62 protein-coding genes and 1 tRNA gene (2 of these 63 only partly in view) are annotated in these 56,533 nt (G+C 60.4%); 62 read left to right on the top strand and 1 reads right to left on the bottom strand.

Going from position 1 to position 56,533, the window contains the following annotated elements; genetic code table 11:
• The 44 genes from F560_RS0109445 to F560_RS0109215 form a co-directional block, all read left to right on the top strand.
• Window positions 1–174, top strand: the 3' portion of a protein-coding gene (locus F560_RS0109445) for a 2Fe-2S iron-sulfur cluster-binding protein (protein ID WP_019005487.1). 120 nt of this gene lie to the left of the window's left edge; the window shows 174 of its 294 coding nt (coding positions 121–294); the start codon falls outside the window, past its left edge; its stop codon occupies window positions 172–174.
• A gap of 22 nt (window positions 175–196) precedes the next feature.
• On the top strand, window positions 197–814 hold the full coding sequence (locus F560_RS22925; protein WP_156828941.1) for a nucleotidyltransferase family protein: 618 nt from the start codon (window positions 197–199) through the stop codon (window positions 812–814).
• The gene (locus tag F560_RS0109435) at window positions 792–1,151 is read left to right on the top strand and encodes a 2Fe-2S iron-sulfur cluster-binding protein (RefSeq protein WP_019005485.1); all 360 of its coding nucleotides are present in this window, start codon (window positions 792–794) and stop codon (window positions 1,149–1,151) included. Before F560_RS22925 ends, F560_RS0109435 begins: the two co-directional genes overlap by 23 nt.
• Window positions 1,152–1,167: 16 nt before the next feature.
• Window positions 1,168–1,923 (top strand): hypothetical protein, encoded by a 756-nt coding sequence (locus F560_RS0109430; protein ID WP_019005484.1) that lies wholly within the window; start codon window positions 1,168–1,170, stop codon window positions 1,921–1,923.
• Between the two features lie 316 nt (window positions 1,924–2,239).
• Window positions 2,240–3,718: a stage IV sporulation protein A gene (gene spoIVA, locus F560_RS0109420; protein WP_019005482.1), complete on the top strand. Its 1,479-nt coding sequence runs from the start codon at window positions 2,240–2,242 to the stop codon at window positions 3,716–3,718.
• Window positions 3,719–4,387: 669 nt separating this feature from the next.
• Window positions 4,388–5,533, top strand: a complete 1,146-nt coding sequence (locus F560_RS0109415) for a sugar ABC transporter substrate-binding protein (RefSeq protein ID WP_019005481.1) — start codon at window positions 4,388–4,390, stop codon at window positions 5,531–5,533.
• An 88-nt stretch (window positions 5,534–5,621) separates the two neighbouring features.
• The gene (locus tag F560_RS0109410) at window positions 5,622–7,130 is read left to right on the top strand and encodes a sugar ABC transporter ATP-binding protein (RefSeq protein WP_026298193.1); all 1,509 of its coding nucleotides are present in this window, start codon (window positions 5,622–5,624) and stop codon (window positions 7,128–7,130) included.
• Window positions 7,131–7,132: 2 nt separating this feature from the next.
• Window positions 7,133–8,119 (top strand): ABC transporter permease, encoded by a 987-nt coding sequence (locus F560_RS0109405; protein WP_019005479.1) that lies wholly within the window; start codon window positions 7,133–7,135, stop codon window positions 8,117–8,119.
• Window positions 8,120–8,242: 123 nt separating this feature from the next.
• The gene (locus F560_RS0109400; RefSeq protein WP_019005478.1) at window positions 8,243–8,515 is read left to right on the top strand and encodes an HU family DNA-binding protein; all 273 of its coding nucleotides are present in this window, start codon (window positions 8,243–8,245) and stop codon (window positions 8,513–8,515) included.
• 81 nt (window positions 8,516–8,596) lie between these two features.
• Window positions 8,597–8,673: transfer RNA gene (locus F560_RS0109395), tRNA-Pro, on the top strand.
• A 126-nt stretch (window positions 8,674–8,799) separates the two neighbouring features.
• Window positions 8,800–9,027, top strand: a complete 228-nt coding sequence (gene mtrB, locus F560_RS0109390) for a trp RNA-binding attenuation protein MtrB (protein WP_019005477.1) — start codon at window positions 8,800–8,802, stop codon at window positions 9,025–9,027.
• Between the two features lie 174 nt (window positions 9,028–9,201).
• Entirely contained in the window at window positions 9,202–9,744 is a 543-nt protein-coding gene (locus tag F560_RS24580; RefSeq protein ID WP_019005476.1) for a hypothetical protein, read from the top strand.
• A 97-nt stretch (window positions 9,745–9,841) separates the two neighbouring features.
• On the top strand, window positions 9,842–10,720 hold the full coding sequence (locus F560_RS0109380) for a heptaprenyl diphosphate synthase component 1 (RefSeq protein WP_026298192.1): 879 nt from the start codon (window positions 9,842–9,844) through the stop codon (window positions 10,718–10,720).
• Between the two features lie 8 nt (window positions 10,721–10,728).
• The gene (locus F560_RS0109375; RefSeq protein ID WP_033395970.1) at window positions 10,729–11,448 is read left to right on the top strand and encodes a demethylmenaquinone methyltransferase; all 720 of its coding nucleotides are present in this window, start codon (window positions 10,729–10,731) and stop codon (window positions 11,446–11,448) included.
• The gene (locus tag F560_RS0109370; RefSeq protein ID WP_019005473.1) at window positions 11,445–12,320 is read left to right on the top strand and encodes a UbiA-like polyprenyltransferase; all 876 of its coding nucleotides are present in this window, start codon (window positions 11,445–11,447) and stop codon (window positions 12,318–12,320) included. The genes F560_RS0109375 and F560_RS0109370 overlap by 4 nt, the downstream gene beginning before the upstream one ends.
• Window positions 12,314–12,946, top strand: coding sequence for a UbiX family flavin prenyltransferase (locus tag F560_RS0109365; RefSeq protein ID WP_019005472.1), 633 nt, complete (start codon window positions 12,314–12,316; stop codon window positions 12,944–12,946). The genes F560_RS0109370 and F560_RS0109365 overlap by 7 nt, the downstream gene beginning before the upstream one ends.
• Window positions 12,939–13,790, top strand: coding sequence for a menaquinone biosynthesis protein (locus F560_RS0109360; RefSeq protein ID WP_019005471.1), 852 nt, complete (start codon window positions 12,939–12,941; stop codon window positions 13,788–13,790). The genes F560_RS0109365 and F560_RS0109360 overlap by 8 nt, the downstream gene beginning before the upstream one ends.
• Before the next feature lie 30 nt (window positions 13,791–13,820).
• Window positions 13,821–14,795: a polyprenyl synthetase family protein gene (locus tag F560_RS0109355; RefSeq protein ID WP_019005470.1), complete on the top strand. Its 975-nt coding sequence runs from the start codon at window positions 13,821–13,823 to the stop codon at window positions 14,793–14,795.
• 45 nt (window positions 14,796–14,840) lie between these two features.
• Window positions 14,841–15,284, top strand: coding sequence for a nucleoside-diphosphate kinase (gene ndk, locus F560_RS0109350; RefSeq protein ID WP_019005469.1), 444 nt, complete (start codon window positions 14,841–14,843; stop codon window positions 15,282–15,284).
• Between the two features lie 30 nt (window positions 15,285–15,314).
• Window positions 15,315–16,139, top strand: a complete 825-nt coding sequence (locus tag F560_RS0109345) for a CheR family methyltransferase (RefSeq protein ID WP_019005468.1) — start codon at window positions 15,315–15,317, stop codon at window positions 16,137–16,139.
• 52 nt (window positions 16,140–16,191) lie between these two features.
• Window positions 16,192–16,353, top strand: coding sequence for a hypothetical protein (locus F560_RS25920; protein ID WP_019005467.1), 162 nt, complete (start codon window positions 16,192–16,194; stop codon window positions 16,351–16,353).
• Window positions 16,354–16,553: 200 nt separating this feature from the next.
• Complete coding sequence (aroC, locus tag F560_RS0109335; protein WP_019005466.1) at window positions 16,554–17,723, top strand: chorismate synthase; 1,170 nt, start codon at window positions 16,554–16,556, stop codon at window positions 17,721–17,723.
• A complete protein-coding gene (gene aroB, locus F560_RS0109330; protein WP_019005465.1) occupies window positions 17,723–18,847 on the top strand; it encodes a 3-dehydroquinate synthase in 1,125 nt (374 codons plus the stop codon). The genes aroC and aroB overlap by 1 nt, the downstream gene beginning before the upstream one ends.
• Window positions 18,844–19,218 carry a chorismate mutase gene (gene aroH, locus F560_RS0109325; RefSeq protein WP_019005464.1) on the top strand — a complete coding sequence of 125 codons (375 nt, stop codon included), beginning with the start codon at window positions 18,844–18,846 and terminating at the stop codon, window positions 19,216–19,218. The genes aroB and aroH overlap by 4 nt, the downstream gene beginning before the upstream one ends.
• Before the next feature lie 399 nt (window positions 19,219–19,617).
• Window positions 19,618–21,186 (top strand): anthranilate synthase component I, encoded by a 1,569-nt coding sequence (gene trpE, locus F560_RS0109315; RefSeq protein WP_019005462.1) that lies wholly within the window; start codon window positions 19,618–19,620, stop codon window positions 21,184–21,186.
• Window positions 21,187–21,205: 19 nt separating this feature from the next.
• Window positions 21,206–22,258, top strand: coding sequence for an anthranilate phosphoribosyltransferase (gene trpD / locus F560_RS0109310; RefSeq protein WP_019005461.1), 1,053 nt, complete (start codon window positions 21,206–21,208; stop codon window positions 22,256–22,258).
• On the top strand, window positions 22,248–23,060 hold the full coding sequence (trpC, locus tag F560_RS0109305) for an indole-3-glycerol phosphate synthase TrpC (protein ID WP_019005460.1): 813 nt from the start codon (window positions 22,248–22,250) through the stop codon (window positions 23,058–23,060). Before trpD ends, trpC begins: the two co-directional genes overlap by 11 nt.
• A complete protein-coding gene (locus tag F560_RS0109300) occupies window positions 23,057–23,785 on the top strand; it encodes a phosphoribosylanthranilate isomerase (protein WP_019005459.1) in 729 nt (242 codons plus the stop codon). The genes trpC and F560_RS0109300 overlap by 4 nt, the downstream gene beginning before the upstream one ends.
• Window positions 23,782–24,984 (top strand): tryptophan synthase subunit beta, encoded by a 1,203-nt coding sequence (gene trpB, locus F560_RS0109295; RefSeq protein WP_033395955.1) that lies wholly within the window; start codon window positions 23,782–23,784, stop codon window positions 24,982–24,984. Before F560_RS0109300 ends, trpB begins: the two co-directional genes overlap by 4 nt.
• Entirely contained in the window at window positions 24,981–25,814 is an 834-nt protein-coding gene (gene trpA / locus F560_RS0109290; RefSeq protein ID WP_019005457.1) for a tryptophan synthase subunit alpha, read from the top strand. The genes trpB and trpA overlap by 4 nt, the downstream gene beginning before the upstream one ends.
• Before the next feature lie 361 nt (window positions 25,815–26,175).
• Entirely contained in the window at window positions 26,176–27,273 is a 1,098-nt protein-coding gene (gene hisC, locus F560_RS0109285; protein ID WP_019005456.1) for a histidinol-phosphate transaminase, read from the top strand.
• Between the two features lie 3 nt (window positions 27,274–27,276).
• Window positions 27,277–28,428 carry a prephenate dehydrogenase gene (locus tag F560_RS0109280; RefSeq protein ID WP_019005455.1) on the top strand — a complete coding sequence of 384 codons (1,152 nt, stop codon included), beginning with the start codon at window positions 27,277–27,279 and terminating at the stop codon, window positions 28,426–28,428.
• 536 nt (window positions 28,429–28,964) lie between these two features.
• Window positions 28,965–29,561, top strand: a complete 597-nt coding sequence (locus F560_RS0109270; protein WP_019005453.1) for an RNA polymerase sigma factor — start codon at window positions 28,965–28,967, stop codon at window positions 29,559–29,561.
• Complete coding sequence (locus tag F560_RS24575) at window positions 29,558–30,172, top strand: anti-sigma factor (RefSeq protein WP_019005452.1); 615 nt, start codon at window positions 29,558–29,560, stop codon at window positions 30,170–30,172. The genes F560_RS0109270 and F560_RS24575 overlap by 4 nt, the downstream gene beginning before the upstream one ends.
• Window positions 30,169–30,768 (top strand): histidine phosphatase family protein, encoded by a 600-nt coding sequence (locus F560_RS0109260; protein ID WP_019005451.1) that lies wholly within the window; start codon window positions 30,169–30,171, stop codon window positions 30,766–30,768. Before F560_RS24575 ends, F560_RS0109260 begins: the two co-directional genes overlap by 4 nt.
• A 108-nt stretch (window positions 30,769–30,876) precedes the next feature.
• Window positions 30,877–32,121 (top strand): hypothetical protein, encoded by a 1,245-nt coding sequence (locus F560_RS22910; RefSeq protein WP_156828940.1) that lies wholly within the window; start codon window positions 30,877–30,879, stop codon window positions 32,119–32,121.
• Between the two features lie 163 nt (window positions 32,122–32,284).
• Window positions 32,285–32,464, top strand: coding sequence for an IDEAL domain-containing protein (locus tag F560_RS0109250; protein ID WP_019005449.1), 180 nt, complete (start codon window positions 32,285–32,287; stop codon window positions 32,462–32,464).
• 205 nt (window positions 32,465–32,669) lie between these two features.
• The gene (locus F560_RS0109245; RefSeq protein WP_019005448.1) at window positions 32,670–33,632 is read left to right on the top strand and encodes an alpha/beta fold hydrolase; all 963 of its coding nucleotides are present in this window, start codon (window positions 32,670–32,672) and stop codon (window positions 33,630–33,632) included.
• Between the two features lie 22 nt (window positions 33,633–33,654).
• A complete protein-coding gene (locus tag F560_RS0109240) occupies window positions 33,655–34,077 on the top strand; it encodes a DUF2487 family protein (protein WP_019005447.1) in 423 nt (140 codons plus the stop codon).
• 217 nt (window positions 34,078–34,294) lie between these two features.
• On the top strand, window positions 34,295–34,828 hold the full coding sequence (locus F560_RS0109235) for a Rieske (2Fe-2S) protein (RefSeq protein ID WP_019005446.1): 534 nt from the start codon (window positions 34,295–34,297) through the stop codon (window positions 34,826–34,828).
• Window positions 34,829–34,847: 19 nt separating this feature from the next.
• Entirely contained in the window at window positions 34,848–35,519 is a 672-nt protein-coding gene (gene qcrB, locus F560_RS0109230; RefSeq protein ID WP_019005445.1) for a menaquinol-cytochrome c reductase cytochrome b subunit, read from the top strand.
• Between the two features lie 22 nt (window positions 35,520–35,541).
• Entirely contained in the window at window positions 35,542–36,429 is an 888-nt protein-coding gene (locus F560_RS0109225; RefSeq protein WP_019005444.1) for a menaquinol-cytochrome c reductase cytochrome b/c subunit, read from the top strand.
• A 62-nt stretch (window positions 36,430–36,491) separates the two neighbouring features.
• The gene (locus F560_RS0109220; protein ID WP_019005443.1) at window positions 36,492–37,163 is read left to right on the top strand and encodes a DUF1405 domain-containing protein; all 672 of its coding nucleotides are present in this window, start codon (window positions 36,492–36,494) and stop codon (window positions 37,161–37,163) included.
• Window positions 37,164–37,207: 44 nt separating this feature from the next.
• Complete coding sequence (locus F560_RS0109215; protein ID WP_019005442.1) at window positions 37,208–38,212, top strand: sporulation protein YpjB; 1,005 nt, start codon at window positions 37,208–37,210, stop codon at window positions 38,210–38,212.
• Here the strand turns inward: F560_RS0109215 and F560_RS0109210 are convergent.
• Complete coding sequence (locus F560_RS0109210; RefSeq protein WP_019005441.1) at window positions 38,154–39,035, bottom strand: YitT family protein; 882 nt, start codon at window positions 39,033–39,035, stop codon at window positions 38,154–38,156. The two genes, F560_RS0109215 and F560_RS0109210, sit on opposite strands and share 59 nt — an antisense overlap.
• 157 nt (window positions 39,036–39,192) lie before the next feature.
• On the opposite strand from F560_RS0109210, the gene F560_RS0109205 reads away from it, so the two are divergent.
• The 18 genes from F560_RS0109205 to F560_RS0109115 all read left to right on the top strand — a co-directional run.
• Complete coding sequence (locus tag F560_RS0109205) at window positions 39,193–39,561, top strand: nucleotide pyrophosphohydrolase (RefSeq protein WP_019005440.1); 369 nt, start codon at window positions 39,193–39,195, stop codon at window positions 39,559–39,561.
• Between the two features lie 90 nt (window positions 39,562–39,651).
• Window positions 39,652–40,458: a 4-hydroxy-tetrahydrodipicolinate reductase gene (gene dapB / locus F560_RS0109200; protein ID WP_019005439.1), complete on the top strand. Its 807-nt coding sequence runs from the start codon at window positions 39,652–39,654 to the stop codon at window positions 40,456–40,458.
• A gap of 30 nt (window positions 40,459–40,488) precedes the next feature.
• Window positions 40,489–40,911 carry a methylglyoxal synthase gene (gene mgsA, locus F560_RS0109195; RefSeq protein WP_019005438.1) on the top strand — a complete coding sequence of 141 codons (423 nt, stop codon included), beginning with the start codon at window positions 40,489–40,491 and terminating at the stop codon, window positions 40,909–40,911.
• Window positions 40,908–41,621 (top strand): bacillithiol biosynthesis deacetylase BshB1, encoded by a 714-nt coding sequence (gene bshB1 / locus F560_RS0109190; protein WP_019005437.1) that lies wholly within the window; start codon window positions 40,908–40,910, stop codon window positions 41,619–41,621. The genes mgsA and bshB1 overlap by 4 nt, the downstream gene beginning before the upstream one ends.
• 72 nt (window positions 41,622–41,693) lie before the next feature.
• Entirely contained in the window at window positions 41,694–42,851 is a 1,158-nt protein-coding gene (bshA, locus tag F560_RS0109185; RefSeq protein WP_019005436.1) for an N-acetyl-alpha-D-glucosaminyl L-malate synthase BshA, read from the top strand.
• Between the two features lie 23 nt (window positions 42,852–42,874).
• Window positions 42,875–44,155 carry a CCA tRNA nucleotidyltransferase gene (locus F560_RS22905; RefSeq protein WP_019005435.1) on the top strand — a complete coding sequence of 427 codons (1,281 nt, stop codon included), beginning with the start codon at window positions 42,875–42,877 and terminating at the stop codon, window positions 44,153–44,155.
• A complete protein-coding gene (locus tag F560_RS0109175) occupies window positions 44,152–45,138 on the top strand; it encodes a biotin--[acetyl-CoA-carboxylase] ligase (RefSeq protein WP_051088312.1) in 987 nt (328 codons plus the stop codon). Before F560_RS22905 ends, F560_RS0109175 begins: the two co-directional genes overlap by 4 nt.
• A gap of 360 nt (window positions 45,139–45,498) precedes the next feature.
• Window positions 45,499–46,362 carry a 3-methyl-2-oxobutanoate hydroxymethyltransferase gene (gene panB, locus F560_RS0109165; RefSeq protein WP_019005432.1) on the top strand — a complete coding sequence of 288 codons (864 nt, stop codon included), beginning with the start codon at window positions 45,499–45,501 and terminating at the stop codon, window positions 46,360–46,362.
• Complete coding sequence (gene panC / locus F560_RS0109160) at window positions 46,359–47,246, top strand: pantoate--beta-alanine ligase (protein ID WP_019005431.1); 888 nt, start codon at window positions 46,359–46,361, stop codon at window positions 47,244–47,246. Before panB ends, panC begins: the two co-directional genes overlap by 4 nt.
• Before the next feature lie 18 nt (window positions 47,247–47,264).
• Window positions 47,265–47,648, top strand: a complete 384-nt coding sequence (gene panD, locus F560_RS0109155; protein WP_019005430.1) for an aspartate 1-decarboxylase — start codon at window positions 47,265–47,267, stop codon at window positions 47,646–47,648.
• A gap of 69 nt (window positions 47,649–47,717) precedes the next feature.
• Window positions 47,718–48,347 (top strand): hypothetical protein, encoded by a 630-nt coding sequence (locus F560_RS0109150; RefSeq protein WP_019005429.1) that lies wholly within the window; start codon window positions 47,718–47,720, stop codon window positions 48,345–48,347.
• Window positions 48,348–48,427: 80 nt separating this feature from the next.
• The gene (dinG, locus tag F560_RS0109145; protein WP_019005428.1) at window positions 48,428–51,301 is read left to right on the top strand and encodes an ATP-dependent DNA helicase DinG; all 2,874 of its coding nucleotides are present in this window, start codon (window positions 48,428–48,430) and stop codon (window positions 51,299–51,301) included.
• Between the two features lie 32 nt (window positions 51,302–51,333).
• Window positions 51,334–51,972 (top strand): redox-sensing transcriptional repressor Rex, encoded by a 639-nt coding sequence (locus tag F560_RS0109140; protein ID WP_019005427.1) that lies wholly within the window; start codon window positions 51,334–51,336, stop codon window positions 51,970–51,972.
• Window positions 51,973–51,992: 20 nt separating this feature from the next.
• On the top strand, window positions 51,993–53,297 hold the full coding sequence (locus F560_RS0109135) for an amidohydrolase (protein WP_019005426.1): 1,305 nt from the start codon (window positions 51,993–51,995) through the stop codon (window positions 53,295–53,297).
• Window positions 53,294–53,830, top strand: coding sequence for a cell wall elongation regulator TseB-like domain-containing protein (locus F560_RS24570; protein ID WP_019005425.1), 537 nt, complete (start codon window positions 53,294–53,296; stop codon window positions 53,828–53,830). Before F560_RS0109135 ends, F560_RS24570 begins: the two co-directional genes overlap by 4 nt.
• A gap of 271 nt (window positions 53,831–54,101) precedes the next feature.
• Window positions 54,102–54,635: a hypothetical protein gene (locus tag F560_RS0109125; RefSeq protein ID WP_019005424.1), complete on the top strand. Its 534-nt coding sequence runs from the start codon at window positions 54,102–54,104 to the stop codon at window positions 54,633–54,635.
• Window positions 54,628–56,133: an AAA family ATPase gene (locus F560_RS0109120; protein ID WP_019005423.1), complete on the top strand. Its 1,506-nt coding sequence runs from the start codon at window positions 54,628–54,630 to the stop codon at window positions 56,131–56,133. Before F560_RS0109125 ends, F560_RS0109120 begins: the two co-directional genes overlap by 8 nt.
• A 165-nt stretch (window positions 56,134–56,298) precedes the next feature.
• On the top strand, window positions 56,299–56,533 hold the 5' end (the start) of the coding sequence (locus F560_RS0109115; RefSeq protein WP_019005422.1) for an RNA polymerase sigma factor. The gene runs 332 nt beyond the window's last position; the window shows 235 of its 567 coding nt (coding positions 1–235); it begins with the start codon at window positions 56,299–56,301; its stop codon lies beyond the right edge, outside the window.

Genomic DNA, 56,533 nt, shown 5'->3' with positions numbered 1-56,533 from the left:
TGCGCGCGCTGCCGCTGTCTGGTCAAAGAGGGCAGAGAGCTGCTGAATGAAGCGACGGACGCGGAATGGGACCGCTTGGGGCCGGAGGAGCTGGATGAGGGCTACCGTCTCGGCTGCCAGGCCGTAATCGTGAAGCCGGGCACGATCACGGCGGTGAACCGGACTTATTTTTGATGCGAGGAAAGAAGGGATTGCCGTGCTGCCACCCAATCTTGAAAGAGCCGTCCGGCGATTGGCCGAACTGACAAGAGGCTGCGGCGTCCGGTGGACGATCGGCGGCAGCGCGGCGCTGGCCATCCGGGGGGCGAAGCTCGATCGGCCGCCAAGGGACGTGGACATTTACGCCGACGGCCAGGACATCCCCGTGCTGCACGAAAGGCTGCGGTCCGCGGCGCTGGACCGTCCGACGGAAGACCGGACGGATCGGTACCGCTCTATTCTGTCCCATTACGATTTGATGGGAACGACGGTCGAACTGGTGGGCGCGTTCCGCGTCGGCTGCAGAAATTCGGTGTATATCACGGAAGTTGCGGCGATTTTGTTTCCGATGAGCGAGCGGGTGCGCTTTGGCGACGACGAGCTGTTTCTCGTCCCGCTTGCCCACGAGCTGCTGTTCAATTTGCTCCGGGAACGCTACGACCGGGTGGAGACGGTCGCCCGGCTGATGAGGGCGAATCCCGAGGCGCATGCGCCGGGGCTCAGGCGGCTGCTGGAACGCAACCGCCTGGCGCCGAATATCGCGGAAGAGGCGCTGCGCCTGGCCGGAGTGGACGAGAGGGGAGCGTACGCCGATGGGCGGTCCCCCGTCCGTTAAAGTCGTGTTTTTGCCCGGCGGTCGGACGGCGGTTGTCCGTCCGGGCACGACGCTGCTGGATGCGGCGCGCCGGGCGAAGGCGCCGGTTCGCACGCGCTGCGGCGGCGTGGCCGGATGCCTGATGTGCAAGGTGGCCGTCGACGAGGCCTTCCGGGACCGCTTGAGCGAGCCGTCGGACGCCGAGCTTCGCAAGCTGGGGCCGCTGCTGCAGCAGGGCATGCGCCTTGCTTGCCAGGCGAAGGTCTGTCGCGATGCGGTCGTGCAGGTGCCGGAAGATCCGCTGAAGGCGGCCGTGCGCAAAAAGCTTGCCGAACAGGCGGAGGAAGATTTGTGGTGAACGTAGGAGGAAAGCGATGAAGGTTGCGTTTCGGGCTCGTTTACGCGGCATGCTGCGCGCGGCGTCGTGCGGCATGCTGGCGGTGTCTCTTCTGGCCGTTGCCGGGTGTCTGTACCCGGACGATCAAACGCCGGGCAGCGGCGCGTCGGCGCGCGAAGCGGTGCTGACCGTGCAGGACGCCGTGGACCGCTATCAGGAGGCGACCGGCCTGCTGCCGATCATGAACGCCGACCGTTCGGTGCCCCTGTACGAGAAGTTCAAAGTCGATTTGGGGAAATTGAAGCGAATGGGCTTTTTGTCAACCATTCCTTCGGCCGCATTCGAGAGCGGGGGAAAGGATCAGTTTCTGATCATCGACGAAGAGACCGATCCCAAGGTCAAGCTGCTCGATCTGGTCGTTTACCAAAGCGTAGCGTCCGTGCAGAAAAAAGTGAACGACTATATGGACAAGCGCGGCGGGCAGGCTCCTGCAGGCGAAGAAGTCTATCCCGGCTTTTATGCGCTGGATTTCGGCAAGCTCGGAACCGAAGAGCCTGACGTTCGCAGCATGTTTTCCGGGCAAAGCCTGACGTTCCTCGTGGATGGCGGGGGAACCGTTTATCTCGACTACGGCGTCGACATCGCGACCGCGATCCGCAAGTCGGGAGCCGTTCCCGACGGCAAACAGGATCTCCGCCGCCTGCTCGTCGACGCCTCCTACTACGTTCCGGTCAAATCCCCCGTGTACAACTGGGTGAACGGGGCGCCGCAAGCGGTGCCCGAGCGGAAATAACAAGACAGCTTCATACGGCCGGCATCGCCGTTCTCCGGATTTCCGGAGGACGGTTTTTCTTTTTCCCGCCGCCGTCTTGCGGCTTTGCGCCCGATTCCGCAATTGCCGAACCGAAGACATAGTCGGATTTTTCCATACATACAATCAAGGGGAGAGCGGAACGATCCGGAAGTTTGCGTTTCGCACGAATTTTTTTCGGGATCGTCATAAAGAAGAATTTCCCACATACAATGTTACCAGTCCAAGTTCGTGTACGAGTTCCGTCGCGCTGACGGATTCACGCAGGCTTCGCGATTAAGCAGGGGAGGGAATCGAAGTGGAAAAAGTGGACATTTTCAAAGATATCGCCGAACGCACGGGCGGAGATATCTACCTCGGGGTCGTCGGCGCCGTCCGGACAGGCAAATCGACCTTTATCAAGCGTTTTGTGGAAACCGTTGTGCTGCCCAACATCACGCATGAAGCGGATCGCGTGCGCGCCATCGACGAGCTTCCGCAAAGCGCGGCGGGACGCACGATTATGACGACGGAACCGAAATTTGTCCCGAACAACGCCGTGCAGATCAAGGTGGCGGAAGGTCTGGAAGTCAACGTCAGGCTGGTGGACTGCGTCGGCTATACGGTGGAAGGGGCCAAAGGCTTCGAGGACGAAAACGGACCGCGCATGATTACGACGCCCTGGTTCGAGGAAGCGATTCCGTTTCAGGAAGCGGCGGAAATCGGAACGCGCAAGGTGATTCAGGAACACTCCACGCTGGGCGTCGTCGTGACGACCGACGGCACGATCTCGGAGATTCCCCGCAGCGCCTACATCGAGGCGGAAGAGCGGGTCGTGCAGGAGCTGAAGGAGGTCGGCAAGCCGTTCGTGCTTGTCGTCAACTCCACGCGTCCGCGCAGCGAAGAAGTGCAGGCGTTGCGCAGCGAGCTGGCTGCGAAATACGACATTCCGGTTCTTGCGCTGAGCGCCGCCACGATGGGGGAAGACGAAGTGATGGGCGTGCTGCGGGAAGTGCTGTACGAGTTCCCGGTGCACGAAGTGAACGTCAACCTCCCGAGCTGGGTCATGGTGCTGAACGAGAAGCATTGGCTTCGTTCGAGCTATGAAAATTCCGTCCGCGAGACGGTGAAGGATATCCGGCGTCTTAGAGACGTAGACCGCGTCGTGTCGCAGTTCATGGAATACGATTTTATCGGCCGGGCGGGCCTCAGCGGCATCAACATGGGCCAGGGCGTTGCGGAAATCGATCTGTTTGCGCCCGACGAGCTGTACGATAAAATTTTGCAGGAGGTCGTCGGCGTCGAGATTCGCGGCAAAGACCATCTGCTGCAGCTCATGATGAGCTTTGCGCACGCGAAGCGCGAATACGACCGGTACGCGGAAGCGCTGGAGATGGTGAAGACGACCGGCTACGGCATCGCCGCCCCGTCGCTTGCCGAGATGACCCTCGACGAGCCGGAGCTGATCCGGCAAGGTTCCCGCTTCGGCGTCAGACTGAAAGCGACGGCGCCGTCCATTCACATGATCCGCGTCGACGTCGAATCGGAGTTCGCCCCGATCATCGGCACCGAGAAGCAAAGCGAGGAACTGGTCCGCTATCTGATCCAAGACTTCGAGAAAGACCCGATCAAAATTTGGGAATCGGATATGTTCGGCCGTTCGCTTCATTCGATCGTGCGCGAAGGCATTCAAGGCAAAATCGCCATGATGCCGGACAACGCCCGCTACAAGCTGCAAGAGACGCTGGGCCGGATCATCAACGAAGGCTCGGGCGGTCTGATCGCCATCATCCTGTAAGCCGAATCCCGACAGGGGCTGTCCCATAAGTAGTTAAAACTACTGTGGGGCGGCTCTTTTTGTTTAGGCCATCGTGTGGGAAGGGGAGCCGATTCCGCTTATGGCTTGTCTGTCGCGCGTTCCGTTTTCGTTCGCTTTTACCTCTCGGCTTCATTCAACTCTCGAAGCAGTTGGCGAATTGGATTGGCCACCTCCAGCTTACCTCCCCTTTTTCGATAAGAAGCTGATTTTTCATGCACTCCGAGAAGCCAGCTCCTCCGTCATTTGACTTCGGGGCAGATTCGGGCGCTCGCCCGGCCGGTCGAACGAGCCGGATGACCGATTCAATTGCCGTTATCGCAATTGAATCGGGGGTGTACGCGAAAAACGGGCTGTGCAGTTGCGGTTATGGCAACTGCAGTTCCGCCCGGCCGGCCGGACGGGGGCGCGTGCAAAAACAGTTCGCCTTTTGCACGACCTTTTGCGCGGTTTTGCTTGGACGAGACGGGCGCGATTATCCGCGAATTCGACAAAGGTATTGTAAAATAGACAAAAATCTCATAAAATCAGATTTTGTTGAGTTCTTTTTTTGGCGCCATTTCTTAAAAAACCGATTGACATAGTAGGAAATAGGGGCTATATTAGCATTGCAATTATGAGATACAAGTTTAAGGGGAGGCACTACAATCTATGAAACATTCGGCACGTTATAGCGTCTGGGCTGCGCTCGCGCTGGCGATCGTTCTGGCGCTTACCGCCTGCGGCAGCAAGAACGGAAACACGAACGCCGGCTCGAGCCCGTCGGCGTCCGCTTCGGCGTCGGCATCCGCTTCGCCCGCCGCATCCGGTTCCGAAGCCCCCGCCGATATCGAAGCGCTGAAAGGGAAGAAAATCGCCCTTGTCATGCAATTCATGCAAGGGACCTTTTCCGCCCAATACGTCGACGGAGTGAAAAAACAAGTCGCCAAGTACGGCGGCGAATTGAAAGTCTTCAACGCGAACGGCGACCTGAACGTGATGGCGGCCAATCTGGACAACGCCGTCAACCAGAAGTTCGACGGCATCCTGATCGACCACGGCAACGCGGAAGCGTTGACCGCCGGCGTCCAGAAAGCCGTGAACGCGGGCATTCCGGTTGTCGAGTTTGACGCGGGCCTTTCGATCGAAGGCGTGACCAGCGTGGCGCAGAACGACCAGCTTCTCGCCCAGAAGACGCTTGAACAGCTTGCCAAGGATGCGGGAGACAAGGGCAACATCGTCAAAATCTGGGTGGCCGGCTTCGCTCCGATGGAGCGCCGCCAGCAAGCGTATGATGCGTTTTTGAAAAGCCATCCGGACATCAAGGAAGTTGCGGCGTTCGGCCAATTCGACAACGCGCAGCTGAACGCGCAAACCCAGATGGAAGCCGTGCTCAGGCAGTATCCGGAGAAAGGCAGCATTACCGCGGTATGGGCGGCCTGGGACGAATTCGCCAAAGGCGCCGCAACCGCGCTGAAGCAGGCGGGCCGCACCGAAATCAAACTGTACGGCATCGACCTCACGGACGAAGACCTTGCCATGATCCAGGATCAAGACGGCGCATGGGTCGGCAGCGCAGCGGTTGACCCGAGCTCCATCGGCGTCGTGCAAGTGCGCTATCTGTATCAGAAGCTGCACGGCGACAAGACCGACGCGCGTGTCGAGCTGGAGCCCGTCTACGTCGGACGCGACGCGCTGCCGAAGGACAAGCAGATCACGACGGCGGAGCTTTCCCAGTACATTCCGGAATGGGGCCAAACCGAAACCGGAAACACGGAATACTTGAAACAGCTTGAGCAATCCGTAGGCGCACAATAATCCGTCTGCATGGCGATTGCATTACGGCGCGGACACGATCCGCGCCGTTTCCTGCTGTCTGGATGAGAATAAGGGAGGGAATCGGCGGATGGCAGCACCTAGCGTGCTTGAGATGAAGCGCATTGCGAAGGCGTTCGCCGGCGTTCAGGCGCTGGACGAGGTCGATTTTCGCGCGCAAGGCGGAGAAATTCACGCGCTGCTCGGCGCGAACGGAGCGGGCAAAAGTACGCTGATGAAGATTTTGTCCGGGGCGTATGCGGCGGACGGCGGCAGCATCGAGCTGAACGGAGCAAAGCTGTCGATCGGCTCTCCCGCGGACGCCAAGGCGGCCGGCATTCATTGCGTCTACCAGGAAGTGGATACTTCGCTTGTGGCCCAGATGACGGTGGCCGAAAATATTTTTTTGGACCGGCTCGCTTCCTCCCGCGGCGACGCCTTCGTCAAATGGAACGGCCTGTACGAGGAAGCGGCGAAGGCGCTGAAGCAGCTTGAGCTGGATATTCCGGTTCGCAAGCGGGCGGGAGAGCTGACGCTGGCGGAGAAGCAGCTTGTCCTGATCGCCCGGGTGCTGGTGGAGGACGCGAAGGTCGTCATTCTGGACGAGCCTACCGCGCCCTTGAGCATGGAGGAGACGGAGCGGCTGTTTGCGATCATGAATCGGCTGAAGGAAGCGGGGATCGCGGTCATTTTCATTTCGCACCGGCTGCCGGAAGTGTTTCGGATGAGCGACCGCATTTCGGTGATGCGGGACGGGCGCATGATCCTGACCGAGCCGGCAAGCGGGCTGACGCCTGCGGACGTCATACGGGCCATGCTCGGGCGGAGCTTTGAGGAAGAATATCCGAAGCGCAGCGTCGCGATCGGCGAAACGCTGCTGACCGTCGAGGATCTGGCGGCGGGGCGCAGAGTCCGCGGAGTGAATCTCGACGTGCGAAGGGGCGAAATCGTCGCCGTCGTCGGTCTGGTCGGAGCGGGGAAGACGGAACTGTCCCGCCTGCTGTTCGGAGCGGACCGGGCGGAGCGGGGACGGGTCTTGCTGGGCGGCAAGCCCGTCGATCTCTCGTCGCCCGCTTCGGCGATCCGGGACGGGATCGCCCTCGTTCCGGAGGAGCGGCGCAAGGAAGGCATTCTGGTGAAAGAATCGGTGCTGCATAACTTAAGCCTGACGATGCTGCGTCCGCTCAGCAGGTTCGGCTTCCTCTCCCCGGCCGCCGAACGCAGCCATGCAAGCGGCCTGATCGGACAGCTCGGAATCAAGGCGGCGTCGCCGTACCAATTGACCGCCACCTTAAGCGGCGGCAACCAGCAGAAAGTCGTTATCGGCAAATGGCTGAGCACCGGAGCGGAAGTGTTTGTGCTCGACGAGCCGACCAAGGGAGTCGATATCGGAGCGAAGCGGGACATCTTCAACATTATCGGCGAGCTTGCGGAGATGGGCAAAGGCATTCTGTACCTGACGTGCGAATTTCCCGAGGCGCTTGGGCTTGCCGACCGCATTCTCGTCATGTGCGACGGCCGGATCGTGAAACAATTCGCCCGCGGCGAAGCGACGCAGGAAGACTTGCTCTATTATGCCAGCGGCGGACGGGAGGAATAGAAGTGAAAAACAAAGTGCTGGATTTCTCGTTCAAATACGGGGCGCTTATCTTCATCGGCATCATTTTGCTGTTTTTCTCGCTGTACAACGAATACTTTTTCACCTATTCGAATTTGACGGACATCCTCCGCTCGATTTCGATCGTCACCTTCGTCGCCATCGGCGTGACGATTTCGCTGATGGTGGACGGCTTCGACCTGTCCGCCGGTTCGACGGTCTCGCTGTCGACGGTCGTCACCGCCACGCTGATGATCTGGTACGAATTGCCGCTGCCGGTCGTCATCGTCGTGCCGCTGCTGGTCGGCGCCGCCGTCGGGCTGCTCAACTCCTTTCTGATCGTGAAGGTGCGCATTCCGGATTTGCTTGCGACGCTTGCGGTGATGTATATCGTCAGCGGGCTTCACCGCACGTACACGAAGGGCTACTCCATTTATAACAACATGCAGCTTGCGGACGGATCGAAGGCGCCCGGCAAAATGTACGATTCGTTTTTGTGGATCGGCCAAGGAAAGCTCCTCGGCGTTCCGTTTCCCGTCATCCTGATGCTCATCGCGGTCATTGCCGCCCACCTGTTTTTTAAATATACCCGCTGGGGCAGACAGGTGATCATGACGGGCGGCAACGAGGAGGCGGCACGCTTGTCCGGCCTCAGAGTCAAGCGCATCCGCGTGTGGGCGTACGTGGCGTCCGGCGTGTTCGCCGCCATCGGCGGCGTTCTGTTCGCGGCGCGCGTCGGCAGCGGCCAGATCGACGCCGGCGCGCCGCTGCTCATGGAATCGGTGGCCGCCGTGTTCGTCGGCTACTCCGTCTTCGGGGCGGGCCGTCCGAACATTGTCGGCACGTTCGTCGGGGCGGTGCTGACGGGGATTTTGATCAACGGGCTGACCATGATGAACGTCCAGTACTATTCCACGGATATCGTCAAAGGCGGCGTGCTCGTGCTCGCGCTTGCCGTCACGTTTATCCATCTGACGCGCCGCAAAGTGTAAAAACGGCCGGGCAATGCCGCAAACCTCGCGCCGCGCTTGAAACTTCGGCGCTATTGTGTGTATAATTTCTGATGAAACGGTTAAACAGTTAACAGGCCAGTACCCGTCCGGGAGGTGAAAGTCATGAACAAAACCGAACTGATCGCCAAAGTATCCGAACTGGCCGATCTGTCCAAGAAGGATGCGACCCAAGCGGTTGACGCCGTGTTCGAGGTTATCTCCGAAGCGTTGAAAAACGGAGAAAAAGTTCAGTTGGTTGGCTTTGGCAACTTTGAGGTGCGCGAACGTTCCGCCCGCAAGGGGCGCAATCCGCAAACCGGCGAGGAGATCGAAATTCCGGCAGGAAAGATTCCCGCCTTCAAGCCGGGAAAAGCGCTCAAAGAAGGCATTAAATAAAAATGTTTTTTGCCTAGTTTTGTGATGGTTTCAGGGTTGCGTACTGCTTGCCGCCTGTGCTATAATCACTCTCGTGTTCATCGGGGTATAGCGCAGCCTGGTAGCGCGCATCCTTGGGGTGGATGAGGCCGTGGGTTCAAATCCCGCTACTCCGACCATGACATACTTACACGAAACTGCTTTTTCGCGAATTGCCGCGGAAAGGCAGTTTTTGTTTGACAGAGCGATAAGCTTTCCTTCATCATGAAGATAAAGAAAACCTAAAAGAAGCTGGAGGATACGCCATGGATTCGACTCCCGCGCAAGGAGAATATATCGTTGTAAAAGCCAAGGACAACGGGGTGAACGTCATCGGCCTGACGCGCGGCCAGGATACCCGGTTTCACCATACGGAAAAGCTGGACCGCGGGGAAGTGCTCATCGCGCAGTTTACCGATCATACGTCGGCGATCAAAATCCGCGGCAAGGCCACGGTGCTGACCAAGTACGGCGCAATCGAGACCGACGCTTGACGGCCGCGGCCGCCGGCAGCAGGCCAAGCGTCTTCGTGCGCCGCTCATTCGCCGGGCTGTTCCGGTCGCCGAACTTCGGCGGCTTGCCTAAAAACCGGCGGCGCAGGCATAGCTTTCCTCTCCGTGCCGTACAATGGGTAATGGGACAACGTTGCGGATGAGGAGGGGAACGGGGTGGCGTATTGGCGTCGCTTGCTGGGACTTGCCGCGCTTGGCTTTGCGGTCGTCGTGGCGCTTGGCCGGCTTTCCGGACTGGAGCCGGAGAACCCGCATTCGCGCGAAGCGGAAGCCGTCTTTACGCCGCTCAAGGTCACGAAGCTGGCGGACGATACGCTCGTCGATGCGCTAATCGAGCTGCCGCTTGCCGATCAGCTGATCCGGGCGGGATGGGATCACGAAATTTTGACCGTCGATCTGGCGCTATCCCCTTCCGCGGCGCATCCGCAGAGCTGGTGGCAGGATGCGTCGACGATGGTGGAGCTTGCCTTCGGACGGTTGTCCAACGTTCGCCAGCTGCTGCTCAGGCTGTATCGGGAGGACGGCGGCAAACGGACGCTGCTTGTGACGGCGGACACGCGCCGGTCCGATTGGACGGACGGACAGCTCGGCGCCTTGGAGCCGAACGCCGGTACCGGGTTCCCCGCATGGGCGCCGAAGCTGCGGTTGTCCTGGACGGCGGATGGAAAACGCTGGATCGAAAATATTACAATTGAATGAATCCTGTCCCGGCGTTATGCGGGCGACAGGCGGGTGTGTTATAATAGACGAAATTTGAGAGTACGATGGTTGCTGCGGATGCTCGGAGGCTTAAACGATGACACGTAACCGAATGGCTCAGATGGCCCAGAAATATATGGAATATGACATGATCGGACTTCATACCGAGCTTCCGGAGTTTCCGGAGGGCCGAATTCGCCTGCTTCACGCGGTGCTGTCGCATCAGGACGAGAGCGCGAAGCTGAAGGATCTGATGGCGATCGTCGCCTCGCTCGCGCAGATGGGGCTGGATACGCACGATCTTGTCGGGAACGAATCCGCTGCAGGCCGCGGCGGATTGCTCGTTATGCGCGCAAGGCAGCTGAAGGTGCTGGCGGGCGATTATTTCAGCGGCCGCTTTTATCATCTGCTTGCCCAGGCCGGGCAGGTGGAGATGATCCGAAGAATCGGCGACGCGATTTGCGAACTGAACCGGATCAAGATCGGTTTTTACACGAAGATGAGGCAGATGAAGCTGAATGCGGAAGAATACCTGCTGCACGGGGCGGAGCTGAAGTCCGGCTTGTTTTTGTCGTTTGGGCATTTGATGACCGGCCTTTACGAGCGGCTGTGGCCCGAAATCGTGGACCGCTACAGCCGGTGCGAGCTGCTGCTGCAGGAGCTGACGCGGCTCGAGAAACCCGGCGAGCTGGGCGGCAGCTGGGGATTTTGGCATGTGCTGAACGAAGGCAGCGACGAGGACCGCTCGGCGCTCGCCGACAAGCGGCACGACGCCGGCTTTGTCCGCCAATTGTTCGACAAGTATTCCGTTTCCGACAAGCTGTCCGGCATGCTGAGCCAGACCGCCGCGCAACTGCAGGGGCTCATGGAGCGGATACCTTCCGATAAGCTTGTGCAAGAGCTAAAGCCGCTGATTGCGCCGTTTCTGAAGGCGGCGGGTCCCATGCCCGCGAAGGTGGCGACTGAACTGGGGTGAACCGCCAAATGGATGCAGAGTCCAAACAGAACCATGTCCATTCCGTATTTGAGAGCATCGCTCCCAAATACGATCTGATGAACGATATTTTGAGCTTTCGCCGCCACAAGGCTTGGCGCCGGTTTACGATGCGCAAGATGGAGGTGAAGCCCGGCCAGACGTCGCTCGACTTGTGCTGCGGCACGTGCGACTGGACGATCGCGTTGGCGCAGGCGAGCGGCACCGGCCGCACCGTCGGGCTCGATTTCAGCCGCAACATGCTGGAAATCGGGCGGGCGAAGGTGGAGAAGCTGGGGCTGGACAAGCAGATCGAGCTTGTTCAAGGCAACGCGATGTCCCTGCCTTTTCCGGACAATTCGTTCGACTTCGTCACGATCGGCTTCGGTCTTCGCAACGTGCCCGATTACATGCAGGTGCTGAAAGAGATGAGGCGGGTGGCGAAGCCCGGCGGCAAAATCGTCTGCCTCGAATTGTCCAAGCCCAACTGGCAGCCTTTCAAAGGCATTTATTATTTTTATTTCGAAAAGCTGCTGCCGCTGCTGGGCAAATGGATCGCCAAACGCTACGAGCAGTACCGCTGGCTGCCCGAATCGCTTGCGGCATTTCCCGATATGCAGGAGCTGGCGGAAATGTTCCGCGATGCCGGGATGCGGAATGTGCGCGTCTATCCGTTAACGTTCGGCATAGCGGCGCTGCATATCGGTACGAAAGGGAACGACAAACCATGATTCGCAAAATCCGCATTTTCCTTGAAATGATCAAAATCGAGCACACGCTGTTCGTTCTCCCGTTCGCGTATGTCGGCACGATTCTCGGGGCGGTAACGGAAAACCACGCCCTTCCGACCTGGGCGCAATGCGGCTGGATTTTGCTCGCGATGGTCGGGGCCCGTTCGGCGGCGATGGGCCTGAACCGGGTCATCGACAGGGCGATCGACGCCCGCAATCCGCGCACGGCCCAGCGGGCCATTCCGGCCGGGCTGCTGAAATCCGCGGAAGTTCTCGTTTTTATCGTTGTCTCGTTCCTGCTGCTGTTCTGGGCCGCTTCCGAGCTGAACAGCCTGGCGGTCAAGCTGATGCCGATCGCCGTGTTCATGACCGTTTTTTATTCGTATACAAAACGTTTCACCTGGGGTTGCCATTTGGTGCTCGGCCTGACGCTCGGCCTGGCTCCGCTGGGCGGCTGGATCGCCGTCACCGGAACGGCGTCGCTTCCCGCCTTTATCTTGTATCTTGCCGTCGCTTGCTGGACTGCCGGTTTCGATATTATTTACGCCTGCCAGGACATCGAATTCGACCGCAAGGAAGGTCTTTATTCCATTCCCGCGCGCTTCGGAATCAAAGGCGCTCTCCGCATCGCCCGCTGGCTGCACCTGCTTACGTTCGTCGGATTTGCGCTGCTGATCGCGCTGACCGATTTGAGCTGGTGGTATCTGATCGGCATCGTGGTCGCCGGAGCCTTGCTCGTCTATGAGCACCGGATCGTCAGCCCCGACGACTTAAGCAAGCTCAACGCGGCGTTCTTTACGATGAACAGCGTGCTGAGCGCAGTCATGTTCGTCTTCACGTTTATCGATCTCGTGCTGGTGAGATCATGGTAAGGGACGGGCAAGGGGAGCAACTGCGGCGCTGGATTGTCGGCATTACGGGCGCGAGCGGGGCGGTTTACGGCGTTACGCTTTGCCGCGAGCTGCTTGCCGCCGGCATTCATCTGCACGTGGTCGTGTCCGACGCGGGATGGCGGGTGCTGAAGGAGGAGTTGGGCTGGGATGCCGCCCGGCGCAAGGAATCGCTGTATCGCGGGCTCGGGTTGGAAGAGGGCGATCCCCGGCTGACGTACCACCCGCCTTCCGATATCGGGGCTTCGATCGCCAGCGGTTCGTTCCGCACGGAAGGAATGGCCGTCGTCCCGTGCTCGATGGGAACCTTGTCCGCGATCGCGCACGGCGCTTCGGACAATCTGCTCGCCCGCGCGGCCGACGTGATGCTCAAAGAGGGACGGCCGCTGCTTCTGGTTCCGCGGGAAACACCGCTGCACGCGATTCATCTGGAAAACATGCTGAAGCTTGCCCGCCTCGGCGTGCGGATCATTCCGGCGATGCCGGCGTTCTATTACGGACCGCAAACCTTGGAGGACGCGGTGCGGTTTGTGGTCGGCAAAGTGATGGACAGCATGGGCGTTCCGCACCGGCTGTTCAGAAGGTGGGGGGAAGCGGGCGATGAATGACGGCAAACGGCCTTTTCGCATCGGACGGATCGACTACGCGAACGTTTGGCCGGTATTTCATTATTTCGACCCCGGGCGCTTGTCCGGCGGGATCGAAATGGTTTACGGCATGCCGGCGGAGCTGAACCGGCTGCTGCGCGAAGGCGAGATCGATCTGGCGGCGGTGTCGTCGTTCGCGTACGGCCTGTCGGCGGAGGATTATTGGCTGTTGCCCGATTTGTCCGTCAGCACGTTCGGGCGGGTCCAATCGCTGCTTTTATTTTTGAAGAAGCCGCTGGAACAGGTTCTGAACGGCAAAATCGCCTTGACGGCAACATCGGCCACCACCGTCAATCTGACCAAAATCATCATGGAAAAATTTTACGGCGGCCATCCTTCCTACGAAACCGCCGAGCCGTCGCTGGAACGGATGATGGAAAAGGCGGACGCGGCTTTGCTGATCGGCGACCATGCGATCCGCGCCTCCTGGACGGACCATGGCTACCAGGTGCTGGATTTGGGCGAATTGTGGCGCGAGCTGACCGGGCATTGGATGACTTATGCGGTCTGGGCCGTCAGGCGCGATGCGGCGGCGGCCCATCCCGAAGCCGTCCGCGAAATCTACCGGGAAATGGTTCGCGCCAAGCGGCTCGCCGCCGCCCGGCCGGAGCCGCTGGTGGCCGAGGCCGTGCGCCGGATCGGCGGCGACAGCGCCTATTGGCAGGGTTATTTCAACGGGCTGTGCCACGATTTCGGCTCTCCGCAGCAGGAAGGTTTGCGGCTTTATTACCGTTACGCGAGAGAGCTCGGGCTGATGGACAACGCCGTTGCGCTCGCCGAATGGTCCGAATCCGTTTCGGCCTGACGGCCGATTTCCCAAACCGAGGGTGAAGCTATGAAATTAATGCAGCTGTACGCAGCGATGAAAAAAGACCTTCAAACGATCGAGAGCACGCTTGCCCAAAGCGTGGCGTCAGAGCTGCCGCTGCTCAACGAATCGGCCCAGCATCTGCTGAAAGCCGGCGGCAAAAGGCTGCGGCCGGTATTCGTGCTGTTGGCCGGAAAATTCGGCGACTATTCGCTGGAGCGGTTAAAGTATGTCGCCGCCTCGTTGGAACTGATCCATATGGCGTCGCTCGTTCACGACGACGTCATCGACGATGCCGAAACGAGGCGGGGACAGCCGACCGTCAAAGCCAAATGGGACAACCGGATCGCCATGTACACCGGCGACTACATCAACGGCAAGGCGCTGGTGGTGGCCAGCGAGCTGAACGACGCGCGAATCCATCAGATTCTGTCCGCCGCCATCGTTCAGATGTGCATCGGAGAGATGGAACAAATCCGCGATTTTTTCAATACGGACCAAAGCGTCCGAAACTACCTGCTCCGCATTCGCCGCAAGACGGCGCTGCTGATCGCCGTCAGCTGCCAGCTCGGCGCCGTGGCGGCCGGCGCGCCCGACCGGGTCTGCAACGCCCTTTACCGCTTCGGCTACCGGGTGGGCATGGCGTTCCAAATTACGGACGATCTGCTCGATTTGTGCGGCACGGAAAAGACGATCGGCAAGCCCCCCGGAAGCGATTTGCGCCAAGGGAACATCACGCTGCCCGTGATGTACGCGCTTCAGGAGGAGGACATCCGGGACGAGCTGCTGCGGGAGATCGGCCGGATTCGGGAAAGCGAAGGGAAGGCCGATTCGCGGGAGGCGGTCCGGCTCGTCCGTTCCAGCGGCGGCATCCGGAAGGCGGAGCAGCTGGCGGACCGCTATATCGCCAAAGCGCTCAAGGCGGCTCAGGAGCTTCCGGATTTGCCCGCCAAAAAAAGCCTCATCGAAATCGCCAAATTCGTCGCCGAGCGAAAATACTGAAAATATGGTAAAATATTTTCACAACGCGGCCGAAAGGAGATGGGTATGGAACGGACGTACATCATGGTAAAGCCCGACGGGGTTCAGCGCGGGCTGATCGGCGAGATCGTCGGAAGGCTGGAACGCAAGGGACTTCAGCTTATCGGAGCCAAGCTGATGCGGGTTACGCCGGAACTGGCGGCGCAGCACTACGCGGAACATAAAGGCAAAGACTTTTACGACCGGCTGATCGAGTTCATCACTTCGGGACCTGTGTTCGCCATGGTTTGGCAAGGCGACCAAGCCGTAGCGGCGGCCAGGCAGCTCATCGGCAAGACAAACGGTCTGGAAGCGGCGCCCGGGACGATCCGGGGGGATTACGCACTACATACGAATTACAATCTGGTTCACGGCTCCGATTCGGTTGCCAGCGCGGAGCGCGAGATCGGCATTTTCTTTGACGAGTCCGAATTGCTTTCATACGAGAAAGCCGTTCAAGTCTGGATTTGACGGCGGCATACGGGGGAGCGATCAACCGGCATGAGAGAGACTTGGGCAAGCGGGGCAAGCCCGCTGCCGCAATCCGCGGAAGACGAAGATTTTGCCCGTTTCGTCGCCGATATCCGGAAGGCGACGTCCATCGATCTGTCCCAATACAAAGAAGCGCAGATGCGAAGGCGGCTTACGACGCTGCGCGTGAAGCACGGCTTTGCGGATTTCGCGTCGTACTTCAAGGCGCTGATGAACGACGGCAGGCTGTACAATGAATTTTTGGACCGGATGACGATCAACGTCTCCGAATTTTGGCGCAATCCGAACCGCTGGCAGGTGCTTAAGGACCGGTTTTTGCCCGCGATGCTGAAGGAGAATCCGCGCCTTCGCGCGTGGAGCGCGGCGTGCTCGACCGGCGAGGAGCCATACACGATCGCGATGATTCTCGATTCGCTTCAGGCGCTGGGCGCGGCGTCCATTTTGGCGACCGACATCGACGAAGGCGCGCTCGCCAAGGCGAAAGCGGGGGCCTACCTCGAGCGTTCGCTGCGGGAGGTGCCGCCGGAATTCGCGCGGACGTATTTCCGCGAAGAAAACGGGGTCTATCACGTGGCCGACCGGCTGAAGAAAGCGGTCCGCTTCGAGAAGCAGAACTTGCTGCTCGACCGGTTCGGCGAAGGGTTCGACCTGATCGTCTGCCGCAACGTCATGATTTATTTTACGGAAGAAGCCAAGCAGTCGCTTTATCAAAAATTCGCCCAGGCGTTAAGGCCCGGCGGCATCCTGTTTGTCGGCAGCACGGAGCAGATTTTTTCGCCGGGGCAATACGGGCTGGAGACGGCGGAGACGTTTTTCTACAGACGGACCGTATGAGTGCAGGACGCGCGCGCGATACTATGGATAACCTACATCCTCGGAGGGATCCATGGACAAGCGAAAAGTCATCGAAGCCTATCGGCGCCGCCTGATCTCTTCAAGGGAATGCGCGCAAATTCTCGGTCTTGACAACGTGGAATTGCTCGGGCTCCTGCGCGAAACGCCGCAAAGCCGTTCCGGTTCCGCCAAGCAACAGCCCGTCCGTTCGTGACGGGCTGTTTTCTTGTCAAATTCTTCTGGGCTGTACTATAATGAGCAAAGACGTTTGCAGGACGCAGAAAATTCGGGCTGCAAAGCCATCGCACCAGGGCGAGAGCGATCATGCCGCCATCCGGCGGCCCGATCGGCGCCTGCCGCGAACGGTCCGCGTTGCGGCGCATTCATTTGCCATACTTTTAGGAGGTCACTTCATTGAGTTTACGCTACTTGACTGCGGGGGAGACGCACGGCCCGCAGCTTACCGCCATTATTGAAGGTTTGCCGAGCAATCTCGAAATCGATTTCGAAGCGCTCAACTTTCAGTTGCAGCGTCGGCAAAAAGGCCATGGCCGCGGCCGGAGAATGCAGATCGAGAAGGATGCGGCGCAGATCGTCGGCGGAGTCCGCCACGGCAAAACGACCGGGGCGCCGGTAGCGCTGGTGATTACCAACAACGACTGGAAGCATTGGACGTCGGTAATGAACATCGAGCCGATCGAAGGCAACGACGAGACCAAACGGCGGGTTCACCGTCCGCGTCCCGGTCATGCGGATCTGAATGGAGGCTTGAAATACAACCTGAAGGACTTGCGCAACGTGTTGGAGCGCTCCAGCGCGCGCGAGACGGCGGCGCGGGTTGCGGTCGGCGCGGTGGCGCGGCAACTGCTTGCCCAATTCGGCATCAAGGTCGCCGGACACGTCGTGTCGATCGGCGGGATCGTCGCGCCGGCGCCCAATATGGATATCGACGAACTGATCGAACGGACGGAGCAGTCGCCGGTGCGCGTCGCCGACCCGGAAACCGAGCGGCGCATGATCGAGCTGATCGACAAGACGAAGGCGGACGGCGATTCGATCGGCGGCGTGGTCGAATGTATCGTCACGGGCGTTCCGATCGGCCTCGGCAGCCACGTGCAGTGGGATCGGAAGCTGGACGGACGGATCGCGCAAGCCGTCGTTTCCATTAACGCGTTCAAAGGCGTGGAATTCGGCATCGGCTTCGATGCGGCGAATCGTCCCGGTTCGCAGGTGCACGACGAAATTCTGTACTCGCCCGAGCGCGGGTATCACCGGGCGACCAACCGACTCGGCGGCTTCGAAGGCGGCATGACCAACGGGGAGCCGATCGTGGTCCGCGGCGTCATGAAGCCGATCCCGACGCTTTACAAGCCGCTGCGCAGCGTCGATATCGACACGAAGGAGCCGTTTACGGCGCAGGTGGAACGTTCCGACGCCTGCGCGGTTCCGGCGGCCAGCGTCGTGATGGAAAACGTCGTCGCCTGGGAAGTCGCGAAGGCGTTTTTGGAAAAGTTCGGCGGCGATTCGATGGAAGAAGTGCGCGCGAACTATGACAACTACCTGAGACAGGTGGCGGAATATTGATGACGGCGGGGGAGAAGGAAATCCGGAAGCTGACGGTGGAACTGGGCGACCGCTCTTATCCGATCTTGATCGGCAGCGGGCTGCTGCATGCGTCCGGCGCGTTGTTCAAAGAGCGGAATATACCGGTCAAATCGCCGGTTTTGCTGGTGACCGACGCCGCGGTCGAGCATCTGTACGCGGGGATCGTGGAGACGTCGCTGCGCGAGGCCGGTTATACGGTAGCGAGGGCGACCGTCCCTTCGGGCGAGCAGTCGAAGTCGCTGGAAGTGTTCGACGAGCTGATTACCAAGGCGCTTCAGGCCGGGCTGGACCGCAAATCGACGGTCGTTGCGCTCGGCGGCGGCGTCGTGGGCGATCTGGCGGGGTTCGTTGCGGCTTCCTACATGCGCGGCGTCAAGTTCGTGCAGATGCCGACCACGATTTTGGCGCACGACAGCAGCGTCGGCGGCAAGGTGGCGGTCAACCACAGGCTGGCCAAAAATATCATCGGCGCTTTCCATCAGCCGGAATTCGTGCTGTACGATCTCGACACGCTGGCAAGCTTGCCGAAGCGGGAAGTGCGGGCGGGCTATGCGGAAGTGGTCAAGCACGGCCTCATCTGGGATAAAGCGTTCGTCGACTGGTGCGACGCCAACGCCGACCGGTTGCTGGCGCTGGAGCCCGACGCGCTCGGCTACGCCCTTTACGAGGGGTGCCGCGTAAAATCGATCGTCGTCTCCCGGGACGAGCGGGAAAACGATCTGCGCGCGATCCTGAATTTGGGCCATACGATCGGCCATGCGCTGGAGGCGGTGGCGAACTACAGCGAGCTGCTGCACGGGGAAGCGATTGCGATCGGGATGGTCGGCTCCGCGCGCCTGGCCGCAAGGTTCGGATACGATCCGGGCATCGAAGCGGAGACGGAGCGGCTGATGCGCAAGTTCGGACTGCCGGTCCGCATTCCGGCCGGGTACGACACCGACGCGATCATGGAAGCGATGATGCACGACAAGAAGTTCAGCGAGGGCCATATGGTGTTCGTCGTCCCGACGGCCATCGGTTCGGTGGAAATCCGCAAGGACGTTCCGGCCGCATGGGTTCGCGAAATCGTGGAAACTCTGAAAGGAGAAGCCGGTCGGTCATGAGCGTAAGAGGAATTCGAGGCGCCATTACGGTAGAGGAGAACGAACCGCAGCAAATTTTGGACGCCACGGTCCGGTTGCTGAAAGCCATCGTCGAAGCGAACGGAACCGCTCCCGAGGATATTTGCAGCATTTTCGTCACCGTAACCCAGGATCTGGACGCGGCATTTCCGGCGAAGGCGATCCGTATGCTGGAAGGCTGGGAATATGTACCGCTCATGTGCTCGGTGGAAATTCCGGTCAAAGGCGGCTTGGAAAAATGCATCCGGCTTATGGTGCACGTCAATACGGACGTCCCCCAATCGGAAATCCGCCACGTGTATCTGGGCCGGGCGCAGGCGCTTCGTCCGGATCTGGCGGGATCGCAAGGGTAAACCATTGACTCGCGCCGGGAAGCGGTGATATAGTGGTAACAGGATTGGACGCGGAACCTTGGACCGCAGGGCCCAAGACTTACGCGGGAATCGGCGAGCAGAGACGAGATGAGCGGAGCTAGCGGAGGGCGATGGACCGGTTCGGTCCTGTTGCTTGGCCGGCTTGAGGCGGGTGCCGTTTGCCCGGAAGCCGGAAGGCATGATTGCCCGCTTTCATACCCTTGTCTACGAATGCATCTCTGCGGTCGCGGAGGTGCTTTTTTATTGCAGATTCGGATGCGGATTCGGAAATCCCGCAATCCGTTTCCCATTCGTTTCCGAATCGTCTCGCTCGGAACGGCCGCACCACATTGGCGAGCTTTCGTTTGCGGACGAGGCTTGGAGAGGAGAGAGAAAAACATGGAGCAGCGCGAACAGGAGCTGAAGAAGGTCATCCGCCTTGCGGGCCGATACAATGTCATTCCCATCGTCAGACGCCTTATGGCGGACACGGAAACCCCGATCCGGGTGTTTCAGCAATTAAGCCGAGGCCGTAGGGCGTTTCTGCTGGAGAGTGTGGAAGGCGGCATCAAATGGGCCCGGTATTCGTTCATCGGCACCGATCCTTTTTTGACGCTGAAGCTGAAGAACAACAAGGTGACGCTGGAAGAGGGAGGCCGGACGGATACGTTGGTCACGGATGACCCGCTGCAGCTTCTGCGCGAAAGGCTGCGGTCGTACCGCTCCCCCGCGCTGCCGGAGCTGCCCCCCTTCACGGGCGGGGCGATCGGGTTTTTCGGTTACGACCTGCTGCGGTATTATGAGCGAAAGCTGCCGGCGCACGCCGTGGACGATCTGGAAATGGAAGACATGCACTTTATGTTCTGCGACCGGGTCGTCGTGTTCGACCATCTGAAGCAGCAGGTGCTCGTGATCGGAAACGTGCACGTTCCCCAAGGAGCGACCGACGGGCAAATCCGGGAGGCGTACGAGTCGGCGTGCGCCGGGCTGGACGACATTCTCGCGCGTTTGAAACAGCCGATGCCCGCGACGGCCGCGCCCGTCGGCTCCCCGCCGGCCGATCCCGAACTCGGCGAGATCCGCTCGAACCTGACGCGGGAACAGTTTATCGCGAACGTCGAGAAGGCCAAGGAATATATCCGGGCGGGCGATATTTTCCAAGTGGTGCTGTCCCAGCGGTTCCATATCGAAACGGAAGTCGATCCGCTGCAGGTGTACCGGGTGCTCCGGACGATGAATCCGTCGCCGTACATGTATGTGCTGAAGCTTGACCAGGAAGTCATCGTCGGAACGTCGCCGGAGCTGCTCGTCAAAGTCGACGGAGACCGCGTCGAGACGCGCCCGATCGCCGGAACGAGGCCGCGGGGCCGAACGCCGGAGGAGGATCTTGCGCTCGAACGGGAGCTTTTGGCGGACGAAAAAGAGCGGGCCGAGCACGTGATGCTCGTCGACCTGGGCCGCAACGATCTGGGCCGCGTCTCCGAATACGGCAGCGTGAAATGCGACGCGTACATGGAGATCGAACGTTATTCGCACGTGATGCACATCGTGTCGAACGTGTCGGGCAAGCTGCGGGAGGACAAGGACTTCTTCGACGCCTTCCTGTCCTGCCTGCCGGCCGGAACCGTCTCGGGCGCCCCGAAGCTGAGGGCGATGGAAATCATCGCCGAACTGGAAAACGAAGCGCGCGGGGCCTATGCCGGAGCGATCGGTTATCTCGGGTTCTCGGGCAATCTCGATACCTGCATCACGATCCGGACGATCATCTTCAAAGACGGCAAAGCCTACGTGCAGGCCGGCGCGGGCATCGTATGGGATTCCGTTCCGGAAAAGGAATACGAGGAAACGGTAAACAAGGCGAAAGGGATGCTGAAGGCGATTCGGGCCGCGGAAGCGGTCTTCCCGACCCGCCGCGAAGGCCTGCTTGCGGCCGCTTACGAACGACGCACGAATCTCGATTACGATTAAGCCAAGGGGAGCGATGAACATGAACGCAAATACGCCGGTCGTGTCGATGACGCAGGCGCTCGCCCGGATCATGGGCGGCGAGGATCTTACGCTGAGCGAAGCGCGCGAGGTCATGAGCCTCATGATGAAGGGCGAAGCGACGCCCGCCCAAATCGCGGGGCTTGTGATCGCTCTTCGCATGAAAGGCGAAACGGTGGACGAAATCACCGGCTTCGCGGAGGCGATGCGCTCGTTCGCGAGCCGGGTGCCGACCGAACGCCGGGACCTTCTCGATACATGCGGTACGGGCGGTTCGGGCATCCACAAATTCAACATCTCGACCTCGTCGGCGATCATCGCGGCCGCTGCGGGCGTGCGCGTGGCCAAGCACGGCAACCGCGCCATGTCGGGCAAAGCGGGAAGCGCGGACGTGCTGGAAGCGCTCGGCGTCAACATCTCGCTTTCGCCGGAGGAAGCGGCCGAATGCCTGGAAAGAACGGGCATCTGCTTCATGTTCGCGCAGACGTTTCACCCCGCGCTGAGGCATGCCGCCGCTCCCCGCCGGGAGCTGGGCGTGCGCACGATCTTCAACATGCTCGGCCCGCTCGCCAATCCGGCGGGAGCCGACTGCCAGTTGATGGGCCTGTACGACCGTTCCCGGACGGAGACGGTCGCCCATGTGCTGAAGCGGCTGGGCCTGCGCCGGGCGCTTGTGGTCGGCAGCTACGACGGTCTGGACGAAATCAGCATATCCGCTCCGACCCAAGTATCCGAGCTGAGGGACGGCAAGGTGTCGACCTACGACATTACGCCGGAGCAGCTCGGACTCCGCACCGTGCCGCTGAGCGAAGTGAAGGGCGGCGACGCGCGCGAGAACGCCGCGATCATCCGCCGGGTGCTGGCAGGCGAACGCAGCGCTTACCGCGACGTCGTGCTGCTTAACGCCGGCGCTTGCATCTATGTGGCCGGGCGGGCGGCGACGCTTGCCGAGGGCGTGCGGACGGCGGCGGAGACGATCGATTCCGGCAAGGCGCTGGACAAACTTCAGCAATGGATTGCGACGACGAAAGAAGTGAGCCATCATGTTTCTTGACCGCATCGTAAACACCAAAAAAGCCGAAGTCGAACGGCTTCGCGAGACGCTGCAGATTGCGGACGCGGAGCGCGCCATCTCGGAGCTTCCCGCTTGCCGGGGCTTCGAAAAAGCGTTAAGATCGGAGAATCGGCGCCGCTCCGTCGGCCTGATCGCCGAAGTGAAGAAAGCGAGCCCTTCCAAAGGGCTGATCCGGCCCGATTTCGATCCGGTCAAGCTGGCCGGCATTTATGAAGAGGCCGGCACGGACTGCATTTCCGTGCTTACGGACACGGAATATTTCCAGGGCGCGAACGACTACCTGACCCGCGTGCGGGCCGCCGTCGGCGTTCCGCTGCTGCGCAAGGATTTTACGATCGACGAGAGGCAAATTTACGAAGCCCGCTTGATCGGAGCCGACGCGATATTGCTGATCGCGGCGATTCTGACGAAGCGCCAGCTGTCGGCATTCCACGACCTCGCCCGCGATCTCGGCATGGACGCGCTCGTCGAAGTGCATAACCGCGAGGAACTGGAGACGGTGCTGGACATCGGCAAGGCGACGCTGATCGGCGTAAACAATCGCGATTTGCGCACGTTCAAGACGGATTTGCGCGTGACCGAGGAGCTGATCGGACATATGCCCGAGCATGTGCTGCCCGTCAGCGAGAGCGCCATCTCCACGCCGGAGGACGTCGCGTTCGTCCGCAACGCCGGCGCGCAGGCGGTGCTGGTCGGCGAGCATTTTATGCGGCAGGAAAATCCGGGGGACGGCGTTCGCGCGCTGCTCGGTCCCGTGACGAAAGAAGGGGCGGTGCAATGAACGGCCTCGGCGGCGGGGGAGCCCGCGCGGACGGCGCCGTCAAGCGTGTCCCCCTGGTCAAAATTTGCGGCATTATGGAAGAGGAGACGCTGCGTGCGATGGACGGGCTCCCGGTCGATTATATCGGCTTCGTGTTCGCCCCGAGCCGGCGGCGCGTCGTCCCCCGGCAAGCGGCGCGCCTTGCCGCCGCGGCTCGCGGCGCGCGCATGGCGGGCGGCCTTGCGCCGCGAATCGTCGGCGTGTTCGTAAATCCGACGCTGGAAGAGCTGTCCGCCGTGCTGGCGGAGGTGCCGCTCGACGTCGTCCAGCTTCACGGCTCGGAAACGCCGGAGCTGTGCCGGGCGGTCGGGGAGCGCTTCGGCGTCGAGGTGTGGCGCGCGCTTGCGGTTGACGAGCCGGACAAGCGGGAGGCTTCGCCGGAAGGAGCCGGCCCGCAGCGGCTGGCGGCGTTTGCGGGAGCGGTATCGGCGATATTGCTGGATACGGCAGGCGGCGGCACCGGCCGCGCGTTTCGCTGGGACCTGATCCCGGCGTACCGGGAAGCGGCGGCAGCCGGCGGCTTGAAGCTGTTTGTGGCCGGCGGCCTTCATCCCGGCAACGTAGGGGAATTGCTCGCGTCCTATGCGCCCGACGGCGTGGATGTTTCCAGCGGTGTGGAGACGGACGGCGCGAAAGACAAGGAAAAAATCGCCGCATTCGTGGAAAGGGTGAAACTGCGATCGTGACACAGACACAAGTACCGGACCGTCATGGCCGCTTCGGCGCGTTCGGAGGGCGCTATGTGCCGGAGACGCTGATGAATGCCCTGTTCGAGCTGGAAGAGGCTTATCTCCGCTACAAGGACGACCCGGAATTTTTGGCCGAACTCCGTTATTTGCTGAAGCAGTATTCCGGCCGGCCGACCCCGCTGTATTTCGCGGAGCGGCTGACGAACCATTTGGGCGGGGCGAAAATCTACCTGAAGCGCGAGGATTTGAACCATACAGGCGCGCATAAGATCAACAACACGATCGGTCAGGCGCTGCTGGCAAAGCGGATGGGCAAGAAAAAAGTGATCGCCGAAACCGGTGCCGGCCAACACGGCGTCGCCACGGCGACCGTTGCGGCTCTGCTCGGCCTCGAATGCAAGGTGTTTATGGGCGAGGAGGACACGAAGCGGCAGCAGCTCAACGTGTTCCGGATGCAGCTGCTCGGCGCCGAAGTCGTGCCGGTGACAAGCGGCACGCGGACGCTGAAGGACGCCTGCAACGAGACGCTGCGCTATTGGGTCAGCCACGTCGACGATACGTATTACATTCTCGGCTCGGTTACGGGACCGCATCCGTATCCGATGATCGTGCGCGATTTTCAGCGCGTGATCGGCTTGGAGACAAAGGAACAGATCCTCGAAGCCGAAGGCCGCCTGCCCGATGCGATCGTCGCGGCGGTCGGCGGCGGCAGCAACGCGATGGGCATCTTCCATCCGTTCGTGGACGACGCTTCCGTCCGGCTGATCGGCGCCGAGGCGGCGGGGCGCGGCATCGATACCGGCGAGCATGCGGCCACGATGACCAAAGGGCGCCCGGGCGTATTCCAGGGCTCGCTCAGCTACGTGCTGCAGGATGAAGGCGGCCAGGTGCTGCCGGCCCATTCGATTTCCGCCGGTCTCGACTATCCGGGAATCGGTCCGGAACACGCCTATTTGAAGGATTCCAAACGCGCCGAGTACGTGCCGATTACCGACAGCGAGGCGCTGGAAGCGCTGCAGCTGTTGTCCAGGCTGGAAGGCATCATTCCGGCGCTGGAGTCGGCGCATGCGGTCGCGCATGCGATGAAGCTCGCGCCGACGATGGGCAAGGATCAAACCGTCGTGATCAGCCTTTCGGGACGCGGCGACAAGGACGTCGAATCGATTATGCAGTACCTGGGAGGTGCGAAGGCGTGAGCGTAGCGACATCGAACGCGATCGACACCGTTTTTGCGGAACTGAAAGCGAGAGGCGAGACGGCGCTGATTCCGTTTCTGACGATGGGGGACCCGGATCTGGAAACGTCCGTCTCCCTCGTTCAGGCGGCGGAAGCCGCCGGGGCGCATATGATCGAGCTGGGCGTTCCGTATTCCGACCCGCTTGCGGACGGTCCGGTCATCCAGCGCGCGTCGGAGCGGGCCTTAAAGCGCAAGATCTCCCTGTCGGACTGCATGGCGGTCGCCACGGAAGCGCGCCGCCGGGGCGTGAAGATGCCCTTTATTCTTTTTACCTATTTCAACCCGGTGCTGCAGTTCGGTCTTGACCGCTTCTTTTCGCAGTTGAAGGAGCATGATTTCAGCGGTATCATCATTCCCGATTTGCCGCTGGAGGAGGATGCGGAGGTGCGTGCGAAGGCGGAAGAGACGGGCATTCACCTGATTCCGCTCGTTGCGCCGACCTCCGAGGCGCGCGTCGAACGGATCGCCGCGAGAGCGCGCGGTTTCGTCTACTGCGTATCCTCGCTGGGCGTAACCGGCGTACGTTCCGAATTTTATGCCGGCATCGACCAATTTCTCGAAACGGTCCGCAACGCCGCCAGCGTGCCGATCTGCGTCGGCTTCGGCATTTCGTCGCGCGAGCAGATCGAGCGGCTGTCGCGCTCGTGCGACGGGGTCATCGTCGGCAGCGCGATCGTCCGCAAAGTGGAGGAGGCCTTGCCGCTGCTGACGGACGGCGATGCCGGCAAGCGCCGCCAGGGCGTGGAGCTGGTGCAATCGTTCATCGCGGGCTTGAAGCCGGCGCGGTAGCCGGCGAAACCGGACGCCGGTCCTGCCCGCTTGCGGCCTGCGGCCTTCGGCGAATGCGGAATGAAGCGGGCGGATCGTACCGGACTCCGCCGGGCCGAAGCCCGAGGCCGCGGCGGGCCTGCCGGCCGGGAGCAACGGGCTGCGCCCGAATCGCTTTGCCAACCAATAACGGTCAACCAACCGGCCGTTATTGGTTTTTTTGTACGCCGCGAAGATGAACGGCGGGCGTTTCGGAACGCGCGTTTTTGCCGTTTACCATCTGTACAGCCATACCGCAATATGTCACAATAGAAGCATATCGCACGGCAGAGCGCGCTGCGCTCTTTTTCGCTGTTATGAAGAGGATATCAGGAGGAACATTATGCAACCGAAACCGAATATCGTTCATCTGCCGGTCTATCAGCCGGGCAAGCCCATCGAGGAAGTGAAGCGGGAGCTGGGACTGACGGAAGTCATCAAATTGGCGTCCAACGAGAATCCGTTCGGCTGCTCGCCGGCCGCGGTCGAAGCGATCCAAAACGAGCTTGGCCAAATCAGCATCTATCCGGACGGGGCGGCGGTCGAGCTGACCGAGGCGCTGGCCAAGCATCTGGGCGTCGGCACCGACCAGCTTATTTTCGGCGCGGGTTCCGACGAAGTGATTCTGATGATCGCCCGCGCGTTTCTGCTGCCGGGGGAAGAGACGATTGCGGCGGATCAGACGTTCCCGCAATACAAGCACAACGTCGAGATCGAGAACGGGGTGTACGTCGAGGTTCCGCTTAAGGACGGCACGCACGATCTCAAAGGCATGCTGGAGAAAGTGAATCCGAAAACGAAAATCGTCTGGATCTGCAACCCGAACAATCCGACGGGCACGATCGTCACCCACGACGAGGTGGAATGGTTCCTGTCCAACGTGCCGCCGAGCGTGATGGTCGTGCTGGACGAAGCCTACTGCGAGTACGTCGACGATCCGTCGTTCCCGGACGGGATCGCGCTGCTGAAAAAGTATCCGAACCTGGTGCTGCTCCGCACGTTCTCCAAAATTTACGGCCTGGCTTCGCTCCGCATCGGCTACGGCATCGGCCGACCGGAAGTGATCCGCTCGATCAACCAGGTGCGGGAGCCGTTCAATACGTCCCGATTCGGCCAGGCCGCCGCGCTGGCCGCGCTTCGCGACCAGGCGTTCATCGACCGCTGCCGCAAGGCGAACCGGGAAGGGCTGGCCTACCTGCGCGCCGAATTCGACCGCCTGGGGTTGTCCGCTTTTCCCGCTTACGGCAACTTCATTATGGTCGACGTGCAGCGCCCGGCGCAAGACGTGTTCGAAGCGCTGCTGCGCAAAGGGATCATCGTGCGCGCCGGACACCGGAAGTACCCGACGCATATTCGCGTGACGGTAGGCAGCGCCGAACAAAACGCGAAATTCATCGGAGCGCTGGAATCCGTGCTTCAGGAAATCGCGGTGCGGGTGTGAAGGATGGCGGGAGACTTTGACGGTTTCGCAAACAAGAAGAACGAAGGCACTTCCGCCAAACCGAAAACGCGAATCGCCATCTTCGGCGTCGGGCTGATCGGCGGATCGCTGGCTCTCTGCTGGAAAGGCAAGCCGGGTTACGAGGTGGTCGGACACTCCGTCAACCCGGCCTCGGTCGAGAAATACAAGGCGCTGGGGGTCGTCGACGTCGCCACGACTTCGATCGCCGAAGCGGCTATGGATGCGGACTTTATTTTTCTGTGCGTACCGGTAGGGAAGCTTAACGACTACGTCGACGAACTGGCGCGGCTGCCGCTGAAGCCGGGCTGCGTGCTGACGGACGTCGGCAGCACGAAAGCGTCGGTTGTCGCCCATGCGCAGCGGCTCGAGCTGAACGGAGCGGTGTTCATCGGCGGCCATCCGATGGCGGGCTCGGAGCGGAGCGGAGTGGAGGCGGCGACGGCGGATTTGTTCGAAAACGCCTATTACGTGCTGACGCCGACGGACCGGACGCCCCCGGAAGCCCTCAACCGGCTGGAGGAGCTGCTGCGCTGGACCCGAGCCAAGATCGTGAAGACGGACTCGGCGTTGCACGACGAAATCGTGGGCGCCATCAGCCACCTGCCGCATATTATCGCGGTAGCGCTTGTCAACCAGATTGCCGCGTACAACGAAACGAACGACCTGTACCGGAGTCTGGCCGCGGGCGGTTTTCGGGACATTACCCGCATCGCCTCCAGCGACCCGACCATCTGGCGCGACATTCTGCTGAACAATCGGGATGTGCTGCTCCGGCTGCTTCAAGATTGGCGGAAGTCGATGGACCGGTTCGCGGCGCTTCTCGAAGCCGGCGACGGGGAGGGGGTGGCGGAGCAGTTCCGTTTGGCGGGACGGTTCCGCAGCCAACTGCCGGAGCGGCGCAAAGGCATGATCTCTTCGCTGTACGAATGTTATGTCAACGTGCCCGACCAGCCCGGCATTATCGGCAAAATCGCCACCGAGCTCGGTCAGGAAAAAATCAATTTGAGCAACCTGCACATTATCGAAAGCCGGGAGGACGTTCCAGGCGTGCTGAGGTTGTCGTTTCGCCAAGGGAACGATTTGGAGCGGGCGGTCGCCTTGCTTCAAGCGCTTGGTTATGAAGTGTTTTTCTGAACAGGCGTCTGCCGGAAATCCGGCCAAACACGGGCTGCATGCGACGGGCCGACAACGCTCTTCGCACGCAGCCTTAATTTTTTCTCATCAAACGGCGGACAAAAACAAAAAACGCCACTTTGCAAGTGGCGCGAGTGTTACCATGAACACTCAGATTATTGGATAGGAGTGGAGAGAAACCATACTGTAATTTCAGTATATGTATCCGTTTACATTTTGTCAATAAGCGTTTTCATTTTTTTTAAAGCGTTTTCGATATTTTTTTGCGTTCCGATTCCGGAGTTTGGGCTCGCGCCGGCTCGATGCCGATTTTGGCTTTGTTTGTGCAAAGGCGACGAAATCCTTAGCGGCAAATTTAGAATATTTTAAGATTCCCGATTCCGCCTGTATGTTACAATAGCCTTTAGATTATGTAAAAAAATGGGCCTGTTTTGAATCGTGCGCTTTTGCGCAACTTTTTCGTTTATGGCCGGTATAAAGCTTGTAGACCGGCTTGCGAACAATCACCCTGCAAAGAGGGGAGGATCGCAGGGTCGATGACCGATTCTCAATTGATTCGGGAGATCAAGGACGGCAACGTAGAACTTTATTCCGTATTAATGTCGCGATACCAGAAGAAAATTCTTTCATTTATATACCATATGCTGCGCAGCGCGAAGCTGGAGCTTCTCGCCGAGGACCTGTGCTCCGAGACGTTCTACAAGGCGTACCGCAGCTTGCATTCATTCCGCGAAGTGGACGCTTCGTTTTCGACTTGGCTATATACCATTGCACGCAACACGGTGTTAAGCGAGCTGCGCAAACAGAAAGCGACCCATCTGTCGCTGGACGATTCAACGTACATACCCGCCGCCCCGCCCGAGGCGGCACCGGAGCAAAGGCTTCTGCGCAACGAGAAAGTGCTTATGGTTCGGGAAGCGATCAACAATTTGCCGGAGAAGCAGCGCTCCGCCCTGATTCTTCGGGAATATGACGGACTGGACTACCAGGAAATCGCGAGCATCCTGGGACAGACGGTCAGCGCCGTGAAGTCCCTGCTTTTCCGGGCGAGGGCCAGCGTCAAGACGCAGATGGAATCTTATTTTAACGAGCCGGTTTTGCTGAAGGACATGGAGGAGTTGAAGTCGCGATGAAGAGCAGATGCGATCTTACGCAGGAAAAATTCAGCGATTACTGCGACGGAGGCGTTTCCGATCGGGAGCGGCGGCAGATCGAGGAGCATTTGGCCTGCTGCGCTCATTGCTCCGAGCAATACCGCCTCTGGGAAGAGAGCGCCAATCTCATCCGCTCGTTGCCTTACGACGAGGAATTCGAAGCTTATTTGGCCAAATCGGTTTCCCTCGAGGAAATGAACCGCAAAGTGATGAACCGGATCTATGCCGAACAGAACGGGTTCATGCCCGCGATGCAGCGTTCGTACGCGTTCGGCAAGGCGTTTCGCCTGCGCGTCGCCGGGCTGCTCGCTTCGCTTTTGGCCGTGTTTGCCTGCGGATTCCTCTATGTGCTGGTGCAGCGCGCGGTTTCGTCCAAGTCCGGCAAGACCGGCGTCATGGAGGCGGCGGACGCCATTTCCGCTTCCGGCCAAGGATCTCGGTTGTCCGTGGACGTTCCGGTCGCCAGCCTTAGCGATCCGATCGTGCTGCATGCCGCTCCGACCGTCCCTGAATACTGGATTGCGCTGTCGCTGCTCGGCATCGTGATGACGCTGCTGACGCTGAACTGGTTTACGAGGGTCCGGACATGAGCGCTTCGATCCGGCTCGGGTGGGTCCGCCACGGGCTTACCGAATGGAACAAGGAGGGCAAAATCCAAGGCACGACCGATATTCCGCTCAGCAGCGCCGGCGAGATGCAGGCCGGGCGCTTGGCCGATCGGCTGCTGCGGGAAGGAGCGGTCTGGAACGGCGTCGTCAGCAGCGATCTCCAGCGCGCATGGCGGACGGGACAAATTCTGTCCGAGCGGCTGGGCATTCCGCTCCTGACGGACAAGCGGCTTAGGGAAAGGAGCTTCGGTCAGGCGGAAGGCACGACAGAGGCGGAGCGGCTTGCGCGCTGGGGGACGGAATGGCGCAGGCTCGTGCCCGATCAGGAATCGGATGAGCGCGTCCGCGAGCGCGGGCTCGAATTCGTCGAGCAGTTCTGCGATCGCCATCCGGGCGAAAGTTGGCTGGTCGTCACGCACGGCAGCTTTTTGGCGCAGATGCTGAAGGCGCTGGAGACCGGAGCGGATGAGACGCTGATCGCGAATGTGTCGCTGACCATTCTCGAACGCCGGTCGAACCGCTGGATTCCCATCCTCCAAAATTGCACGGCCCATTTGGACGGCGATATTAAAGTATAAAGAGCGAGCGGTCGCGGACCGGCGCTCTTTTTTTGCCGCCGAAGACGTTTAAACCGCTTTAAATCCACCGATACTTGCATATAAATCCTCCGGAAACGGGGAATGCCGATGAATCTAGCGGATATGCTGTCCTTCGCCGACATCGCCCAGTTGATGCGCATCGCCGAAACCTACGATTGCCGTTCCACCAATCACTCGAAAAACGAGCTGATCCAGTCCATCTTGTCCGCCGTGCAGAAGCGCGACGTGCTGGAACGAAAAGTGGACGCCATGAGCCCGGAAGATTTGCGGCTGCTCAACTCGCTTTTGTTCGAGCCGAGAGAAATGTACAGCTTGGAGGACTTGACGGCTCGGGCTTTGTGGACGGCCTCCGACACCCATGCCGGCGCGGCGCGGCCGGAAGCCGGAGAAGAGGCAAACAAGCCGGCCGTCGCCGTCCGGACGACGCGGCAGGCGGAGCCCAAATCCGCCAAGCAGCGGAAACGGCCGAAGCCGGATGCCGCCGAGCCCGCGCCGCAGGCGCCCGAGCAGTCGGCACGGCATGCGATCGTCCGATTCATGCGGTACGGATGGCTGTTTAACGGCATCACGCAGCATACCCGGTATTTGTACCAGGTGCCCGAGGATGTCAAGCGCCGGCTTTGCGAAGTGCTGGAAGCCCGGTTTCGCGCCGTGCTGGACGTTCGCGGGGAACCCGAAGCGTACCGGGACGAAGGAACGCTCCTGTCGGCCGACGCGGTGCTGTTCTTGCGCTTCGTCCGGGACCATGATGTCGCGCTTACGACCGAAGGCTACATGTACAAACGGCAGCTTGGCCAGGTGCTCGGCTTGCTTTCCGTAAGCGAAGGGCTGCCCGCCCGCACCGCCTGGCGATTCGGGTACGGCCGCCGTTTCCGCGAATATCCGGAACGCTTCTCCCTGCTTTATGATTACTGCTGCCATCGGAATTGGCTGCGGGAAAACGGCGAGAGGCTCGAACTGACCGATGCGGGCCTGCTGGCGGCTGCAGGCGACGTTGCGGCCGAGCCTTCGGATCTTTACCGGTTCTGGCTGCGCGCGTACCGGGTTCCCGTACCGAACATTATGGCGGTGGCGCAATGGACGATTCGCCTCGCGTCAGCGTGGACGACGGTTGCCTCGCTCGGCAAAGCGCTGCTGCCGCTCGTTCGTCCGTATTACTACGATTCGGCGGAGGACGTGCTGAACCGGAGAGTGCTCAAAATGATGGTGCATCTCGGACTGCTTCGCTGGGGCGAGGCGTCCGACGGAACGGCGCTGGTCCGCGTCACGCCGCTCGCTGCGCAAATGGTTCCGGCAGGGGACGCCGGGCGAAAGCGGAATGCAAACGCCTGAATGTCCATGGCGGGAAAGGCGGAGATCGAATGTCAACTTTGGCGGTCAAATTAGGAGGACCGGCAAGGGGCTTATGACCTGAACGAAGCCGACAGCGATGAATATGCTTTAATGGGAGCTGGAATGATGGGGGCCCTAAAGCCGGATATTGGAGGTGCAACCGATGGACATGAAAATCGCCTACGAGACCATGCTCGGTTTGGAGGCGGAAATGGTCCTTGACGAAGCGCTGCGCAAATACCGGACGGCTAAAATCTACGAAGCAATCGACGCGGCGCTTGCCCAAGGAGATGCCGAATCGTTTCGGCGCTTGACGGATGAACTGAAAACGATGCAACCTTGATGCTCCAGGACGATCTTTACGGATTTCCCGAACGGCGACCTCACGGCCGGCGCAAGCGGTTTGCGCGCGGCGGGAGGTCGTTTTCGTTTGGCTATCGGATGTCGGTCCCCTAAACAAGAAAACGCTTTTCTGTCCGGCGAATTTGCAGTAGGATGGAAAGAGGACGGATTCGACCGCACATTCTGCCCGGGAAGGAAGGATCAGCTTGCCTTTGATCGACATGCCGTTGGATCAGTTGAAGACGTACGCGGGAACCAATCCGAAGCCGGCCGATTTCGATGCGTACTGGGATCGGGCGCTTGCCGAGATGCGCGCGGCGGACCCGCAGGTCGAACTGGTGCCGGCCTCGTTCCAGGTGCCGTTCGCCGACTGCTTCCATCTGTACTTTACGGGGGTTAGGGGCGCCAGAATTCATGCGAAGTACATAAGGCCGAAAAACGTCAAGGAGCCGCATCCCGCCGTCGTCCAGTTTCACGGATATGCCGGAAATTCGGGGGACTGGGTTTCGAAGCTGGGATACGCGGCGCTCGGATTTTCCGTGGCGGCGATGGACGTCCGCGGCCAGGGAGGCAAATCCGAGGATACCGGCGGCGTGAAGGGCAATACGCTCCGGGGACATATCATCCGGGGGGTGGACGACCATCCCGACCATTTGCTGTTCCGTCATATTTTTCTGGATGCCGCGCAGCTGGCCGGGATCGTCATGACGATGCCGGAAGTGGACGCCTCGCGGGTGGCGGCGACTGGCGCTTCCCAAGGCGGCGGATTGACGCTCGCCTGCGCCGCCCTGGAGCCGCGCATCAAGCGGCTTGCTCCGATCTATCCGTTCCTGAGCGACTACCGCCGGGTTTGGGAAATGGATTTGGCCAAGGATGCCTACGAGGAGCTAAGAACGTATTTCCGGCTTTTCGATCCGCTGCACGAGCGGGAGAACGAATTTTTCGAACGGCTCGGCTATATCGACGTCCAGCATCTGGCTCCGCGCATTCGCGGCGACGTGCTGATGGCCGTGGGGCTGATGGATACGATCACGCCGCCGTCGACGCAGTTTGCGGCTTACAACAAGATCGCCGCGCCCAAGCAGCTTGCCGTCTACCCGGATTTCGGCCATGAGGGGCTTCCGGGAATCGACGAGAAAATCATGACCTTCTTCAGCGCATTGCTCTGATTCGAAAGGAAGAAAGACCAGCATGAAGTTCAGCGAATTCGACGCCATCGGCTGGCCCGGGCTGCAGCCTTATTTTGACACGTGCCTGCTGCCCGTGACCGGCTTGACCGGAACGGAGAGCCCGCCGGAAGCGACCGAAAAGGCGGCGCGGACGGGGGACTGGCTCTCTCCGCTGGAAGCGGCGTTCCGGGGCCGTACCGTCACGCTGCCGGCCTACCATTATTACGACGGAGCGGACCCGGACGACGCCGCCCGGCTCGCCCGTCATTGCGGCCGGCTCAAACAGGCGGGCTTCCGCTTTGTCGTGCTCGTGTCCGGCACGCCGGGATTGTTGCCCTCCCCGCCGGCGTCCGCGGACCTGCTTGTGCAGCCTTCCGCGCCGGACGAGCAGCCCGACGCGGAGGATATTTGCCGGGCGGTCGCGGCGATGTGGAAAGACGCATAATTTTCCTCTGCTGGGGAATACCATTTACGTCTCCACAACTCGGACAAATGTGACAAATTTGAAACAATTTTGACCAACGTTTTCAACCAAGGCGTTTATTCCTCTTGGCAATTGTTGACGCCCCCATATGCGTGTACTATTATAGTTATGTCTTGTGAACAGTAAGGCAAGGGTCCATGAAGGACAGCGACATTGGTGGGCAAAGGGGGTAGAAACAATGGAACATAACGGACAGCACGAAACCGCGCATAAGCCGATCAAACGCCAGGAAATGACGAGACGTCAGTTTCTGTCTTATACGCTGGGCGGTGCGACTGCATTTATGGCCGGCGGCGCCATCCTTCCGATGCTTCGGTTCGCCGTAGATCCGATTCTGCAGAAAAAGACGGAAACCGGCTTTGTCAAAGTCATTGAAGAGGCCAAAGTGACGAAGGACCCGCAAAAGGTATCTTTCAAAATCCATCAGGTGGACGGATGGTACGAAAGCGATCCGAAGCTGGAGGCTTACATCGCTAGAGGCGACGACAACAAAATTTTCGCCCTGTCGCCGGTGTGCAAACACCTGGGCTGCACGATCAGCTGGGCGGCGGAAAAGCCGAACGAATATCATTGTCCTTGTCACGGGGCACGGTACTCGAAGGACGGCAAAAATCTGGCGGTAGCGCCTAAAGCGCTTGACGAGTACGAAGTCAAGGTCGAGAACGGGTGGGTGTATCTCGGACCGCTAGTATCGAATACGCGCGTTAAGTAGAAGGAGGGCGTTTCGTCCCATGTTTAAAAGCATGTACAACTGGATTGACGAACGTCTTGACGTAACGCCGATGTGGCGCGACATCGCGGATCACGAAGTGCCGGAACACGTCAACCCGGCGCACCACTTCTCCGCATTCGTCTATTGCTTCGGCGGATTGACGTTCTTCATTACGGTCATTCAGATCCTTTCGGGGATGTTTTTGACCATGTATTATGTGCCGGACATCATCAACGCCTATTACAGCGTGGATTACCTCCAGCATCAGGTCGCCTTCGGCGCTATCGTTCGGGGCATGCACCACTGGGGAGCGAGTCTGGTCATCGTCATGATGTTCCTACATACCCTTCGCGTCTTTTTTACCGGCTCTTACAAAGCGCCGCGCGAAATGAACTGGGTCGTTGGGATGCTCATTTTCTTCGTCATGCTGGGCCTTGGTTTTACGGGTTATTTGCTTCCGTGGGACAACAAGGCTTACTTCGCGACCAAGGTCGGCATGGAAATTGCCGGTTCCGTTCCTTGGATCGGGGGTTATATCAAGGAGTTGCTTGCTGGAGGCACGATCGTCGGAGCCCAAACGCTTACCCGTTTCTTCGCGATCCACGTGTTCTTCCTGCCTGGCCTGCTGCTTACGCTGCTAGCTGCGCACTTCTTCATGATCCGAAAACAGGGCATCTCCGGGCCGCTGTAAGAGAGAGGGGAGTGGCAAGCTTATGGCACACGGACCTAAATCCGATGAGAAAATCGTTTACGTAGGCGATTCCCGCATCCGCAAGGGCAAAGGAATACAGCCTCCGCCAGACTATTCGGCTTTTCCCGGGAAGTCCGAGGCATTCATTCCGAACTTCCTGCTCAAAGAATGGATGGCCGGCGTCGTCGTTCTGGTCGGATTCCTCGTCCTGACGATCGCCGAACCGGCTCCGCTCGGCTATCCGGCCGACCCGATGAACGGTTCGTTTATCCCGATGCCGGACTGGTATTTCTTGTTCATCTACCAGTTGCTGAAATATCATTACACGTCCGAAAACTACGTCGTGCTCGGCACGATCGGGATTCCGGGCATCGCGTTCGGCGCCCTGCTGCTTGCGCCGTTTCTGGACACCGGCAAGGAGCGCCGGTTCTACCGCCGCCCGATCGCGTCTTCCCTGATGTTCGTGTCGCTGGTCGCATCGGTCTATCTGACCTGGGTCTCGTGGCACCACTATCAGGAGGAGCTTGAGAAGAGCGGCATCGTTCCCGAGCATATCGAGCGCGAGGAGAAAAACCGCGAATCGATCGAACAGGGCAAAGGACGCTTCATCCCCGGCAGGGAAAAGCTGGTCGCGCTGGTGAATCCCGACGATCCGGCTTTCAACGTGATGAAGGAAGCGCAATGCGTCGCCTGCCACGGCGCCGAGCTGGAAGGGGCGAACGGTCCTTCGCTTCGCGGCATCGGCGACAAGCTGTCGAAGGAAGAGCTCGTCGACATCATCACGAACGGCAAAAACGAAGGCATGCCTGCTTTCGGGAAGGCCAAAGCCGGCGAAAGCGGACTTTCCGACGAGCAAATCGATCAAATCGCCACGTGGCTGTCCGAACAGAAGGCGGCTGCGGCTGAATAACGCAACGCCAACAGACCTGACCGTTCCCGGTCAGGTTTTTTGCAAATGCGAGGAGGCCGTTCATGAGCTGGAAATGGTTGCTGTCGCGCGATTGCCTGCTGCATAGGGCGACGCTGACGCTGCTTTTGATTTTTTACGTTCCCGGAACCGTCTACGGGTATTACTGGTACAAAGGCCAGCTCCTCGATACGTGGGAAACCCATCCGGCCTGGCAGCTTCCGTTTGTGCCGGACAGTCCGACGGCGTCGCTGTTTTTCGCGGTCGCGGCCGTCTGGCTGTGGGCTCGCCCCAACCCGCCGCGAAGCGGGTGGTTGAAGGGGATCCGCTCCCTCGTGGAAGCGTTGGCCGTCGTCACCTCGATCAAATACGGGATATGGGCGGCGGCGATCATCTTCATCGGCGCGGGCCTTGGCGACCGGCTGGTCTGGCAGGACTGGATGCTGGTCGTGTCGCATGCGGCCATGGCCATTTGCGCGCTGCTGTACGCCCGGTTTTTCCGGTTCGGCGGATGGGCGCTCGCTTCGGCGGCCTGCTGGACGTTTCTTAACGATACGATCGATTACGGCTACGGCGTATATCCGTACTTGCCTTCGCAGCTGGACCCGGCTTATGTGCGGGAGGTTGCCTGGTTCACGTTCATGCTGACCGCCTTTAGCGTCATGGCGGCGGGACTTGCCCGCTATGCCGATACGCTTTGGGGAGCTGCGCCGCTGCGCAAGGACAACCGGTTCTAAGGCCGGACATCCCCTCATATGGTAAGGCAGGAGGGGATGTCCAAATGTTTTGGGCTTCAGCTGTTGTTCCGGCAAGAAAAAGACGGTGGATTCGGTGGCTGCTTGCGGGAGCCGCCGCGCTGCTGCTTGATCCGTCCGCAGCCGCGGCGGAAAGCCCGGCAGCTGCGCCGGCATCCGGACAGGCGCAAGCGGACCGTCCGACGGGCAGCTCAGCCTCCCGTTCGGACACGCAGGCGATCGAGAAGTTCCGCGAGGCGGCGGAATCTCTATATCAGGCGGTAAATCGGGGCGACCGGCTTGCCGCCGTTCGGTCCATGAAGGAGACGGAAACACGGCTTAGAGAGCTGCCGATGATGCGGATCGCGACTGCGGAAGGCATCGAGGCGCTGGCCGACAGCGTGGCCGAGATGAAGCGGGCGATGGCCGCGGTCACGCAGGACGGCCGCCGCGTCCAATCCGCGGCGGGGGCGATACGCCTTGCGGCGAACGCGCTTGCGGAGCCGCAGCGGCCGCTTTGGCTGCAATACCGCTCGGTATTGCGGGAAGATGTCGACGCCCTGGCCAAAGCGTTGGGCGACCGGCCGCAAAGCGTAACCCCGGAGGCGCGGGCCGCGTTCGGGCGTCTCGCCGAACGTTACGGCCTCATTCGGACGGCCGTCGCGTTGACGAGCGAGCCGTACGTGATCGAGCGGGGAGATGCGGCGATCCGCTACGCGAAGCGCTTGCTTCAGCAGGACCGGCCCGATCCGAAGCTGCTGGGCGGACTGATCGCTCCGCTGCGGGAAGCGATGGAGGGGCTGTTTCCTCCCGAAGGGGAACGGCCGACGACCGTGCCGGCCGTCGTACCGCCTTCCTGGGGGTTCGGCGCGACGATCGGCTCCTTTATTGTCGCCATCCTCACCTGGGCGGGATGGCGAAGGTTCCGGTTCGACCGGACGCATCCGAATCACGGTTCCAACAGGGAGCGTAGGGACCCGGCGGACCGCTGGTTCAAGTCGCTTCTTCGCCTTCCCGGAATCCTTCTCCGAGCACGTCATGCACGTCGTTGATGACGATAAAAGCCTGTCTGTCATGCTGGCGGACCAGGCTTTTCAATTTGCGGATTTCAAACCGGCTGACGACGCAGTACAGCATCATGCGCGGTTCGCCGGAATAGCCGCCGATCGCGGGCAGCAGCGTCACGCCGCGGTCGAGTTCCCGCGCGATTTTTTTGGCCAGCGCTTCCGGGGATTGGCACACCACCGTGAACGCTTTGGCGGCATAAGCGCCTTCCTGGACGAAATCGATGACTTTCGAGGCGATAAAGACGCTGACGAGCGTGTACAGCACTTTTTCCTTGGAGATGAAAAACAATGAGGAGCCGATAATGACGAAATCCATGACCAAAATGACCTGCCCCATGCTGAAGCCGCGCCAGCGGTGAACGATGCGGGCGACGATGTCGGCGCCCCCGGTCGTGCCTCCCGATCGGAAGACGAGGCCGAGGCCGGTTCCAAGCGTCACGCCGGCGTAGAGCACGACAAGAAAATGGTCGTGTTCGGTCGCAAACGGAGTGATCCATCCGGCTGCGATGGCGCGCTCCCAAACCCACAGGAAAAAAGACAACAGAACCGTGCCGCCGATCGTATAGATCATGGCGCTGCGGCCGAGCTGCCGCCAGCCGATCAGAAACAGCGGAAGGTTGATGAGCAGGGTGGTCGGGCCGGTCGGCAGGCCCAAGGAGTAATGAAGCAGGACGGCGATGCCCGTTACGCCGCCTTCCATCAGCCGGTTCGGCAGGATGAAATATTCCAGGCCGAAGGCGTAGAGAGCGGCGCCGGCCGTCAGCATCAGCCAGGTGCGAACCGATTCTTTCGTTTGCCAAATTCTCACGTTCAGCTCCTCCTCCGCTTTCAAAAATGGGGTTTGTCTTTAAAAGAATCTTAAGCTAACATAGGGATAAGTCAACGGCTGTCTTGCCCGGTTCGCCGGGAAAAGACAAAATCAGAATTTGCGCGCGCCCGCGCGCAGCGGAAAGGAAACGTTTCGAATGGGAGAATCGCGCATCGCCGGCATGCCGCTGGCCGAGAAGACGCTCGCCGATATTCAGCGGGAAGTCGACGCTTACATTTCACAGTTTAAGGAAGGCTACTTTTCGCCGCTCGCCCTGCTGGCCCGGCTGACGGAGGAAGCCGGCGAACTGGCCCGGGAAGTGAACCATCGCTTCGGAGAAAAGCCCAAAAAACCGGACGAAGCGGAAAATTCGGTCGAGATGGAGCTTGCCGACGTGTTGTTCATCGTGATCTGCTTCGCCAACTCGCTCGGAATCGACTTGACCGCAGCGCACGACAAAGTGATGCACAAATTCAATACCCGCGATGCGGGAAGATGGACCAAGAAGGACGCAGACGAACGCTAATCATGACAGGCCGCATCCGTCCCCTGCCAAGGAGGACGGTCGGCATGGAACGCATTTCTCTATTTATAGCATAAGGGACAGGTGAACGAGATGTCGCAACGAATTTCCGTCGCGGTCGCCGGCGCGGCCGGGCGCATGGGCCGCGAAGTCGTCAAAATGGTGCTGGAAGATCCCGAACTCGAGCTGGTCGCCGCCATCGGCAGGTCGTCCGCGGGCGTAGACGCCGGTTCCCTTGTCGGCAAGCCGGAGACCGGCGTCGTCGTGACGGACCGGCTGGAGGACGCGCTGCAGTCCGCAAAGCCGGATGTCCTCGTCGACTTTACGAATCCCAAATCCGCCGTGCCCAACACGGAAGCCTGCATCCGCCACGGGGTCCGGCCCGTTGTCGGCACGACCGGGTTTACGCCCGAGCAAATCGAACAGCTGGACAAGCAGTGCCGGGAGAAGGGCATCGGCGGATTGATCGCGCCCAATTTCTCGATCGGCGCCATCCTTATGATGAAGTTTGCCGCAATGGCGGCGAAATATTTACCGCATGTGGAAATCATCGAATATCACGGCGACCAGAAGCTGGACGCTCCGTCCGGAACGTCGATCAAGACGGCGGAATGGATTTCGCAGACGCGGCGGGAGCTGCGCCAGGGCAACCCGAACGAAGAGGAAGTGCTGGAAGGGGCGAGAGGCGGATACTATAACGGGTTCCGCATCCATAGCGTCCGTCTGCCGGGCGTATTCGCCCAGCAGGAAGTCATCTTCGGCGGCAACGGACAAACGCTGAAAATCCGCCACGATTCGTACGAACGGGCCGGTTATATGCCGGGCGTCAATACCGCGATCAAAAAGGTGATGTCCGTTACGGGACTTGTGTACGGGTTTGAGCATTTCCTGGACGACTAGGGGCATCGGCCCAAAGAGGGGGAACGGAACATGTTGCAGATCGCTTTGATCGCCCATGACCGCAAAAAAGAAGAAATGGTCAATTTTACGATTGCGTACGAGCATGTATTGAAGCCGCACAAACTATACGCGACGGGCACGACGGGAGCCCGCATTATGGAGCATACGTCGCTGAACGTGCATCGTTTCATGTCGGGTCCGCTCGGCGGCGACCAGCAAATCGGCGCGCTCGTCGCCCAGAACGAAATGGACCTGATCATTTTTCTGCGCGATCCGCTGATGGCGCAGCCGCACGAACCGGATATTATCGCTTTGCTCCGTTTGTGCGACGTTCAGGGCATCCCGGTGGCCACCAACATCGCGACGGCCGAGCTGCTGATCAAAGCGCTGGAGCGGGGCGACTTCGCTTGGCGCGAGCTGGTTCACAAATACAAGCCGGGGATCGACGCATGAGCGGCCGCACGGAATACGGGCTTGACCTGCTGGCTTTCGCGGCTCATCCCGACGACGCGGAAATCGGCATGGGGGGCACGCTGGTCAAGGCGGCGCTGGCCGGGCAAAAAACCGGCATCGTCGATCTGACCTTCGCGGAAATGAGCTCGAACGGGGATGTCGATACGCGCCAGCGGGAAGCCGGGACGGCATCGGCCATTCTCGGGCTTGCCGTGCGCGAGAATCTCGGCCTGCCCGACCGCGGGCTGTCGCAAGCGGACCGCTCGCAGGTGGATAAGCTGGTGTCGGCCATCCGGCGCCATCGGCCGCGCGTCGTGTTCGCGCCGTATTTCATCGACCGCCATCCCGACCACGTCATGTGCAGCCGGATGGTCGAACAGGCGGTGTTCAACGCCAAGCTGCGGCGCTACAACCCTGAGGAGCCCGCCTGGACGGTGGACATGCTTTATTATTATTTCATCAACGATGCGCACACGCCGCAGCTTGTCCTCGACGTTAGCGACGTGCACGAGCGGAAAATGGAAGCGCTGCGCGCGTACCGTTCGCAGTTCGAGCCGGCCGGCGATCTGGCGGATTGGGTGCCCACTCCGCTGACGACGGGCTACTTGGACAACGTCGCGGCGCGGGACAGGCTGTTCGGGCAAGCGCACCGATTCGCCTTCGCGGAAGGCTTTATCGCCAAGGGGCCGGTGGCCGTCGACCGATTTTGACCCGACGTGCGCAACAATATCGGCAAGGAGGCATGCTTTCGGGGAATAAGATGTAGAAAGGAGGAGAGAGGAATGGAAAGGCCGCTCAAAATCGGCATCACCTGTTATCCTTCGCTCGGAGGCTCCGGCGTCGTCGCGACGGAACTCGGCAAGCTGCTCGCGGAGAAGGGGCACGAAATTCATTTTATTACGCACAGCATGCCGTTCAGGCTGGGCAAGTTCCAGCGCAACATTTATTATCACGAAGTGGAAGTGACCGATTATTACGTCTTTCGGTATCCGCCTTACGATTTGTCGCTGGCAAGCAAAATGAACCAGGTGGCGCAACTGCAGCAGCTCGACCTGCTTCACGTTCATTACGCCGTTCCCCACGCCCTGTGCGCTTATTTGGCCAAACAGATGTCCGGGGACCGCTTCAAAGTCGTCACGACGCTTCACGGCACGGACATTACGGTCCTTGCCCAAGACGAATCGCTCAAGGACCTGATCCGCTTCGGCATTCAAAACAGCGACGCGGTCACGGCGGTAAGCAACGATTTGATTCGGGAAACGCGCGAGCTGCTGGACATTACCCGACCGATCGAACTCACCTATAATTTCGTGGACAAACGGGTGTACTATCCGCGGGACTGTTCCGACTTGCGGGCGGACTACGCCGAACCACACGAGAAAATCCTGATGCATATTTCCAACTTCCGCCCGGTCAAGCGGACATGCGATGTGGTCGATATTTTCGCGCGCGTGAACGCCCGGATTCCGGCCAAGCTGCTGCTGGTCGGCGAAGGTCCGGACCTGCCGAAAATCCAGGCCAAAATCGATGCGATGGGCCTAAGCCACCGCGTCTTCTACTTAGGCAAGCAGGACGACGTGGCGCAGGTGATTTCGCTGGCGGATCTGCTGCTGCTGCCTTCGGAGAAGGAAAGCTTCGGCCTGGTCGCGCTGGAGGCGATGGCCTGCGGCGTTCCGACGATCGGCTCGATCGCCGGCGGCATTCCGGAGCTTGTCGTCAGCGGGGAGACCGGATTCCTGTCGCCGATCGGGAATACGGAAGAAATGGCGGCGAACGCGTTGCGGCTGCTGACCGACGACGGCCTGTACGCCAGCTTCCGGGAAGCATGTCTCCATCGCGCAAGGACGGAATTTTGCAACGACAAAATCACGGCTCAATACGAACGGATTTATTACCAGGTGCTCGGCATTCCCGCGAAGCTGGAGCTTCCGGTCTGCTGAGCGCGACGCAGGAGGGGCGGGAGATGACCGAAACGAAAGAGTCGGCCTGGTCGGCGGGACTTCAGCTGCTCGGCCGCTTGGAGTCGGCCGGTCATACCGCTTTTTTGGTCGGCGGCTGCGTGCGCGACCGGCTGCTCGGCCGTCCCCTGCGCGACGTCGACATCGCGACTTCGGCGAGGCCGGAGCAGGTGATGGAACTGTTTGCAAGCGCCATTCCGACCGGGTTGAAGCACGGGACGGTGACGGTGCGCGAGGGCGGCCGGCTGTTCGAGGTGACGACTTACCGGCGGGAAGGGAAATACACGGATTCCCGCCGTCCCGACGATGTATGGTTTGTCGGGAGCATCGAGGAGGATTTGGCGCGCAGGGATTTTACCATTAACGCGATCGCCTTCGGCTCGGACGGCCGTCTCGTCGATCCGTTCGGCGGCGCGGACGATCTTCGCCGCGGAGTCATCCGCACGGTCGGCGATCCGTCGGAACGGTTCGGCGAAGACGCGCTCCGCCTGCTTCGGGGCGTCCGCTTTGCGGCGGAATTCGGGTTCGATTTTGCGCCCGATACGTGGGATGGCCTGCTGGCGCAGCGCGCCAAACTGCGGCATATCGCAATGGAGCGGGTCGGGGCGGAGCTTGACAAAATGGCCGCGGGCCATGATCCCGAGCGGGCGTTCCGGCTGCTGGCGGAAAGCGGGCTGCTTCGCTATGCCCGCGAGCCGCTGCCGGCATGCGCAACGCCGGCCGAGCCGCAGGCGGATTCGGGCGAGCGGAGCGTGCGCGGGCTCGCGGACCCCGATCTGCGCTGGGCGGCGCTCCTGCTGCGATGGGGAGCGGACGAGGCCGAAGCGGAGGAGCTTTTTCGCACGCTTCGGCTCGGAGTCCGCCGCGGGGCGCGCGTCGCCGCCGTCGTCGGGCTTGACCGCATGCTCGCCGCTGACGGCGGGGAGCTGCCCGATTTGCGCGCACGGTGGATTTCGGCCGTGCTCCGTTTCGGCCGCGCGGCAGCGGAGGATTGGCTTGCCTTGGCGGCCGTAACGGCCGGCAGGCAGCTGCCGCCCGATGTTGCCGGCCTGGCCCGCTCCTGGCTGGACGGCATGGCGGCGGCTTCGGTGGCGGAGCTTGCCGTCAGAGGCGACGAGATCGTTCGGGCCACGGGCAGGAAGCCCGGCCCTTGGGTTGCGGCAACGCTCAGGCAACTGCTGTCGGACGTCGCCTTGGGAACGCTGCCGAATGAGCGCCCGGCGCTGCTGGTCGCGGCGGAAACCATGGCTTGCGATGGCGACGGATCTTTTTACTCAAAGGAATGATCAACTTGAACCAACCGTCTTTACTTGCCCTATTGGAAGCGGCGGATCGGGACGCGTACGTGTCGGGAGAAGAGATCAGCAAACGGCTGAACGTAAGCCGCACGGCCATCTGGAAGCAGATTCGCAAGCTCGAAGCCGAGGGTTACGTCATCGAAGCGGTTCCCCGGCTCGGCTACCGGCTTGTCGGACGCCCTTCGCGGCTTACCCGCCAGGAGGTGCAGACCCGGCTGCAGACCCGGGAATTCGGCCGGCATCTGCACCTGTTCGACAGCGTGTCGTCCACCCAGGACGTGCTGCGGGAGCTTGCCGAAGAAGGCGCGCCGGAGGGGACGCTCGTCATCGCCGAGCAGCAGACGCAAGGGCGGGGACGAATGGGGAGAGTGTGGGTGTCGCCCCCCGGCAAAGGCGTGTGGATGAGCCTGCTGCTTCGGCCTCAGGTTCCGCTTCAGGCGACGCCGCAGCTTACGCTTCTCGCCGCGGTGGCGCTGAGGCGGGCCGTTTCCGCGGCCGTTCCGCTGGATATCGGCATCAAATGGCCCAACGACCTGCTGGTGGACGGCAAGAAAATCAGCGGCATCCTGCTGGAATCCGCGGCGGAGGAAGAACGGCTTCGTTACGTTGTGGTCGGTTTGGGCATATCGGCCAATCTGGAGCCGGAGGATTATCCGGAGGATGTGGCGTCCAAAGCCGTATCTCTGAAAATGGCGGCAGGCCGTCCGGTGGACCGGGCGGAATTGATCGCCGTCACGCTGAAGGAATTCGAGGAGCTGTACGAACTGTATTTGCGAGACGGCTTCGAACCGATCCGTGCGCTGTGGGAAGCGCATTCGATCAACCTGAACCGGAAAACGACGCTCGCGACCCCGAGAGGCCCGATCGAAGGCATACCGCGGGGGTTGAACGACATGGGAGGACTGCTTGTCGAGCTGTCGGACGGAACCCTCATGCCGGTCTATTCGGCGGAAATCCAGTCTTCGACGTGACGGTTCCGGGCACCGCCGAGACGCTCGGCGTCGCGAATGCGATCGCTTTCGCCCACGTCCGCCCATCGTTCGCCCATTATTCGCTCTCGTTCGCCTATCGTTCGCGCCGTCCGTGGACGTTTTGGATACGGTCTGCTATAATGAAGCGGCAAGGCGTTATCGGAAACGAATCGCACTTGCGCATGGACATGGAGGACAAACGAATAACCGTGAATTTCTCGCGGCGGATTCTGCTCAGAGCCGAAAGGACCGAGACAGAAGGACGTGAAGCGCGTGCCTGCTGAATGGAAACCTTTCTTTGCTCATGGGCAAATGAAGGTTTTTTTGTTTGTCTGAGCCCAAAGAGGAGGCGCTTCGCATATGAAAAAACCGTTAACTTTGCCTCGATTGCGCACGATGAAGAAAGAAGGAACGCCGATCGCGATGCTGACGGCTTACGACTACCCGTCCGCGCGGCTGGCGGAAGAAGCGGGAGTCGATCTGATTCTCGTCGGCGACTCGCTGGGCAACGTCGTGCTGGGATACGACACGACGGTGCCGGTAACGCTAGACGATATGATTTATCATACCCGTGCGGTGGCGCGCGGAGCGCCGGGCACGATGATCGTAACCGATATGCCGTTTGCGACGTACCGGCTCGGTCCGGAAGCGACGCTTCGCAATGCGGCCCGAATCATGCAGGAAGGCGGGGCACACGCCGTCAAGATGGAGGGCGGAGCCGAGCTTGCGGAAGAAATTCGCCGGCTGACCGCCGCCGGCATTCCGGTGCTCGGCCATCTGGGACTTACCCCCCAGTCGGTGCTGCAAATCGGCGGCTACAAGGTCCAGGGCAAAGGGCCGGACGAGGCCGAAAAATTGCTCGCGGACGCCAAAGCCTTGCAGGAAGCCGGCGCGTTCGGCGTGGTGCTGGAACTGGTGGCGGAACAGGTGGCGGCGCTGATCTCCCGTTCGCTGGACATTCCGACGATCGGCATCGGCGCCGGACGGGGCTGCGACGGCCAGGTGCTCGTTTTTCACGACCTTGTCCGTTACGGTTCCGATATACGCGACAAGCGATTTGTCAAAACATACGCGGACGTCGGCGCGACCATCCGGACGGCGATCTCCGACTACGTCGCGGACGTCAAGACCAAGCGTTTCCCGGAAGAGCGGCACGGATTCGCCCTGGACGAACAAACGGCCCAGTCGCTTTCCCATTCCATATACGGAGGAGATTCCCGATGAAGATGACCGTTGCGGCGCCCGAGGTCGTCCGGACAATCGCGGATTTAAGGAGCAAGATCGCGGAATACCGCCTGCGTGCCGGACCGGCCGCCAAAGTCGGCTTCGTTCCGACCATGGGCTATTTGCACGAAGGGCATGCGAGCCTGATTCGGCGCTCGGCGGCCGAGAACGGGCTGACGGTGCTGAGCGTATTCGTCAACCCGCTTCAGTTCGGCCCGAACGAGGATTTCGAACGCTATCCCCGGGACGAAAAGCGGGATTATGCCGTGGCGGCCGAGGCGGGCGCCAATCTGATCTTCATGCCCCAAGTCGAGGAGATGTATCCCCGGCCGATGCAGACATCCATTTCGGTTCGAGGCGTGACCGAACGGCTCTGCGGCGCGAGCCGTCCAGGCCACTTTGACGGGGTCGCCGTCGTCGTCACGAAGCTGCTCAACATCGTCGCGCCGGACAGAGCTTATTTCGGCCTGAAGGATGCGCAGCAGGTCGCGGTCATCTCCCGTATGGCCGAGGATCTCAACATGCCGGTCGAAATCGTTCCTTGTCCGATCGTCAGGGACGCCGACGGACTTGCGCTCAGCTCGCGCAACGTCTATTTGAGCGCCGAAGAGCGCAGCCAGGCGCTGGTGCTGTCCCAGGCGCTGAAGAAGGTTCCGGAATGGATCGAAGACGGCGCGACGGCTCCGGAGCTGACCGGCCGCATCGCGCGCCTGATTCGGACCAAACCGCTTGCCGATATCGATTACGTTGAAGTGCTGTCCTATCCGGCGCTCGAACCGCTTGCGGAAACGTTGCCGCTCAAGCAGGCAAGAGAGCGGATATTGGTTGCGCTTGCCGTCCGCTTCGGGAAGACGCGGCTGATCGACAACGTCTTAATCGGCTAATGGAAAGGAGAGGGCCATATGCTGCGGCAAATGATGAAATCCAAAATCCACCGGGCGACGGTAACGGAAGCGAACCTGAACTATGTCGGGAGCGTAACCATCGATCAGGATCTGATGGAAAGCGTCGATATTTTGCCCGACGAAAAAGTGCAAATCGTCAACAACCACAACGGAGCCCGTTTCGAAACCTACGCGATTCCCGGACCGCGAGGCTCCGGGGTGATCTGCCTTAACGGCGCGGCGGCGCGGCTCGTGCAGCCCGGCGATACCGTCATCATCATCGCTTACGGATATATGACCGACGAAGAGGCGAAGCGCCATAAGCCGAAAGTGGCGATTGTGGACGGGAACAATCGAGTGGTCCGAATGATGGGCGAAGAGCCTCATTCGACCGTTCTGTAACGCGTATGAAACCCTCCCCCGAAACGCAGAATGAGCATACGGCCGATTGCGACAAGGGGGGGATCCGAATTGATTTTGCAATGGTTTGAAACCTTGAACGAAACGCTGGAAGAACTTATTCGCCGTTATCCGCACGCTTCCGCCGACGAAAAAAAACACCTCGACGAGCAATGGAATGTGTTAAAATCATTAAGTGACGAGATGATTGAAGCCTGGCTGCAGTTCGAAGACAAAATGGCCGCTTACCGGGAAATGAAAGAAGACGCCGCCGCGCAGAGCAAACCCGAGGCCGTCTGCGAGCCGTTCGTGAAGGGCCAAGGCTACTTTAAGCTTCAGATGTACGAAAAAGGCGCCCGCTGCTTCGAGGAGACACTTGTTCTTCGGCCCGACATGCTTGTCGCCCGGGTGCTGCTGGCGATGTGCCGAATGTATTTGCGCGACTTCGCGGAGGCGCAGCGCCATTTCCAAATGATCGCCGCCTTGTCCGACGATCCCAAGCTGCGGGCCATCGCGTACAATGCGCTGGGCTGCGTTCAGGCGGTTTACGCGAACATGCGGCAGGCGCAGCATTATTTTGCAAAAGCGGTGGAGGCGGATCCCAGTTTCGATGAGCCGCGCCGCAATCTGGAAACCTGCAAGAGCCATACGGGACAGCTTCAGCTGCAACTTGGCTGCGGCGAATTACAGGCCCTCGTTTAAGTCCGATTCGCAAGCGGGAACGGAGCTTGTACCGGATAGCCGGCGAATCGGCTTTATGGTTCACCGAAAGGAAGTCAGGCATGAAATTTGCCGTTCTCGATTTTGAAACGACGGGAACTTCATCCGATAAAGACGAAATCATTCAAGCGGGTCTGGTGCTGATCGACGAGGCCGGAAACGTCGTCGAGACGTTTTCGCGCCTTGTGAAGCCCGAAAAACCGATTCCCGCCTGGATCAGCCGGCTGACAGGCATCGACGACGCGCTGGTTGCGGATGCCCCCGGCGTCGAGCATTTGCTCGCCGAGCTTGTGCCGCTGCTTGACGATGCCGTGCTGGTCGCTCACAATGTCGGTTTTGACGCCGCCTTTTTGCAGGCCGCCCTCGATCGGTGCGGCTATTTGCCGTTTTCCGGGCGAATGATCGATACGGTCGATTTGGCCCGAATCGCTTTTCCGACCTTGCCGTCCTACCGTCTTGGCTCGCTGACCCACAGCCTGAACTTGCGGCACGACCGTCCGCATCAAGCCGACAGCGACGCGGCGGCGACGGCGGAGGTCTTTGTCCGCTGTCTTCAGCGGTTGAAGAAGCTGCCGCTGCTGACGCTGCAGCGGATCGCTTCGCTGTTCAGCCCGGAGCGCAGCGACCTGGGCTGGCTGCTGGCGGAAATCGCGGGCGAGCGGGAGACGGAATTTCAGCCCGACGAAAAGGAGTACCAATATTACCGCCAATTTGCGCTGAGCGTAGGCGATTGGACCGACGACGGCACGGACGCGGAAGACCCGGATTCGGACCGGACAAGCGCCCGGCTTCCGGCGGATCTTTCCTTTTCCGATTATATGGATTCGGTGCAGAAGAAGCTTCGCGAACGGCTTCCCTCCTACGAACCACGCCAAGGGCAGGAGATCATGTTCGGGCGCGTGCTGGAAGCGTTCGAGCGCGATTCGCATCTGCTGGTCGAAGCGGGAACCGGCACCGGCAAATCGCTCGGCTATTTGCTCCCCGCTCTTTATTATGGATTGAAAGAATCCAAAAAAATCATGGTCAGCACGCATACGATACAACTGCAGGAACAGCTTCGCCAGCGGGATTTGCCGCTGCTTCAGGAAGCGCTGCCCGTTCCGTTCAAGGCGGCCGTATTCAAGGGCCGCAGCAATTATTTGTGCCTTCGGAAATTCGAGCAGCAGCTTCAGGTTCCGGAATACGCGATGTCCGAAGACGAAGCGGTGGTACGCAGCCAAATGACGGTTTGGCTGGCCGGCACCGAGCGCGGGGAAGCGGAAGAACTGAATCTGCAGGGAAAAGCCAAGGACGAGTGGAGCGCGGTCGCAAGCGATGCCGATTCCTGCCTGAACCGGAGCTGCCCCTGGTTTCGCAAATGCTTTTACCATCGTTCCCGCAACGAAGCCGGCAAAGCGGATCTGATCATTACCAATCATGCGATGCTGTTTACCGATTTGCGGGCGGAAAACCGGCTTCTGCCGGCGTATGACCGCTTGATTGTGGACGAGGCGCATCATCTGGAGGAAGTGGCGAGCCATCACCTCGGCCAAAAGACGGGCTACGCCTCGGTGCAAAACCCGCTGCAGCGGCTGTGGAAGGACGCCCGCACCGGGCTGCTGCCGCAATTGATCGGCCACTTGGCGGCCGATCCGGATCCGAACGCGCAGGCCTGGGCCGAAAAGCTGGAGGAAGTCGTGCCGACCGTTCACGAGATCCGGGAGAGCTGGGACCGCTGGGCGAACCGGATGTTCGATATGCTCGCCAAGCTTGCCCCGTCCGACGAAAGCGGCAACCTGACGCTCCGGCTCAAGCCGGACCAGCTTCCCGACGAATGGGAAGCGGCCCAAACGGACGGGCATAACGTCATCCAGCTGTTGTCGGACCTGATCCGGCCGCTCGATAAGCTTTTGCCGGACATTCGCGAACATGCGGACGAGCTGGCGATGCAAAGCCTCTTGACCGATCTGAACGGAGCGGTCAAGGATTTGGCGGCCGTGCGCACGGAGCTTCAGTCCTTTGTCACGCTTGCCGATCCCGATTTCGTGTACTGGATCGAAGGGCATGCGCAGTACCGGAACCGGTCCGTCTGGATGTACGGAATGCCGGCCGACGTAAGCGGCAAGCTGAAAGAGCATATTTTCGACCGCAAATCCAGCGTCGTCCTGACGTCCGCCACGCTTACGGTCGACAAATCGTTTCGCTATGTGACGGAACAGCTTGGGCTTGCGCATGCGGATAAGGAAGGCAAGCTCATGACCGCGCAGCTGCCTTCTCCCTTCAACTACAGGGAGCAATCGCTCGTGCTGATTCCGCGCGATTTCCCCGCCATCCGGGGACGGGACGGGGAAGCCCGCTTTGTCGAGGAACTGGCGAAATCGCTTGCCGAGGTGGCCAAGACGATCGGAGGGCGCATGCTCGTTCTGTTTACTTCCTACCGGATGCTGAAGACGGTGCATGCCCTGCTCAAGGAATTGCTGGTTTCGAGCGGCATCGAAGTGATGGGCCAAGGCATCGACGGCAGCAGCCGAAGCGTCCTGACCCGGCAATTTCGCGAGCAGCCGGCCTCCGTGCTGCTGGGCACGAGCAGTTTCTGGGAAGGCGTCGATATTCCGGGAGACGCGCTGACCTGTCTGGCTATTGTGCGGCTGCCGTTTCAGCCGCCGAACCATCCCGTCGCCGAGGCCAAATCGGAACGCCTTGCGGCGGAGAAGAAAAATCCGTTCATGAGCCTGTCGCTGCCGCAAGCGGTCATCCGCTTCAAGCAAGGCTTCGGCCGGCTTGTCCGCACGACCAACGACAAAGGAATCGTTGTGCTGTACGATACGCGCGTGCTGGAAACCAGCTACGGCAAATACTTTTTGTATTCGCTGCCGGGACCGAAGATGGAGCACCTGCCCACCGGCGGGCTGGTGAACCGAATCCGCGAATGGCTGGAGACGCCATCCGGAACATAAACGAAAGCAGACGGTTTTAGGGGGAAGCGGTTGTGAAGCAGGACAAAATTTCGGAGGTTGTCGTTCGCAGGCTGCCTATCTACTTACGGTATCTCGACGAATTGAACAGACGCGAAGTCCATACGGTTTCCTCCCAGGATTTGGGGGAGAGGCTGGATCTGAATCCCGCGCAAATCCGCAAAGACCTGGCCTATTTCGGAGACTTCGGCCGCAAGGGAGTCGGCTACAATGTGCCGTATCTGATCGAGAAGATCCGCCAAATACTGAAGCTCGACCGTCCGCTTTACGTCGCCCTGGTCGGCACCGGGAACTTGGGCCGGGCGCTGTGCAATTATAATACGTACTTAAAAGAAAACATGAAGATCACGGCCGTTTTCGACCGAGACCCGTCCAAGGTCGGGACGACCATCAACAATTTGACCGTGCTTCCGATGGAGCAGTTAAACGAGACGGTCAAGGCGAAAAACATCACCGTCGGCATTATCACGGTGCCGGCGTCCGAAGCGCAGAACGTATCCGACCAGTTCGTCGCGGCCGGCATCCGGGGGATTTTGAATTTCGCCCCCACGGTGATCCGGACGCCGCCGGGCGTGCGCCTGCACCAGACGGACTTTACGGCGGACCTGTTTAGCTTGGCCTATTACTTGAATCGCGACGAAGACGAACAATAAATCGAGAGGAATCGTGAACCATGAAACGTTGGTTGGTTGAAAACGGCATTTTCATTACGATGAGCCCGGAACGGCCGGTGCTGCAAGGGTGGATGGCCGTGGAAGGGACCCAGATCGCCGCGATCGGCGAAGGGACGGCGCCGGAAGCCGAAAGGCGGGCGGCGGCCGAAATCGTGAACGGCGAAGGGCTTCTGTTTCTTCCCGGTCTGGTCAACACGCACGGGCATGCCGCCATGACGCTGCTTCGCGGGCTGGCCGACGATCTCAAGCTGCAGGACTGGCTGCAGAACCATATCTGGCCGATGGAAGCCAAATTTACGGGCGACGATGTCTACTGGGGCTCGGCGCTCGCGGCGGCGGAAATGATTCTGAGCGGAACGACGACTTTTGCGGATATGTACGATCATATGAACCGCGTCGCGGAAGTCGTGGAGCAGTCGGGGTTAAGAGCGGCGCTGGCCCGCGGCGTTATCGGCCTGTGCCCGCCCGAAGAGCAAACCGTCAAGCTGGAGGAGGCGATCCGGTTCGCCAAAGACTGGCACGGCAAGGCGGACGGCCGGATTCGGGTCATGATGGCGCCGCATGCTCCTTACACGTGCCCTCCGGACTATATCGAGCGGATCGTCGCCGCCGCCCACGATCTCGGGCTGCCTCTGCACACGCATATGTCCGAAACTGCGGCGGAAGTGGAGCAGAACGTGCGCGATTACGGCGTCCGGCCTGTCGAGCATTTGGACCGGCTCGGCCTGTTTTCGCGCCCCGCTCTCGTCGCGCATGCCGTCCATCTGACCGACGACGAAATCGCCTTGCTCGCGGAGCGCAACGTGGCGGTATCGCACAATCCGGTCAGCAATCTGAAATTGGCCAGCGGCGTTGCCCGCGTGCCGGATTTGCTCCGCGCCGGGGTTACGGTATCGCTCGGCACCGACGGCGCCGCCAGCAACAACAATCTCGACCTGTTCGAGGAAATTCGGCTGGCCGCGCTTCTGCACAAAGGCGTATCCGGGGATCCGACCGCGGTTCCCGCGCTCGAAGCGCTGCGGCTCGGCACCGTCTGCGGGGCGAAGGCGCTCGGCCTCGAAGGCGTTACGGGCGAGCTGAAGCCCGGCCTGAAAGCGGACTTTATTGCCGTATCGGTCGATAAGCCGCATTTGACGCCGGCTACCGACTACATTTCCCACCTTGTATACGCCGCATCCGGGGCGGATGTCGTTCACGTCTGGGCGGACGGGCGCCAGCTGCTGCGCAACCGCGAGCTGCTGACGCTGGATTTGGAACGGATTCGCTTTGAGGCGCAGCGCTGCTTCGAGAGGTTGCGCGCATGACGCCGAGCCGAAGCGACGCTTATCGGCGGCGGTCTCCGCTTACGCCCGGGCGGTGGGCGCTGTTGATCGGCGGCTTCCTTCTGTTTCTGCTCGTCCTGTTTGTCGTCACGGTGCGCAACGCCGACGCGGACTATCGCCGGGACGAAGCCCGCGCGGTTGCGACCGCCAAGACGGAAGCGGGGCTGAAGCGGATCGGTTCGGTCAGCAAGCATGTGTGGGACGAGACGGTTTGGGTCGTTACCGGCAAAGATGCGGAAGGCGTCGAATGGATCGTATGGGAGCGCGCGAGCGGCCTCGTCAAAGAGAAGCTGGAAGACGGCCTGTCCGAAAAGCGGATAAGGGAGCTTTTCGCATCGCAGCATCCGGGTTCGGACATTGTCCGGCTGCTCCCCGGATGGTTCGACAATCAGCCGGCATGGGAGATCCGCTATGTCGCCGACCCGGACACCGGCCGCCAGTCGATCGATTTTTACGCCTTCAAGGACGGCACCAAGCTCAAAACGTACGATTTGCCCGGCCGGACGGCCGGATAAGCGCCAGGATCGATAGGCGCGAATTCGGAAAATCCGAATCGCATAAAGCAAGCCGGAAACGTTCCGGAGTAACCTCCTTCGTCTGACGCTTGCGAACCTCAGGTTCGCCGCGCCGGTCGAAGGAGTTTTTTTCATGCGCCCGCGGCCGCGTTGGCATTGTTGCCAAGCTTTATATAACGATGAATATATCAATTTATGATATACTCATTTATGTATTCCAATCTATATCAAAGAGATGAATGTTTATATAAAGCAAGGAGGACAATGCGGCATGAAATTGCGTATAGGTCCCATCGCTGCAACAGCCGCGCTGTCTGCGGTCTTGTTGTTTGGCGGTTGGCATTTGTATCGGCATTACGGCATCGAACAGCCGCTGGACCGGTTGGCCAAATCGGTTCCGGGCGTGCAGTCGGCCGAAACGGAGCTTAACGGAAACGAAGTCGTGCTGAAAGTCGGACTGGCTGCCGATGCGGATTTGGCGGAAGTGTACCGGAAAGTGACCGAAAACGGCGCTTCGTCGCTTGGCGGACGGACGCTGCAGCTTGTCGTGGAAGGGAAGCCGAGCGATCAGCTTGAGCAAATCTGGAGCCAGGCGCTGTTCGACGTGGCGCAGGCGATGGATCGCAGCCAATATTCGGATATTCGCGAAGCGATGCGTTCGCTGATGAAACAATATCCCGGCCTGACGGCCGTTACGGAAATGGACGAGCATAACGTTTACGTTACGCTGCGCTCCGGAAACGAGGCCAAATTCGTGGTCCTGCCCCGTCAACCGGCGAAAATCGGGGTGTGGCCCGATGCGTAACGTTCACCAATACGGCAAGGAGATCGCCGTCGGCTTTTTGCCCGTTCTCGTCGTTTTTTTGATCTATACGGGCTTTCCCGGCTTGCCGCTGATTCTTGGACTGGGTCTGGTGGGCGGCTTGCTTTTCCTGGCGAGCGCGCGCGGCGGGACGGCGATAGGGACCGCCGCCCGGAAGCGGCCGGCGCGCGAGCCGGAACCGCTGTCGTTCGACGACATCGGCGGCCAGGAGCGGGCCAAGCGCGAGCTGATCGAAGCGCTCGAGTTTCTCGTTCGGAGCGAAGAAGCCGAAAAGTTCGGGATTCGTCCGCTGAAAGGGATTCTGCTGACGGGGCCGCCCGGCACGGGCAAGACGCTGCTGGCCAAAGCCGCGGCGCAGTATACGCGTTCGGTTTTTTTGTCCGCGTCGGGCAGCGAGTTCGTCGAGATGTACGTCGGGGTCGGCGCCGGCAGAATCCGCGAGCTGTTCCGGGAAGCGCGGCGCCTTGCGGTCAAGCAGAAGCGGGACAGCGCGATTATTTTCATCGACGAAATCGACGGCATCGGGGGCAAGCGCGACGGCGGCCAGCAGCGCGAATACGATCAGACGCTCAATCAGCTGCTGACGGAAATGGACGGCATTCAGGGCAACGTGAAGCCGCGCGTGCTGCTCATTGCGGCCACCAACCGCAAAGAGCTGCTCGACCCCGCACTGCTCAGGCCCGGGCGGTTCGACCGGCATATCCAGGTCGATTTGCCGGACCGGACGGGGCGCGAACATATTTTGCGCCTGCACGCCCGCAACAAGCCGATTTCGGCGGAAGTTTCGCTGGCGAAAATCGCGGAAGAGACGTTCGGCTTCTCCGGCGCGCAGCTCGAAAGCGTGATGAACGAAGCGGCCATCTACGCGATGCGGGATGACAGCCAGCAGCTTGGCGCCGAGCATTTCGGCAAAGCGATCGACAAGGTGCTGATGGGAGAGCGGATGGACCGCGAGACGACGCGCGAAGAGCGCGAGCGGGTCGCGATTCACGAGCTCGGCCACGCCATCGTCGCCGAAACGGTCCGGCCGGGCAGCGTCGCCCAGGTTTCGCTGACGCCGCGCGGCGGAGCGCTCGGCTATGTGCGCCACCATCCGGATCAGGACCGGTATTTGTACACCAAAGAGGCGCTTGAAAACCAGATTATGATCGCCCTCGGCGGCGCCGTGGCCGAAGAGCTGCATTACGGCGGTAGAAGCACGGGCTCCAAGGGAGACTTCGAGCAGGCGACGAACATCGTGCGCACGATGATCGAATCCGGCATGTCGGGGCTGGGCATCGTGCACCCGCAAGCCGTCACCGTCGAGCAGTGGTCGCAGGAAAATGCCGTCATTCTCGGCGATCTGACCGAGCGGACCCGCGAACTGCTGAATCGGCACGCGGATACGTTCCGCCGCCTGTTCCCCATTCTGGTGAAGGAGGAGACGCTGTCCGGAGACCGGCTGCGGGAGCAGTTGCGGCAAGCCGATAGATCCGCATAAATATGGCAAACCCGGGGTTTTGATCCCGGGTTGTTTTTTTGTTATTGAAATCAAAAATATGATAGCATATGTAGAGGATTTGGACGGTCTTCGTATCGGGAACGAATTCATATATATTTTTGAACCTGCGGGGTATTGGGATCGTCAAACAAAGAGGTGGAAGGTTTGAATTCCGAAGCGAATTTCGATTATTTAAAATACATGACCGAATCCGAAGACCGCAAGGCCCTGCTGAACGAGCTGATGACCGCATACGGCAAAGAGGTGTGGAATTATGCGTTCAGCATCACGCGAAAATGGGATATGGCGGACGATATCGCCCAGGAAGTGTTTATTAAAGCGTACAAAAATTTGCACGCCTTCCGCAGCGATTCCTCCGTCAAAACGTGGCTGCTTACCA

Origin of the sequence: Cohnella laeviribosi DSM 21336, from assembly GCF_000378425.1 — a bacterium.
GTDB lineage: Bacteria > Bacillota > Bacilli > Paenibacillales > Paenibacillaceae > Cohnella > Cohnella laeviribosi.
Note: the sequence above shows the minus strand (reverse complement) of the source record. Positions and strands in the feature narration are given on the sequence as shown.

Bases quoted from the DNA above. Each gene is read 5' to 3' on its own strand.
- F560_RS25920 (WP_019005467.1), top strand. From the start codon at position 16,192: ATGGACAAGCGAAAAGTCATCGAAGCCTATCGGCGCCGCCTGATCTCT.
- qcrB (WP_019005445.1), top strand. From the start codon at position 34,848: ATGTTTAAAAGCATGTACAACTGGATTGACGAACGTCTTGACGTAACG.
- aroB (WP_019005465.1), top strand. From the start codon at position 17,723: ATGACGGCGGGGGAGAAGGAAATCCGGAAGCTGACGGTGGAACTGGGC.
- trpC (WP_019005460.1), top strand. From the start codon at position 22,248: ATGTTTCTTGACCGCATCGTAAACACCAAAAAAGCCGAAGTCGAACGG.
- F560_RS0109240 (WP_019005447.1), top strand. From the start codon at position 33,655: ATGAAGTTCAGCGAATTCGACGCCATCGGCTGGCCCGGGCTGCAGCCT.
- F560_RS0109225 (WP_019005444.1), top strand. From the start codon at position 35,542: ATGGCACACGGACCTAAATCCGATGAGAAAATCGTTTACGTAGGCGAT.
- F560_RS0109220 (WP_019005443.1), top strand. From the start codon at position 36,492: ATGAGCTGGAAATGGTTGCTGTCGCGCGATTGCCTGCTGCATAGGGCG.
- F560_RS0109370 (WP_019005473.1), top strand. From the start codon at position 11,445: ATGATTCGCAAAATCCGCATTTTCCTTGAAATGATCAAAATCGAGCAC.
- trpE (WP_019005462.1), top strand. From the start codon at position 19,618: ATGGAGCAGCGCGAACAGGAGCTGAAGAAGGTCATCCGCCTTGCGGGC.
- mtrB (WP_019005477.1), top strand. From the start codon at position 8,800: ATGGATTCGACTCCCGCGCAAGGAGAATATATCGTTGTAAAAGCCAAG.
- F560_RS0109120 (WP_019005423.1), top strand. From the start codon at position 54,628: ATGCGTAACGTTCACCAATACGGCAAGGAGATCGCCGTCGGCTTTTTG.
- F560_RS0109125 (WP_019005424.1), top strand. From the start codon at position 54,102: ATGAAATTGCGTATAGGTCCCATCGCTGCAACAGCCGCGCTGTCTGCG.
- F560_RS0109280 (WP_019005455.1), top strand. From the start codon at position 27,277: ATGGCGGGAGACTTTGACGGTTTCGCAAACAAGAAGAACGAAGGCACT.
- dinG (WP_019005428.1), top strand. From the start codon at position 48,428: ATGAAATTTGCCGTTCTCGATTTTGAAACGACGGGAACTTCATCCGAT.
- F560_RS0109355 (WP_019005470.1), top strand. From the start codon at position 13,821: ATGAAATTAATGCAGCTGTACGCAGCGATGAAAAAAGACCTTCAAACG.
- F560_RS22905 (WP_019005435.1), top strand. From the start codon at position 42,875: ATGACCGAAACGAAAGAGTCGGCCTGGTCGGCGGGACTTCAGCTGCTC.
- F560_RS0109400 (WP_019005478.1), top strand. From the start codon at position 8,243: ATGAACAAAACCGAACTGATCGCCAAAGTATCCGAACTGGCCGATCTG.
- F560_RS0109345 (WP_019005468.1), top strand. From the start codon at position 15,315: ATGAGAGAGACTTGGGCAAGCGGGGCAAGCCCGCTGCCGCAATCCGCG.
- F560_RS0109215 (WP_019005442.1), top strand. From the start codon at position 37,208: ATGTTTTGGGCTTCAGCTGTTGTTCCGGCAAGAAAAAGACGGTGGATT.
- F560_RS0109430 (WP_019005484.1), top strand. From the start codon at position 1,168: ATGAAGGTTGCGTTTCGGGCTCGTTTACGCGGCATGCTGCGCGCGGCG.
- F560_RS22910 (WP_156828940.1), top strand. From the start codon at position 30,877: ATGAATCTAGCGGATATGCTGTCCTTCGCCGACATCGCCCAGTTGATG.
- F560_RS0109300 (WP_019005459.1), top strand. From the start codon at position 23,057: ATGAACGGCCTCGGCGGCGGGGGAGCCCGCGCGGACGGCGCCGTCAAG.
- F560_RS24575 (WP_019005452.1), top strand. From the start codon at position 29,558: ATGAAGAGCAGATGCGATCTTACGCAGGAAAAATTCAGCGATTACTGC.
- panB (WP_019005432.1), top strand. From the start codon at position 45,499: ATGAAAAAACCGTTAACTTTGCCTCGATTGCGCACGATGAAGAAAGAA.
- F560_RS0109410 (WP_026298193.1), top strand. From the start codon at position 5,622: ATGGCAGCACCTAGCGTGCTTGAGATGAAGCGCATTGCGAAGGCGTTC.
- trpD (WP_019005461.1), top strand. From the start codon at position 21,206: ATGAACGCAAATACGCCGGTCGTGTCGATGACGCAGGCGCTCGCCCGG.
- panD (WP_019005430.1), top strand. From the start codon at position 47,265: ATGCTGCGGCAAATGATGAAATCCAAAATCCACCGGGCGACGGTAACG.
- F560_RS0109205 (WP_019005440.1), top strand. From the start codon at position 39,193: ATGGGAGAATCGCGCATCGCCGGCATGCCGCTGGCCGAGAAGACGCTC.
- F560_RS0109235 (WP_019005446.1), top strand. From the start codon at position 34,295: ATGGAACATAACGGACAGCACGAAACCGCGCATAAGCCGATCAAACGC.
- F560_RS0109415 (WP_019005481.1), top strand. From the start codon at position 4,388: ATGAAACATTCGGCACGTTATAGCGTCTGGGCTGCGCTCGCGCTGGCG.
- F560_RS0109435 (WP_019005485.1), top strand. From the start codon at position 792: ATGGGCGGTCCCCCGTCCGTTAAAGTCGTGTTTTTGCCCGGCGGTCGG.
- dapB (WP_019005439.1), top strand. From the start codon at position 39,652: ATGTCGCAACGAATTTCCGTCGCGGTCGCCGGCGCGGCCGGGCGCATG.
- panC (WP_019005431.1), top strand. From the start codon at position 46,359: ATGAAGATGACCGTTGCGGCGCCCGAGGTCGTCCGGACAATCGCGGAT.
- F560_RS0109270 (WP_019005453.1), top strand. From the start codon at position 28,965: ATGACCGATTCTCAATTGATTCGGGAGATCAAGGACGGCAACGTAGAA.
- F560_RS0109260 (WP_019005451.1), top strand. From the start codon at position 30,169: ATGAGCGCTTCGATCCGGCTCGGGTGGGTCCGCCACGGGCTTACCGAA.
- F560_RS0109380 (WP_026298192.1), top strand. From the start codon at position 9,842: ATGACACGTAACCGAATGGCTCAGATGGCCCAGAAATATATGGAATAT.
- bshB1 (WP_019005437.1), top strand. From the start codon at position 40,908: ATGAGCGGCCGCACGGAATACGGGCTTGACCTGCTGGCTTTCGCGGCT.
- F560_RS0109250 (WP_019005449.1), top strand. From the start codon at position 32,285: ATGGACATGAAAATCGCCTACGAGACCATGCTCGGTTTGGAGGCGGAA.
- ndk (WP_019005469.1), top strand. From the start codon at position 14,841: ATGGAACGGACGTACATCATGGTAAAGCCCGACGGGGTTCAGCGCGGG.
- bshA (WP_019005436.1), top strand. From the start codon at position 41,694: ATGGAAAGGCCGCTCAAAATCGGCATCACCTGTTATCCTTCGCTCGGA.
- aroH (WP_019005464.1), top strand. From the start codon at position 18,844: ATGAGCGTAAGAGGAATTCGAGGCGCCATTACGGTAGAGGAGAACGAA.
- F560_RS0109360 (WP_019005471.1), top strand. From the start codon at position 12,939: ATGAATGACGGCAAACGGCCTTTTCGCATCGGACGGATCGACTACGCG.
- F560_RS0109365 (WP_019005472.1), top strand. From the start codon at position 12,314: ATGGTAAGGGACGGGCAAGGGGAGCAACTGCGGCGCTGGATTGTCGGC.
- mgsA (WP_019005438.1), top strand. From the start codon at position 40,489: ATGTTGCAGATCGCTTTGATCGCCCATGACCGCAAAAAAGAAGAAATG.
- F560_RS0109135 (WP_019005426.1), top strand. From the start codon at position 51,993: ATGAAACGTTGGTTGGTTGAAAACGGCATTTTCATTACGATGAGCCCG.
- F560_RS0109375 (WP_033395970.1), top strand. From the start codon at position 10,729: ATGGATGCAGAGTCCAAACAGAACCATGTCCATTCCGTATTTGAGAGC.
- hisC (WP_019005456.1), top strand. From the start codon at position 26,176: ATGCAACCGAAACCGAATATCGTTCATCTGCCGGTCTATCAGCCGGGC.
- F560_RS24570 (WP_019005425.1), top strand. From the start codon at position 53,294: ATGACGCCGAGCCGAAGCGACGCTTATCGGCGGCGGTCTCCGCTTACG.
- F560_RS0109175 (WP_051088312.1), top strand. From the start codon at position 44,152: ATGATCAACTTGAACCAACCGTCTTTACTTGCCCTATTGGAAGCGGCG.